The following is a 57,671-nucleotide window of genomic DNA, read 5'->3' as shown; positions in this document are numbered from 1 at the left end:
TCTGCCACAGCAGGTCGATGTTCTCCGCCAGCCGCAGGTCGGCCCGGCGCTTGTCGCCCGAACCGTTCCCGGTCGGCGCGGACTCCAGCAGCTCCGCGATCCGGCGCAGCTTGTTCAGCACCGAGCGGCGGGCCGCCTCGGTGGGGTGCGCGGTGAACACCGGCCGCACATTGAGGTTCCTGACCGTCTCGCGGACGTGCTCCTGATCGCCGTCCTTGAGCAGATCGGCGGTCTGCGCGAGCAGACTGCCCTCGGCCGCCCGGCGGGACCGCAGGTCCCGGCCGCGGTGCACCTGCTCGCTGACGTTCGCCAGATGGAAATACGTGGAGAAGGCGCGGACCAGCTTGGCCGCGGTCTCCGGGTCGGTCTGCCCGAGCAGGGCGGCGGCGGCCTCGCCGTCGCTGCGGGTCAGGGCGCGTACCTTCTCCACGAGGTCGAGGAGTTCCTGGCCCTCCTGTCTCACCAGGGTGCCGCCCAGCAGTTCACCCAGGCGTCGGATGTCGGCTCGCAGGGCGGTGCTGCTGTCCGGGGCGGTGTCGGCGCTGCTCACAGGTGCGGCTCCTTGTGCAGTGGGATGGACGGGGGAATCGCAGTACGGGCCCTTCGTCGGCACCGGGTGTCGGTACCTCGGCCGGCCGGCGTACTCGCGGACCGCGCTGTCCGACCTACCCAGGATAGGTGGCGCTTCTCACGGTGAGACGGGCCGCCCACCTGCCGGACCGCGGGGGTGGTGGGTGATAAAGGAGCCGGGGACGCACGGGGCCGGTGCGCCGGGCGGGGCACCGCCTAGGCTGGAGGCCATGAGTACGACGGGGGCGACGGGGGCGCTGGTACCGGAGGACGTACCGGGCGAGGGAGCCGGCGGACGGACCTGGTCCGGCTGGTGGTGGTGGCCGAAGCGGCGCAGCTTCCTGCTGGATGCCACGCTGGCCGCGGTTTCGGCGCTGGAGTGCGCCTTCGAGGGCGCGATCTTCGCCCAGAAGACCGGGATCGTGCCGGGCGCCGGCGCGCTGCTGGGCATCGTCGTCGGTTCGGTCCTGCTGCTGCGGCGGCGCTGGCCGGTGGCGGTGGTGCTGGTCGGCATCGCGATGTCGCCGGCCCAGATGGGGTTCCTGCTGTCGCTGGTCGGCCTCTACACGCTGGCCGCCTCCGAGGTGCCGCGCCGGATCACCGCGGCGCTGGCCGGGATGAACGGCGTCGGCACCATGCTCGTGGCCTTCCTCAACTTCGAGGACAGCCTGCGCGACTCCCACGACGGCAGTTCCATGTCGGTGGCGCTGACCTTGATCGTCTCGGCGCTGATGGCGCTGGGCCTGACCGCTCCACCGGTCCTGCTCGGCCTGTACGTACGGGCCCGCCGCCGCCTGGTGGAGAGCCTGCGGGAGCGGGCCGACGGCCTCGAACGCGAGCTGGAGCTGCTGGCGGAGAAGGCGCTGGAGCGGGCCGAGCGGGCCCGCTCCGACGAGCGGACCCGGATCGCCCGGGAGATGCACGACGTGGTCGCCCACCGGGTGAGCCTGATGGTCGTGCACGCGGCGGCGCTGAAGGCGGTGGCGCTGAAGGACCCGAAGAAGGCGTCGGCGAGCGCCGAGCTGCTGGGGGACATGGGGCGGCAGGCGCTGACCGAGCTGCGGCAGATGCTGGGCGTGCTGCGGACGGCCTCCGAGGTGGTGGTCGCGGCGCCCGCGGCCGAGGAGGCGGACACCACCGACGGGCCCTGCCTGGCGGAGATCGCCGCCCTGGTGGAGGAGTCGCAGGCGGCCGGCATGGGCGTCGAGCTCACCGTCGAGGGGGAGTCGCGTCCCTGCGGGCAGCGGGTGGAGGCGACGGTCTACCGGGTCGTCCAGGAGGCGCTCACCAATGTCCACAAGCACGCGGCCGGGGCCAAGGCGCATGTCCGGCTCGCCTACCGCGAGGCGGAGGTCGCCGTCCTGATCACCAACGGCCCCACCGACGGCACGACCTTGTCGACGCCGCTCCCCAGCGGCGGGCACGGGCTGCTCGGCATGCGCGAACGTGTCACCTCACACGGCGGCGGCTTCGCCGCGGGGCCCACCCCCGAGGGCGGCTTCCGCGTCTCAGCGATGCTTCCGGCCCCGGCGGTGTAGCCCGCGGACGCCGGGGGCGGGCTGCTGACGTCGGGTGGGCCCTGCGGCCGGGGGCGGGGGTGTTCCGGCGCCGGGACGGGCGGGCGGTCCGGAGGGTGGGCGCCGGGGCGGGCGGGCGGTCCGGAGGGGGTGGCTAGGAGGGGGGCGGCGGCTCCCGCCCGGTGAGGGAGGCGAGCGTCGCCCGGATGTGGGCGAGGTGCGCGCGGATCTCGTCCCGGTGCTGCTCGTGCTCCCGCAGGGCCCGCTCCGCCTCCCTGCGCACCCGGTCCTCCTGTGCCCGCGCCGCCGCGATGAGCGCCGACGCCCGCTCCTCGGCCTCCGCCTGCTGGGCCTGGAACGCCTCTTCCGCCTCCGCCCGCTCCCGGTGCGCATCGGCCAGTCGCCGCTCCGCGTCGGCGAGCAGGTCGGCCAGCCGGCTGTCCACGCCGGCTTCCCGCTCGGCCAGCTCGTGTTCCAGGACGTCGAGGCGTTCCCGCTGGGCCCGGGCCGCGTCCGCGTGATTCCGCTCGGCGTCGTCCCGGATCGAGTCGAGCGCCGCGCCGGCCTCGCCGCGGACCGCCTCCGCCTCGGCCCGCGCCTGGCCGAGGATCTCGGCGGCCCGGCCGCACGCCTCGTCCAGCACCGCCTGCGCCTGGTCCTCCGCCGCCGCGAGCCGCGCGGACGCCGCCGCCCGTGCCTCGTCCTGGAGGGTGCGCCGCGCCGTGTCCGCCGCGTCCCGCGCGTACTGGGACTCGGCCTCGGCCCGCTCCCGTACCGCCGCCGCCTCCTCCTCGACCAGCCGCAGCAACTCCTGTGCGCTCGCCCCGAGTACGTCGAAGGCCGCCGACGTCAGCGAGTCGACCTGCTCGCGCAGGGCGCCGCTCTCCGCGTCCATCTCGTTCGCCAGTACGGTCAGTCGGGCCGCCCGCTCCCACGCCGCGTCCCGGTCCTCGGAGAGCTCGTCCAGGAAACGGTCCACCTGGTCGGGCCGGTAACCGCGGGTGCGAACGGTGTCGAACCGTCCGCCCGCCGCCGTCGATGCGGTCGTATCACTGCTCATGGCCACTGCCCCTCGCCCTCGCCGTCGGGCCGATCGATGGTGCCCATTTTTCGCTTATGCCCGAATTGTACGGGCCTCGACACTCCGACCTACACCTACCCCGGAAACGCGGACGGGCCGGGCGGAAGGTCTGCCTTCCACCCGGCCCGCACCAAACGGCCGAAAAACCCCTGCTGTGACGGCTAGAGCAGCCCGTCCCACATCTGCTCGATCAGCACCGACCACCAGTTGTCCGGCGAGGCGATGGCCGCCGGGTCCTGCGCGGCGAGCTGTGCCTGGAAGTCGACCGTCCAGCGGCCTGCCTGCTCGGGGGTCAGCCCGATCCGCAGCCGCCACATCCGGCCGAGCAGGGCCAGCGACCGGGTGAACTCCGGCAGGCTGGAGTTGACGAACTGCGGCGGCACCGGCTGCCCGCCGGGCCCCGCCTCCAGCGGCACCGCCACGATGTGCGCGGTGCCGTACTGCACGCACAGCTGGCGCCCGAAGTCATTGCCCATCACCAGGTACGAGCCCGCGTCCGCGGCCGGCTGCACCCCGCGCTGGGCGGCGAGTTCGGCGAGGGTGGGCACCGGCTGGCCCGGCTGGGCCTGCGCCCAGAAGAACGGCCCGAAGTCCACCGGCAGCCCGGACCACATCAGGGTCTGCGCGACGATGTCCGGCACGCCCTGCCGGGAGACCGCCCGCTGGTCGAAGCGGAAGATGCCCTGCGGGCCGAACGCCCCCGCCAGCTCCTGCCCGATCACATCGAGACCCACCGGCTGCACCCGCACCACCGCGTGGGCGTCCGGCATCGGCACCCGCAGCGGCTGCGGGCGCGCGGGCGCGCCGGCCACCTGGTGCAACTCGCCCTGGTGCGTGAGCAGATGCTGCACGCCCTGCCGGCGTCCGGCGTGGTCGCGGCCGTAGGGGGCGGTGTGGCTGATCCGCACCTGCGGCCAGGTCTCGCGGATCATCCGGGCGCAGTAGCCGCCCGGCAGGTCGCACGACTCCAGCTCGGTGTGGAGCTCCAGCACCTGCTCGGGCCGCACGCCCAGCGACCGCAGCTCGTGCAGGATCTGCCACTCGGGGTGCGGCGTGCCCGGCGCGGAACGCCGGATCACCTGCTGCTCGCTCCCGTCGTGACCCCGGTAACGCAGCACGGCCATGTACCCCGGGCCTACTGTCGGCACGGCTGCGGCCTGCGGGTAGCCGTACGCGGCCGGCGGCGGGGGCGGCGTGCCTGCTCCCGGCGGCGGTGGTGGCGGGCCTGCGGGTCCGGCGAGCATGGTGGCGGCGTAGTGCGGGTTGCCCGGGCCGGGGGGTGGCGGGGTGCCTGCTCCCGGTGGGGGCGGGGGTGTTCCGGCACCGGGGGGAGGGGGCGGCCCGGTGGGGCCGGCCAGCATGGTCGCCGCGTAGTGCGGGCTGCCGGGGCCGGGAGGCGGCGGCGTGCCGGCTCCGGGCGGTGGGGGTGGCGGGCCTGCGGGTCCGGCGAGCATGGTGGCGGCGTAATGCGGGTTGCCCGGGCCGGGCGGGGATGGGGTGCCTGCTCCCGGTGGGGGTGGGGGTGTTCCGGCACCGGGGGGAGGCGGTGGCCCGGTGGGGCCGGCCAGCATCGTGGCGGCGTAGTGCGGGCCGGGCGCCCCGGGTGCTCCCGGCGGAGGCGGCGCGTCCGGGCTCCGCACCGGTGGCCCGGCGGGCGGCGGAACAGTGCCGCGTACGGCCTTGGCGGTCTCCAGGTCGGCGATGTCCGCGGTGCCCTGACCCGGCGGCGGCAGCGGTACGGCCGGACCACCCGGCGGCGGGTACTCGGAACCGCCGATCGTGTAGGGCACCCCGGGCCTGGGCGCCTGAGGAGCGGGCCCGTGCGGAGTGGGAGCCGGCGGGGGCGGTGGCGCCGCGGGGTCCTGCTGGGGGACTATCCGCGTCTTCGGCAGCGCGCTGCCCTGCGGCATCAGCTCCGTCCGGGCCTCGGCGCCGGGCGCCGGCTCCTCCTCGGCCTGGTCGTCGTCGGTCCCGCTGATCGGCGGTGCGAAGACGGTGGCCGGCACCGCGACGGACTGCCCTTCCCCGGAGTCGCTCACCGTCTTCCCGGCCCAACTGCCCTGCGACGGCGCCCCCTGGCCGGCGGGCCGCCGGTAGTCGATCCCGCTGGAAGCGGCGGCGGGTTTCTCGGCGGGCTGCTCCGCGGGCTGCCCGGCCCCGGCGGCGGGCCGCCGGTAGTCGATGCCGCCGGCGGAGGGGGCGGGCGCCTGCTCCGCGGACTGCCCCGCGTCGGCCGCCGGCCTGCGGTAGTCGATGCCGCCCGATGCCGGGGCGCCGGATGCCGGTGCGTCCGGCACCGGTGTGTCCGCGGCGGCCGGAGCCACCGGGGCAGCCGGAGCCGGCGTCCGGGCCGGAGCGGGAGCCGCGTCCGCAACCGGAGCCGCACCCGGACTCGCCTGCGCCTCAGCCGCGGTGGCAGCGGTGCCCGCGCCCCGGCCGCCGCCGAACGTGCCCGAGGCGCCGCGCCGGTCCGGGATGCCCATCCGGTCCGCCGCGTCCTGGAGCCACTGCGGAGGGCTCAGCAGGAAGGAGGTCGCTTCGAGGTCGAGCCGCTGCGGCGGCTCGGGCACCGCGTCATTGGGCACCGGGCCGTACTCCTCCTCGTAAGCCCGGATCAGCTCGCCGATGGGCAGGCCGGGCCACAAGGTCGCCTCGCCGCTGTCCCGGGCGATGACCACACGGACCGAACCGTCGTCGGACGAGGGGCCGTCCGCCCGGGCCTCGGACCACACCACGAAGCCGAGGTCGAACTCGCGGACCCGGATCTCCCGGGTCTCGTAGCCGGACACGTCCCCGTTGACCCAGCGCTCCGCGCGCTCCTGCGCCTGCGCGAAAGTGACCATGTCCGCCTCACCCCTCCACCGGTACCGCGGTCGCGAAACCGCCGTCCACCATCAGGTTCGCCACCGTCTCCAGCTCCGGCGGATTGCCGGCCAGCCGCAGCAGGAAGGCGTCCAGTGTGTCGCCGCACGGCAGCAGCAGCTCGGCCACCCGGTCGGCCGGGGTGTCCCAGCGGTCGCCGTCGCGCGCGTCGTCGTATGCGCAGAACCAGACAGAACCGGTCCGCTCGCCCCGCACCTTCACCGCGAGGATGCCGCCCTGGACATATCCGATGGCCAGGTAGTCCTTGGTGAGATGGTCGCGCAGGCACTTGTTGACATACACCAGGTCGTTCACCGCGGCGTCGTCGCGGACGGTGAAGAACGGCTGGTCGATGAGGAGTCCGAGGCCGGGGTCGAGGGCCACGCCGCGGGGCGCGCAGCCGCCGGCCGCTTTGAGGAAGGTGCGGTAAGGGCCGGGCAGCCGGTAACCCAGCTCCTCCTCGACGTCCCGGACCTGGAGTTCGGTGACGGACACCGGGTCCTTGGGCAGCTCGAAGTGGACCGGGCGGGTCTCCTGGAGCGGCCGGGTGCCGCGCTTGTCGTGGTCGGCGACCGAGGTGGCCAGGCCGCCGTGGTGCCGCAGCAGCGCCTTGACCTCGACCGGGATCAGCTCCAGCCGGCGGCTGCCGTGGACGTGGTGCCAGGTCCAGCCGTGCGGGGTGGCGACCGGTGGCAGGCTGCCCCACAGTTCGTGGCCCGCGGAGTGCAGCGCGGCGTTCGCCGACACGTAGTCGGTCAGCCGGAGTTCGTCCACGCCGAAGCCCTCGGGCGGCTCGGCGATCTCGGCGGCGGCGCGGGCGTACGGCGAGAAGTCGGGGTGCCCCTCGTCGTCGACCCACACCCCCTGTGGGTGCTTCGCCGCCCGGACCGGGTCCGGGAAGTGCACGACCTGTCCGGCGTAGGCCGCGTTGGGCGGCGCCGGATGTGCCCCGGCTCCTGGCCCGGGAGGTGCTCCCAGCCCCTGCCGACCTGTCGTCATGGCGGTTGCCCCCTGCTCCGTCCTGCTGCCTCCGACCTGATGACGGACAGCCTAGGGGGTGTGGCGTGACTCGCGCCGGACCGCGTCCCGCACCCTGTGGATAACCCGGACAACTCCGTCCATGGCCGGTGCCGGTGCCGGTCCCCGGCCTGTGGCCTCCGACCCGCGGCCCCGACCCGCGGCCCGTAACCGTGGCTGCGGCCGGTCCGACCCGTGGCCGGCCTCAGCCCCCGGCTGCCGCCTTCTCCAGCTTCTCCGCCTGCTTGAGCGGGATCGCCAGCCGCAGCGCGGCGGCCTTGTGGTCGGCCCTGACCGTCTCGTAGGAGGCGGTCGCGTCCCCGGTGCGGACCACCGTCACCAGTACGGTCCCCTTGGCGCCCGTCGCCACGTCGCCGATGGTGTACGAGACCTGCTGGTCGCCGAGCGGCGCGCCGGTCTGCGGCACCTGCTTCACCGCGAACGTCGTGGTGGCGCCGTTGCGGACGACCTGGTAGCCGTGGCAGGTGCGCAGCGACTCGGTCAGCTCGTCGAGCACCTTCTGCGCCTCGCCCTTCTTGTACGAGGCGATCACGTCCAGGCTGATGGTCTTGGCGTTCTTGTCCGGGTCCGCGGTGTCGGTGAGCATCGCGCCGGCGTAGACCTGCCGGGGGTGCTTGGGCTGGGTGGTCCACTGGTCGGCGACCGGCTGGCAGTCGGGCTTGTCGGGCTTCTGCGCCCCGCCGAGCAGCAGGGACTTGTCACCGGCGGGCAGCGACTGGACGTGCGCGAGGTCGGACGAGGTGAGCAGTGCCCGGGTGAGGGCGGCGGCCGGCACCGCGCCCGACGCCTTCACCGGCCCCGGCTTCTTGTCCCCGCCTCCGCAGCCCGCGGTCAGGGCGAGCGCGGGCAGCAGGGCGACGGCGGCCAGGGCCGTACGGCGGCCGGTGCGGCTACCGGCCAGTAGGCGACTGCGTGCAGGTATCGGCATCGATGTGTTCCCCTGTGTCGTGGCGGTCCGGCGGCCGTACCGTTGCCCGTCCCGGACCCGCGGGCGACGGCGGCCCGCTGCCGCGCGACTTTACGGCACCGGGCCCGCGCCGCCCCCTATGCCGCCGCTCACAACGCTCACAACGCTCGCAACAAGGTCACGGACCCCGGTGCCCGGCTACTTCGCCTGGGCCGCCTTCAGCTTGTCGCTCTGCTTGCGCGCCACGTCCAGCGGCAGGGTGCCCGCGCCGCCCGCCGACTTCACCGACAGGTAGGCGGTGATGGTGTCGCCGGTCCTGACGACGGTCACCAGCGCCGCCCCGTTCGCCTTGTCCGCCGTATCGGTCATCACGTACGACGCCGACGCGTCGCCCGCGCTGACCGCGGGCGCCTTGGTGATGGAGAACGGCGTCTTCGTCCCGGTGTTGTCGGTGGCGTTGAACGACGTGCAGGTGCCGAGCGCGGTGTCCACCGAGTCGATGACCTTCTGCGCGTCCCCGGGGGCGTGGCTGGCGACCAGCATCTGGTCGATCTCGGCCGGGGTGGTGCTGCCGGAGGTCGCGGGGGTCTTGGCGAAGGCGGCGCCGACGAACGCCACCCGCTTGATCTGCGGCTTGCTGCTGGTGATGTCGGCCAGCGGCTGGCACGCGGCCTTGTCCGCGGTGAGCGTCGCATCGTCCTGCGCGTCGGTGGCGTCGGTCTGCGAGACCTGGACGGTGTAGCCCGGCACGTCCTTCGCACTGACCAGGGCGCTGGTCAACTGCGCCTTGGTCAGCGGTGCCCCGCCGGCCGGCGCCGAGGAGGCCGGGGGCGCGGTCTTGGATCCGCCGTTGGCGTCCGAGGAGTTCGAGGAGCAGGCCGCGGCGAGCAGCAGCGCGGGCAGGACGGCCGCGGAGGCGGCGGCGAGCCGGACCCTGCGGTTGCGTCCTGCGTCGCGGATCTGCCGTGCCGTGCCGGTGGTGCCGGTTGTGCGCATGGGGGTCACATTCCCTGTTTCGGCGGGTGGGGGGACCCGCGGTGCGGGCCGACTGACGATCCTCCCGCCACCGGCCCCCTGTCGTCCATGTAAGGCGTCCTCCCTGTGTACGCCCTGTGCCCGCACACGCGACCCATCGTCACACGACGGTGACATGACCCACACACGATGGGTGATGGACGGCGTTCCGCTTCCCCATTCAGTGGCGCGTTTGGCACTCTGATCGACAGACGGGGGATCGCCCGCTTACGGGCGGGTGGACGGAGGGATGCACGCACAATATGACAACTCGCCTACAGGCGGCGGGGGCCGTCGACCCGCGATTGACCTGGATCGCCCAGCACGACCCGGCCGTCCCGCCGCCTTTGCTGCACCGCAGGGACGGCATCCTGCCGGCGGTCGCCGCCGCGCTGTCCATCCGCGACGAGGTGCTGACCTGCACCGGGTCCAAGAGCGAGCAGCCGCCGGAACTCCACCCGGTGGTCCAGGACTTCCTGGACGGGCTGCCGGTCGGGCAGCGCGAGCGGTTCACCGGGCGCTGTCCGGAGGCGGTGCTGATTTCCCGCCACCTGGCGGCGGTCGAGGCGAGCCGCGGCAAGCGCGCCTCCCGCCGTCCGCTCACGCACAGTGAGGCCCGCAAGGCGCTGCGCGGGGCGAAACTGACCGCCCGCCGGATACGTGAGGACGGCGACCCCGCGCACGGCGCCTACGCCCCGCCGTGCCGCTCCTGCGCGCCGCTGCTTGCCCACTTCGGGGTGTACGCCTTCGACCCGTCGGCGGACGGCGCATGAGCGACGTCATGCCCGGCAGTACCCGCTTCCCGGTCGGCGTGGACGCCGCCCTGCGCGCGGCGGGCTGGCAGCCGGGCCGCTGGGACATCAAGCAGGCCGAGGTGTGGGCCGACGAACTGCGGGCGTACGAGTCGCCCGGCGGCCACCGGCACGAGGTGTTCCCGGCGGCGGTCGAGGCGTGGGCGGAGTTCGGCGGCCTGGCGATCCCGGCGGTGTCAGGGCCCAGGCGGCAGATCGCGCCCAGCGCGGTGCTGATCGACCCGCTGTGCGGCCTCCACCTGGCCCGTACCTTCGGCGACCTGGGCCGCGCACTGGAGATCGGCATCAGCCCGCTCGGCGAGGAGGCGGCTACCGGCGCCCTGTTGGCGATCGACGCCGAGGGCCGGGTCTACGCGGTGGACCACACCGGCGACTGGTACGCCGGGCCCGACATCGACCGGGCGCTGGCCGCGCTGATCGGCGGGGTGCGTCCGGTCCGCCTCACGATGGGCTGAGCAGCCGTCAGACGACCGCGGTCCTGGGCCGCGTCCGGCCTCCGGCGCGTCCGTGTACCCGCCATCCGCGATGGTGCCCGGGGCGGACCCTGAGGTCCGTCTGGCCCGCAGGTAGCACTCCCCTAGGGGGAGTGACCTACTTCCGGCGTCCGCCGGTTCGTCCCGCCGGATGACGATCCAGGTCCGTGCGGTCCCTACGGTCTTAACACGGGGTGGAGAGCCCCTGCCCCGCGAGCGGGGTGGGGCTACCCCCACCCAGGAACGGGGACCTGCTCCATCGTGCCGCCCGGCACGGCCCGGCAGGCTGAGACGCACCATCGGCAGACCCACAGGCGCGGCAGCCCGACGGCTGGCGCGGACCGACTTCCCAGGAGTGAAAGTGACGACGGCAGTGACGATTCCCAAGGCCGGGGGCAACGGAGAACGTTCGGCCGTGGCCGCAGCAGCCCGCTCGGTGACCAAGGCGTACGGGTCGGGTGAGACGCGCGTGCTCGCCCTGGACGCGGTCGACGTCGACATCATGCGGGGCCGCTTCACCGCGATCATGGGCCCCTCGGGCTCCGGCAAGTCCACCCTGATGCACTGCCTGGCCGGGCTCGACACGGTCACCGAAGGCCGGATCTGGGTCGGCGGCACGGAGATCACCGAGCTGAAGGACAAGAAGCTCACCCAGCTGCGCCGGGACAAGATCGGCTTCATCTTCCAGTCGTTCAACCTGCTGCCGACGCTCAACGCGGTGGAGAACATCACCCTTCCGATGGACATCGCGGGCCGCAAAGTGGACCGCGACTGGCTCGACCGGGTGGTGGAGACGGTCGGTCTGGCCGGCCGCCTCAAGCACCGCCCCAGCCAGCTCTCCGGCGGCCAGCAGCAGCGGGTCGCGGTGGCCAGGGCGCTCGCCGCCCGCCCCGAGATCATCTTCGGCGACGAGCCGACCGGAAACCTCGACTCCCGGGCCGGCGCCGAGGTGCTCGGCTTCCTGCGCCGCTCGGTGGACGAGCTCGGCCAGACCATCGTGATGGTGACCCACGACCCGGTGGCGGCCTCGTACGCCGACCGCGTGCTCTACCTCGCCGACGGAGTCATCGTCGACGAGATGACCAGCCCGACCGCCGAGTCCGTACTGGAGCGCATGAAGTCCTTCGACGGCCGTGGGAGGACGTCGTGACCGTCCTGAAGACCTCGGTGCGCAACTTCTTCGCGCACAAGGGCAGAATGGCGCTCTCCGCCATCGCCGTCCTGTTGTCGGTGGCGTTCGTCTGCGGCACCCTGGTGCTCACCGACACCATGACCGCCACCTTCGACCGGCTCTTCGCCTCGACCGCCTCCGATGTCACGGTCAGCGCCAAGGAGGTCAAGAACGCGCAGGCCACCGGCATCCCGGACACCCTGCCTGCGTCCCTGCAGCAGAAGCTGACCCACGTGCCGGGTGTCGCGAAGTCCGACCCCGACGTCACCAGCCAGGACGTCACCGTCGCGGACGCGCACAACGACAAGATCAGCCCGTCGTCCGGCGCCCCGACGATCGTCAGCAACTGGGACCCGACCGAGACCAAGGCGGTCGAACTCACCTCCGGCCACCTGCCGCAGGGGCCCTCGGACGCGGTGCTCGACGCCGACACCGCCAAGGACCACCACTTGAAGATCGGCGACACCCTGCGGGTGATCGCCGCCCCCGGTGACTTCCGGATCACCCTCACCGGCATCGTCACCTTCAAGACCACCAACCCGGGCGCCGCGGTGGTCTACATCGACACCGCCACCGCGCAGTCCAGGCTGCTCGGCCGGACCGACGCCTACACCGGCTACGGGCTGACCGCCGCCAGGGGTGTCACCGACGACCGGCTCAAGGCCGAGGTCAAGGCGGCCATCGGCAGCACCTACACCATCGACACCGCGGCCGAGACCAAGAAGAAGGACCAGGACGACCTCGGTTTCCTGAGCTTCATCAAGTACGCGATGCTCGGCTTCGCCGGGATCGCGGTCCTGGTCGGCATCTTCCTGATCGTCAACACCTTCTCGATGCTGGTCGCCCAGCGCACCCGGGAGATCGGCCTGATGCGGGCCCTCGGGTCGAGCCGGCGGCAGGTCAACCGGTCGGTGCTGATCGAAGCGGTGATGCTCGGTGTCTCGGGGTCGGTGGTCGGCATCGGCGCCGGGATCGGGCTGGCCATCGGGCTGATGAAGCTGATGGGCGCGGCCGGCCTCAACCTCGACCTGTCCGAGCTGACCATCAAGGCCACCACCCCGGTGGTGGGCCTGGTCCTCGGTGTCGTCGTCACGGTGCTGTCCGCCTACATCCCCGCCCGCCGGGCCGGGAAGATCTCCCCGATGGCGGCTCTGCGTGACGCCGGCACCCCCTCCGACGCCAAGGCGGGCCGGATCCGGGCGGCGCTCGGCCTGCTGGTCTCCGCGGCCGGTGTGCTCGCCCTGGTGGGTGCCTCCCAGGCGGACAAGACCTCGGCCGGCGGCAGCCTGCTGGGCCTCGGCGTCCTGCTCACCCTGATCGGTTTTGTGATCATCGGCCCGCTGCTGGCCAATGTGATCGTCCGTGCGGTCAGCGTCGTCATCCTGCGGTTCTTCGGGCCGATGGGCCGGCTCGCCGAGCGCAACGCGCTGCGCAACCCGCGGCGTACCGGCGCCACCGCCTCCGCGCTGATGATCGGACTGGCGCTGGTCGCCGGTATGTCGGTGATCGGCTCGTCCATGGTGGCCTCCGCCGACGACCAGCTCGACACCTCGGTCGGCGCGGACTTCATCGTGCAGAGCGGCAGCAACGGCAGCCAGCCGCTGACCCCGAGCGTCGAGAGGGCCCTCAAGACGGCGAAGGACATCGACCACTTCTCCGACTACACCGTGGTCAACGCCACCCTCACCACCCCGGGCGGCAAGACCTTCAAGGACTCGCTGACCGCCGCGAGCCCGACCTACGCCGACGACGTGCGGATCGACGCGGTGCAGGGCAAGCTCGCCGACGCCTATGGCACCAACGCCATGTCGGTGCCGGAGGGCTTCGCCAAGGACAACGGCCTCAAGCTCGGCGACGAGCTGAAGGTGGCGATGGTCGGCGGCCGTACCGCCGAACTCAAGGTGGCCGCGATCACCACCGACGACACCACCATCGACCACGGCGCGATGTACACCAACATCGCCACCGCGCGGCAGTACCTGCCGGCGGACAAGATGCCCGGCGACTTCCTGATCCTGGCCAAGGCGGTCGACGGCAAGGAGAAGGAGGCGTACGCCTCCCTCAAGGCGGTCGCGAAGCCGTACCCGCAGATCGACGTGCGCAACCAGGCCGACTACAAGGACCTGCTGCAGAGCCAGATCAACCAGCTGCTCTACATGATCTACGTGCTGCTGGCGCTGGCGATCATCGTCGCCGTGCTGGGCGTGGTGAACACCCTCGCCCTGTCGGTGGTGGAGCGCACCCGGGAGATCGGGCTGATGCGGGCCATCGGCACCTCGCGGGTCCAGCTGCGCCGGATGATCCGGCTCGAATCGGTGGTCATCTCGCTCTTCGGCGCTCTGGTGGGCGTGGGCCTCGGCCTCGGCTGGGGCTCCACCGGCCAGCGGGTGCTGGCCACGCAGGGCATCGGCATCCTGCAGATCCCCTGGACGACGATAGCCGTGGTCTTCGTCCTCTCGGCGGTCGTCGGCCTGCTGGCCGCGGTCCTGCCGGCGTTCAGAGCGGCACGGATGAACGTGCTGAACGCGATCGCGACGGACTGATCCGTACGGTGACCTGCTGATCGGCAGGTGGTTCCCGTCCGCACCGACGCGGCGGCCCCGGTGGCGCACACCCCCCGCGCCCCGGGGCCGTCGTATGCCCCCTGCCGGATCCCGGCGGGGGTTCGCCGGGATCTCGGTGAGGTCGGGGGCAAGGTCCGGGAGAGGGCCGTCGCGGGGGCCTGGCGGCGCCGGGAATCCGGTCCCGGCGGTGTGTGTCGGCGCCACGTCGTACGCTGGATGTACCCCCGGCCCGTGACACGTGTCGGGCGGTTCGCGTTGCCCGTACGGCGCCACGCACCTCCACACCGCTTGCCCATGGGACGGAAGCCTGATGAGTCTGAACGGCCTGGTCGACGTCGTCGTTGAGGACCCCGCCCTCGCCGAGGCGGTCGCCGCCGCCACCTCCGGCGCCCGCCCGCTGGTGGACCTGGTCGGTCCGCCCGCCGCCCGCTCGATGGCGATCGCGGCGCTGGCCGCCCGCGCCCGCCGCACCGTCCTCGCGGTGACGGCGACCGGCCGGGAGGCCGAGGACCTGGCGGCGGCGCTGCGCACCCTGCTGCCGCCGGACGCGGTGGTGGAGTATCCGGCCTGGGAGACGCTGCCGCACGAGCGTCTCTCGCCGCGCAGCGACACGGTGGGCCGCCGGCTGGCGGTCCTGCGCCGGCTCGCCCACCCGCGGGCCGACGACCCGACCGCCGGTCCCGTACAGGTGGTGGTCGCCCCCGTCCGCTCGGTGCTCCAGCCGCAGGTCAAGGGCCTTGGCGACCTGGAGCCTGTGGCGCTGCGCAGCGGGCAGAGCGCTGACCTCGGCACTGTGGTCGAGGGGCTGGCGGCAGCCGCGTACGCCCGGGTGGAGCTGGTCGAGAAGCGCGGCGAGTTCGCGGTCCGCGGCGGCATCCTTGACGTCTTCCCGCCGACCGAGGAGCACCCGCTGCGGGTGGAGTTCTGGGGCGACGACGTCGAGGAGATCCGGTACTTCAAGGTCGCCGACCAGCGGTCCCTCGAAGTCGCCGAGCACGGCCTGTGGGCGCCGCCCTGCCGTGAGCTGCTGCTCACCCCGCAGGTGCGCGAGCGGGCGGCCGCGCTGGCCGTCGAGCACCCCGAGCTGGACGAACTCCTCGGCAAGATCGCCGAGGGCATCGCGGTGGAGGGCATGGAGTCCCTCGCCCCGGTCCTGGTCGACGACATGGAACTGCTGCTGGACGTCCTGCCCGGCGGTTCGATGGCGGTGGTCTGCGACCCGGAGCGGGTGCGTACCCGCGCCGCCGACCTGGTGGCGACCTCCCAGGAGTTCCTTGAGGCGTCCTGGGCGGCCACCGCCGGCGGTGGCGAGGCCCCGATCGACCTGGGCGCGGCCTCGCTCTGGTCGATCGCGGACGTACGGGACCGGGCGCGCGAGCTCGGCCTGCCCTGGTGGTCGGTGAGCCCCTTCGCCGCCGACGAGGTGCCGGCGCTTGACACCAGCCTGGAGCGCGAGTTCGGCGACACCCTGCGGCTGGGCATGCACGCCCCCGAGCTCTACCGCGGCGACACCGCCAGAGCGCTGGCGGACACCAAGGGCTGGCTGGCCGACGGCTGGCGGACCGTCTTCGTCACCGAGGGCCACGGCCCGGCGGCCCGCATGGTGGAGGTGCTGGGCGGTGAGGGCATCGCGGCCCGCCTCGACCTGGAACTCGCCGACCTCGCGCCCTCCGTCGTCCATGTCGCGACCGGCTCGGTCGAGCACGGTTTCATCGACCCGGCGCTGAAGCTGGCGGTGCTCACCGAGACCGACCTGTCCGGCCAGAAGTCGTCCACCAAGGACATGGGGCGGATGCCGTCCCGCCGCCGCAAGACCATCGACCCGCTCACCCTGGTCGGCGGCGACTACATCGTGCACGAGCAGCACGGCGTCGGCCGCTACGTCGAGATGGTGCAGCGTACGGTCCAGGGCGCCACCCGCGAGTACCTGGTGGTCGAGTACGCGGCGGCCAAGCGCGGCCAGCCCGGGGACCGGCTCTTCGTCCCCACCGACCAGCTGGAGCTGATCACCAAGTACGTCGGCGGCGAGGCGCCGTCGCTGCACCGGCTGGGCGGCGCGGACTGGACGAAGACCAAGGCCCGCGCGAAGAAGGCGGTCAAGGAGATCGCCGCCGACCTGATCCGGCTCTACTCGGCCCGGATGGCCGCCCCCGGCCACAGCTTCGCCTCCGACACGCCCTGGCAGCGTGAGCTGGAGGACGCCTTCCCGTACGCGGAGACGCCCGACCAGCTGACCACCATCGCCGAGGTGAAGGAGGACATGGAGAAGTCGGTCCCGATGGACCGGCTGATCTGCGGCGACGTCGGGTACGGCAAGACCGAGATCGCGGTGCGCGCGGCCTTCAAGGCGGTGCAGGACGGCAAGCAGGTGGCCGTCCTGGTGCCGACCACCCTGCTGGTCCAGCAGCACATGGGCACCTTCACCGAGCGGTATGCGCAGTTCCCGGTGAATGTGCGGGCGCTGTCGCGGTTCCAGACCGACACCGAGGCGAAGGCGGTGCTGGAGGGGCTGCGGGACGGCTCGGTCGACCTGGTGATCGGCACCCACAGGCTCTTCTCGTCGGAGACGAAGTTCAAGGACCTGGGCCTGGTCATCGTGGACGAAGAGCAGCGGTTCGGCGTCGAGCACAAGGAGCAGCTGAAGAAGCTGCGGGCCAATGTGGACGTGCTGACGATGTCCGCGACGCCGATCCCGCGCACCCTGGAGATGGCGGTGACCGGCATCCGGGAGATGTCCACGATCACCACTCCGCCCGAGGAACGCCACCCGGTGCTGACGTTCGTCGGACCGTACGAGGAGAAGCAGATCGGTGCGGCGATCCGGCGTGAACTGCTGCGCGAGGGCCAGGTCTTCTACATCCACAACCGGGTGGAGTCCATCGACCGGGCGGCGGCCCGGCTGCGCGAGATCGTGCCGGAGGCGCGGATCGCCACCGCCCACGGGCAGATGGGGGAGTCGCGGCTCGAACAGGTGGTGGTGGACTTCTGGGAGAAGAAGTTCGACGTCCTGGTCTCCACCACGATCGTGGAGTCGGGTATCGACATCTCGAACGCCAATACGCTCATCGTGGAACGCGGTGACACCTTCGGACTCTCCCAGCTCCACCAGCTGCGGGGCCGGGTCGGCCGGTCCCGCGAGCGCGGTTACGCGTACTTCCTCTACCCGCCGGAGAAGCCGCTCACCGAGACCGCGCACGAGCGGCTGGCCACCATCGCCCAGCACACCGAGATGGGCGCCGGCATGTACGTCGCCATGAAGGACCTGGAGATCCGCGGCGCGGGCAATCTGCTCGGCGGTGAGCAGTCAGGGCACATCGCGGGCGTCGGCTTCGACCTGTACGTGCGGATGGTCGGCGAGGCGGTGGCCGACTACCGCTCGGCGCTGGAGACCGGCGGTGAGCCCGAGGAGACACTGCTCGAAGTCAAGATCGAGCTGCCGGTGGACGCGCACGTCCCGCACGACTACGCACCCGGTGAGCGGCTGCGGCTGCAGGCGTACCGCGCCATCGCGGCGGCCAACTCCGAGGAGGACATCGCCGCGGTCCGCGAGGAACTCACCGACCGCTACGGCAAGCTCCCGGAGCCGGTGGAGAACCTGCTGCTGGTCGCGGGGCTGCGGATGCTGGCCCGGAAGGTCGGCGTCAGCGACATCACGCTGCAGGGCGCCAACATCCGCTTCGGGCCGGTGGAACTGCGGGAGTCGCAGGAGATGCGGCTCCAGCGGATCTACCCGCGCTCGCTGGTCAAGCACGCGGCCAAGCAGGTGCTGGTGCCGCGGCCCAGCACCGCCCGGATCGGCGGGAAGCCGGTGGTGGGGCGCGAACTGCTCCAGTGGACCGCGGAGTTCCTGACGACCGTGCTGGGTTCGTGAGCCCGCGCGCCTGCCGGTGAGGCGCCCGCTGGTGAAAGGTCCTGGTGTCCGCGGCTGATTGTCGCCGGTTTGCGCTGGTCGTTGCCTGACGGAATGGTCTGGACTATTGACAGGTCCAGACCATTTCCGTTTGAGTGCTGACTCGACCCCACTCGAACCCCCATAAGGAGTGGTCACGTGTCGAGACAACGGATCATCGCGTTCCTCGCCGCCTTCGCGGCCCTTGTCGGACTTGCGATCCTCGTTCCGCTGGCGTCCCCCGCCTCCGCCGCGACCTGCGCATCACCGTGGAGCTCTTCCGCGGTCTACACCGGCGGCATGGCCGCCTCCTACAACAGCCACAACTGGTCGGCCAAGTGGTGGACCCAGGGCGAGACGCCCGGCAACGCCGACGTCTGGGCCGACCAGGGCAGCTGCGGCGGCTCCACCGGCGGCACCGGCGGTACGACCGGTGGCGGTGGCGGCAGCTGCAACTACCCGGCGTGGGCCGCGGGCCAGAACTACGTCACCGGCAACATCGTGCGCTACACCGACGGCAACTACTACATCGCCGAGCACGACAACCCGGGTTACGACCCGGTGATCAGCACCTGGTACTGGGACCCGTACAGCTGCACCGGCGGCACCGGTGGCAGCACCGGCGGTACGACCACGCCGCCGAACGCCGGCGGATTCGTGGTCAGCGAGGCGCAGTTCAACCAGATGTTCCCGAGCCGGAACTCCTTCTACACCTACAGCGGGCTGACCGCCGCCCTCAGCGCGTACCCCGGCTTCGCCAACACCGGCAGCGACACGGTCAAGAAGCAGGAGGCCGCGGCCTTCCTCGCCAACGTGAGCCACGAGACCGGCGGCCTCGTCTACATCGTCGAGCAGAACACGGCCAACTACCCGACCTACTGCGACGCCAGCCAGTCCTACGGCTGCCCGGCCGGGCAGGCCGCGTACTACGGGCGCGGGCCGATCCAGCTCAGCTGGAACTTCAACTACAAGGCGGCCGGTGACGCGCTCGGCATCGACCTCCTGCACAACCCGAACCTCGTCCAGACCGACGCGGCGGTCGCCTGGAAGACCGGCCTGTGGTACTGGAACACCCAGACCGGCCCCGGCACCATGACCCCGCACAACGCGATGGTCAACGGCGCCGGCTTCGGTGAGACCATCCGCAGCATCAACGGCAGCATCGAGTGCAACGGGGGCAACCCGGCGCAGGTCCAGAGCCGGGTGAACTCCTACCAGAACTTCACCTCGATCCTGGGCGTGCCCGCGGGCAACAACCTGTCCTGCTGACCGCCGGCCGGATGTCACGGCGGATGCGCCGTACCCGCCGGCCTGCTGTACCCGTTGAACCAGCGCCCCGCTCCCGGACCTTGAGGAGCGGGGCGCGTCCAGCGTCCGGGCTGGGGCGGAGCCGGGGCCGCCGGAGCACCGGGGCCGGGGCCGCCGCGCCGCCACCCGTTAGGGTGAGCGGCTGTGACGATCACCGGAGCCGGTACGAACATCCGACCGCTCGCGCCCGGCCAGCGCGCCCGGCTGCTGGTCGGCGACATCAACGGCGGCGAACCGCGAGTGGTCCACCAGACCACGGACAGCGCCCTGGAGGCCCCCAACTGGACGCCGGACGGCCGCTGGCTGGTCTTCAACCAGGACGGCCTCCTGCTGCGGATCCCCGCGGGCCCACCTGCCGCGGGTTCCCCGGCGCCGGTGCCCGAGGTGATCGACACCGGCGCGATCACCGACGCCAACAACGACCACGTGCTCAGCCCGGACGGCCGCACCCTCTACCTGTCCGCCGGCGACGGACACATCCACGCCGTGCCGCTCGACGGCACCGGCCCGGTCCGCCGCGTCACCAATGAGCGCTCGCCCGGTCCCTTCCGGCACTTCCTGCACGGCATCTCACCGGACGGCCGCACTCTCGCCTATGTGGGCGTCGAACCGTACGGCGGGGACGACTGGGGCTACCGCAACATCTTCACCGTCCCGGCCGCCGGCGGTCCCGACCTCCGGCTCACCGACAGCCCCGCCCCCGCCGACGGCCCCGAGTTCAGCCCGGACGGCGCCTGGATCTACTTCAACTCCGAGCACGGCTCCGTCACCCCCGGCCACGCCCAGCTCTTCCGGATGCGGCCCGACGGCTCCGAACTCACCCGGCTCACCTCCGACGAGCGCGTCAACTGGTTCCCGCACCTGTCACCCGACGGCCGCCATGTCCTCTACATCAGCTTCCCGCCCGGCACCGAGGGCCATCCCGCCGACCGCGAGGTGATCGTCCGCCTGATGGAACCGGACGGCGCCGCCCCCCGCGACATCCTCGCCTTCTTCGGCGGCCAGGGCAGTCTCAACGTCAACAGCTGGGCCCCCGACTCCCGCCGCTTCGCCTACGTCGACTACCCGATGAGCTGACCGCGGCCGGGCCGGTCCGGGCCACGCCGTCCGGCCCCGGCCCCGGCCTCGCCCTCAGGTGCGGTGCAGGATCACATACCCCTCGGAGTTCACCACGATCTGGTACGTCGCCGCCGGGTGCAGCTCCTTGGCGTACACCAGCGGATCGGGCACCCAGCCGCTCGAGTTGTCGATCGCGATGTAGTCGGGCGTCACGCCCGGCGTGTCCCCGATCCAGTACACGGTGGTCCGGTGCACCAGCCGGCTTATCGGTCCGACGTTCGCCTCGACCGTCGCTCCGTCCGGGATCTCGTCCAGCAGCCGCTTGACGGCCTTGGTGTGCGCGTCCACCGTGTAGGTGTCTCCCTGGCCGAGCGTGGCGAGCGGCAGCGTGAGAGTCAGCGCCAGCGCTGCCCCGGCCACCGCGGCCGGCGCCCCCGAGGCGTAGGAACGCAGCCACGGCCGGCTGCTGCTCCGTGACCGGTCGGCCGCGTCGACCAGCGCCAGCGCGATCACCGGCATCAGCACGGCGCTGTAGTGCCAGTCGGTGCCCCAGTAGTGGTCGTCGTGCGAGATGAACCGCCAGCCGATGGTCGGCAGCGCGGCCAGGATCAGCGGCGAGCGCAGCGCCAGCAGCCCGCTGGTGGGCAGCAGGATCCACAGCAGCGTGTGGATCGCGGTGGCGAACGGGATGTGCCCGGGCATCGGTGCGCCCTGGCCGTTCAGCTTGTTCCAGTAGTCGTAGCCGCCCGCGGTGTTGAACGCCGGGATGATCACCCCGAACGCCAGCGCCGACGCCGCCACCCCGAAACCGGCCAGCCCGATCCCCCACGGCCCGTACCGCAGTGCGTCGGAGAGCCGCTGCTTCGGCCCCGCGCCCGTCCCCGCGACCTCGTCGTGGCTGTCGTGGCTGTCGCGGCCGTCGTCGTCCGTCCCGGCAGGCGGTTCCGGCTCCGGCTCCTGGCGGGTGCGCCACCAGACGATGACCCCGATCGCGGCGGCCGTGACGCCCATGTCCTCCTTGACGAAGATCAACGGCACCGCCCACCACATCGCCGCCGCCCACCGCTTGCGCAGCACCGCCTCCAGCGAGAAGGCGATCAGCGGCATCGCGAAGGCGATCTCGTGGAAGTCGAACTCGACCGCCTTCTGCACACCCCACGACAGTCCGTAGGCGACCCCGATCGCCAGCCCCCGCCCGCGGCCGAGCAGATACGCGGCGCCGCGGGTGACCGGGATCACCGAGACCGCGAAGAGCAGTGCCTGCGCCACCAGCAGCGTCACCGGCGTCGGGAACACCCGGTAGAACGGCGCGATCAGCGCGGTGATCGGGCTGAAGTGGTCGCCCAGGATGTTGAAGCCGGGGCCCTTCAGATCCGCGACCGGCGCGTGCAGCTGCGCGTAGGACTTGATCGCCTGCTCGAAGATGCCCAGGTCCCAGGACATGGTGAGCATCCGGTCGTAGCGCGTCACCGACAGCAGCAGGTACGCCACGAAGAACACGGCGGTCAGCAGATACGGGTCGAGCCGCGGCCACTGTGCCCACCGCCGGACACCCCGGCCGGCGCCGGCCGCATGGGCACCCGAGTCCGCCGGGCCACCGGCCGCGACGGCCTTGGTGTCCTGGGCGTCCTTGATGTCCTGTGCCGGAATGACGGCCTCGGCCCTGTCCATCGGTCGTCCTCCTGAAGGAAACGGGGTCGGGGTCTGCCGGAAAAGATACGGGACGCTCTGTGCGGACGGGACCCATGGGACAGGAACGAGCGTGTCACCCGCCCGTCCGGGCCCACCACCCCGCCCTGGAACGCCCCGCCCCGCCCCGACCCGTCCCGCCGGGCCCGCCGGGTCCCGCCCCCGTCAGCCGGGCGCAGGGTCCCGCCGCCCCCGTCACCGGGGGCGGCGGTCTGAGGCCCGCCGATCCGCCCGTCTCCGGCCCGGCGGTCAGCCGGTCTTCTTCCACGTGCTGCAGCCGGTGGACTTGAAGTAGGCGTCGGAGGCGCCGATGGTGACGATCGCGGTGCCGGTGACGTTGTCATTGGCCTTGATGGAGTCCAGGCCGTGCAGGGCGTCCTTGCTCCGCTCCCAGTAGCAGTTGTCGTCGGTGTTCCCGGCGGACTTGTACGTGCCCGGCTGTATGTCTGTGCCCACCTTGAACATCCCGTCGCCGGCCATGGTGGTCTTCGGGGCGCCGGCCTTGGCCGAGGTCACCGCGAACCAGTCGTCGCAGCCCGTGGACTTGAAGAATTTGTCGGTCCTGGCGATCGTCACGTAGCTGCTGCCGGTGACGTTGTCATTGGCCAGGATCGAGTCGGCCTCGCCCTTGGCGTCCTTGCTCCGCTCCCAGTAGCACAGCCCGTCGGAGTTTCCGCTGGACCTGTATGTGCCGGGCTTGATGTCGGAGCCGACCTGGAAGGTGCCGTCGCCCTTGAACGCGGGCTTGGCGGCCGGCTTGTCGTCCTTCTTCTTCGCAGGTGCCTTGGTCGGAGCCTTCGCGGACGCGGATCCGGTGGAGTCCGTGGCCGCGCCCGTGCTCTTTCCGGCCGGCGCCGCGGAGTCGTCGGCCGGGCCGCACGCCACCGCGGCGAGCGCGACGGCGACGGTGATGACGCCGGCTGCGGTGAGCCGGCCGAGAGAAGCCTTGGACATGGGAAATCCCCCCTGGTTTGACGGGCCTTGGCAGCCCTGCGAACCGATGCGTCAATGACAGCATGCGTTGTGAACCGAGTCAACAAGAATTCTCGAACGAGTGAAGTTCACGCCGTGAAGGGGTTCGATCGGCACTGCCGGGTAAGATCGGCATCACGTGCGACATGAGCGGACGAAAAAGACGGGCGCGCGGACGCCCACACCGAAAAGCGGTCACGGGGGAAGGGAATGGGCCGATGACAGAGCAGGTGAGCGAGGTGACGGCGGCCGGAATCGCCCGGCTGGCCGGGGTCGGGCGCGCGGCGGTGAGCAACTGGCGGCGCAGACACGGCGACTTCCCCAAACCCGTGGGCGGCACCGAGACCAGCCCCACCTTCGAACTGACCGCGGTCGAACGCTGGCTGCACGACCAGGGCAAGCTCGCGGTGGTGCCGCTGCACGAGCGGGTCTGGCAGCAGGCCGACAACCACCCGGGCGGCACGCCGTACGCCCTGCGGGTCGCGGGATCGCTGCTGATGCTCATCCGCGAGCGGCCACTGGTCTCGCGCACCTACGTCGACAGCTCCGACGCGGAACTGGCCGCACGGCTGCCCGCCGACATGGCGGCCGCCCTGACCGCGCGGCTCGGCGCTCAGCATCCCGTGCGGGTGCCCGACAGCCTCGACGGCGACGTACCGCTGCTGCGCTCCACCGCCAAGCTGGCCCTGGAGACCGGTCCCGGCCAGGCGTACGAGTTCCTGATCGGCCGTTATCTGGACGCGAACCCACGGCAGTTCACCCTCACCCCGCAGGGTCCGGCCGAACTCATGGCGGCGCTCGCGGGAGACAAGCCCGGCAGCGTCTTCGACCCGGCCTGTGGCACCGGCGCCCTGCTGCGCGCCGCGCCGACCGGCGTCGCGATCCACGCCCAGGAGGCCGACCCGGAGCTGGCCGCGCTCACCGCACTGCGGCTCGCCCTCGCCACCGACCCCGCCGTGCGCATCCGGGTGCGCGCCGGCGACAGCCTGCGCGCCGACGCCTTCCCCGGTCTGACCGCCGACGCCGTGCTCTGCCACCCGCCGTTCAACGACCGCAACTGGGGCCACGACGAACTCGGTTACGACCCCCGCTGGGAGTACGGCTTCCCGGCCCGCACCGAATCCGAGCTCGCCTGGCTGCAGCACGCCCTCTCCCACACGCGCGAGGGCGGCACCGTGGTGATGCTCATGCCGCCGGCCGCCGCGTCCCGCCGGTCCGGCCGCCGCATCCGGGCCGACCTGCTGCGCCGCGGAGCACTGCGGGCGGTGATCGCGCTGCCGGTGGGAGCCGCACCGCCCTACGGCATCCCCCTGCACCTGTGGGTCCTGCGCAGACCGGCGGCCGACCAGCGGCCGGCCGCGGACCTGCTGCTGATCGACACCGGTGCCATTCCGGTGCAGGGCACCGAGAAGGTGCCCTGGCACACCGTCAGGACCACCGTGCTCGACGCGTGGCGCTCCTTCGACCGGCATGGGGCGGCGCACGCGCGCCCCGGCGTCAGCCGCGCCCTGCCCATCATCGAACTCCTCGACGACGAGGTCGATCTGGCCCCCGCCCGCCACCTTCCGCCGCCGGCCACCGAAGGAGGAGCTGCCGCACTCGCCGCCGTCCGGGACCGCCTGGCCGCGAGCCTGCGCCGCACCGCCGAACTCGCCCCCGCCTCCGGCGCCGCCGGTGAACCCGCCCGCTGGCCGACCACCACCGTCGGCGAACTCGCCCGCGCCGGAGCGCTGCTGCTGCGGTCCGGCGGCGCCGGCACCGCGCCCGCCGACGGCAGCGGACCGGCCCGGCCGGTGCTCACCGAGTACGACGTGATCGGCGGCAGCGGACCCACCGGCACACTCCCGGCCGCCCCGCCCGACACCTCCGCCGAGGAGCCGGTGCTCACCGAACCGGGCGACGTGGTGGTGCCGGTGCTCGGCGGCGGCACGGTCGCCCGGGTGGTGGACGAGGCCACCGCGGGAGCCGCGCTCGGCCGCAACGTCCATCTGCTGCGCCCGGACACTGCGGCCCTCGACCCGTGGTTCCTTACCGGGTTCCTGCGCAGCACCGCCAACAACCGCCAGGCGAGCAGCTACGCGTCCACCTCCACCCGGCTCGACGTACGGCGGCTCCAGATACCGCGGCTCCCGCTGGCCGACCAACGGCGCTACGGCGAACGCTTCCGCGCCCTCGCCGGATTCGAGGAAGCGCTGCGCCAGGCGTCCCAGCTGGGCGAGCAGTTGGTCCAGGGACTGCACGACGGACTGACCGACGGCACGGTGCGGCCCGAGTAGTTGTCCACAGGTCTTGCGGGAGCGGGCGACGGCTGTCGGCCGTGGCCGATACGCTCTGGCCAAGTCCACCGCCCCGACGACCGTTCGACGACCAGGAGCACACGATGTACGGCCACGGCACAGTTCTGCCGCCGCCCCGGCCCGAGCACCGCGGGGTCGTCATCGGGCTGCGTGTGGTCTTCACCGTGCTGCCGGTGGTCTCCCTCGGGCTCCTCGCCTGGGGGTCCACCCTGCGGCTGGCCCTGGTGCGCAAGCGGCCGGTGGACTGGGTGCTGGTTGCGGTGACCGTGGTCATCGCGATCGTGGCCCTGGTGCTCTTCTCCAACTCCCCTGACGTCAACAGCAAACAGGCCAACACCGGCGGGACGATGCTGGTGTTCGCCATGTTCTGTACGCCGGTCTACTTCCTGGTCATGGACATCCGGCGGACCGGCACCCCGCTCGTCGTCCGCTCCGGCCCGGGCGGATACGCGCAAGGAAACCCGTACGCCTCCGGGATATCCCAGGCGCCGGCCGGCCCCCGACCGCAGCAGCCGCCCTACGGCTACGGTCACCCCCGGCCCGCGCCTCCGCAGACGCCTCCGCTTCCGCCCCGGCCGCCCGCCGCGACGGTCCCGCACCCGCGGATCGAGCAGGTCCGTGCCGAGCTGGACGAGCTGAGCGACTACCTCCGCAAGGAGGAGGGCCGGTGATCGGTCGGCTCATAGCCGGTCGGTACGAGCTGGCGAGTGTCATCGGGCAAGGCGGTATGGGCCAGGTGTGGACCGCCTACGACCGGCGGCTGGACCGCAGGGTCGCGGTGAAGCTGCTGCGGCCCGACCGGGTGGCGGCAGGCGAGGACGCCACCGAGCTGCGGCGGCGGTTCGACCGGGAGTGCCGGGTCACCGCGCAGGTGGACCACCCCGGGCTGGTCACCGTGCACGACGCCGGCGGGGACGGCGACGAGCTCTACCTGGTGATGCAGTACGTGGAGGGCGCCGACCTCGGCGACCACCTCGCTGAGCACGACCCCTACCCCTGGCCGTGGGCGGTGTCGGTGGCCGCGCAGCTCTGCGGGGTGCTCTCCGCCGTGCACGCGGTGCCGATCGTCCACCGGGACCTCAAGCCGCGCAATGTGATGGTGAAGCCGGACGGCACCCTCACCGTGCTCGACCTGGGCGTGGCGTCCGTGATGGACACCGACACCACCCGGCTGACCCACACCGGTTCGCCGATCGGCAGCCCCGCCTACATGGCACCGGAGCAGGCCATGGGTGGCGCCGTCGGACCGCGCACCGACCTGTACGCGCTCGGCGTGCTGCTGCACGAACTGCTCAGCGGCCACGTGCCGTTCGAGGGGTCGACCGCGCTCGGGGTGCTGCACCGCCACCTGTACGAGGCGCCGCTGCCGCTGCGGCAGGTCAGGCCCGAAGTGCCGGAGCGGCTGGAGTCCCTGGTGCTGCGGCTGCTCGCCAAGGACCCGCAGGCCCGGCCGTCCGGGGCGCAGGAGGTGTTCCGTGAGCTGGCCGCGCTGCTGCCTGCCGCGGGCACCGGACAGCCGCGGCTGGGACCGATGGACCCGACCCGGCCGTTCCTGCGCCCGCACGCCCCCTGGCCGGACCGGCCGGCGCCGCCGGCGGCGAATCCCGCCCCGCCGCCGGCCGCCGCACCCAAGGGCGCCGACCTGGCCGCCGCCGTCGACGAGGTGAAACGGCTGCTGGACGCGGGCCGGATCACCCAGGCGGTGGACATGCTGGGCGGCATCATCCCGGCGGCGGCCCGGCAGCACGGCGAGGGGTCACCGGTGCTGCGGGCGCTGCGCAAGCAGTATGCGGCGACGTTGATGGAGGACGGCCAGTACCGCAGGGCGCTGCCGGAACTGCGGCGGCTGTCGGAGGAGTTCGCCGCGCAGTACGGAGGAGCGGACCGCCAGGCGCTGCAGTTCCGCTACGAGGCGGCGCAGTGCCTGGAGCAACTGGGGGACACCAACGCGGCCCTGGGCGAGTACCGGATCCTGCTGCCGTACTTCGAGCGGTACGCCGGCACCGGTCCGGCCGTGCCGCTGGACATCAGACGCCGGATCGGCCACCTCCTGCTCTCCGCCGGTGACCGGGCCGGCGCCCGGGAGGTCCTCACCCGTCTCCTCTATGACGCGGAGCGGGTGCACGGCCCGCACCACCCGTTCCCCACCGAGATCCGCCGCACGCTCTCCTGGCTGGGCCGGGTCCAGGGTTAGGACAACAGCACGCAGCACGCAGCACCCGACGCCCGACGACCGGCACCACGGACCCGGCCTCCCCCGCCCCCCGACCCCCGCCCTGGACCGGCACGCCCCAACTCCGCTCTGATTTCCCCCAGTCGGGGCAGATTCCCTGATGAACGCATGTAGCGCACCGCACACACCACGAGGTGGCAGATGGACACACGGATATCCAGATCCCTCGCCTGCGCAGCGGTGCTCACCGCGGTGCTCGGCGTCGCGGGCTGCAAGGACACCACGATCGGCGTCGAGGGACCGGGCAGCGGCGGCCCGACCAGCGCCGGCAGCGGCCCCGTAGTGAGCAACGGCCGGGCGGTCAGCCCGCTGGACAACCCCGACGGCACCAAGACCGGCCTGGCCGCCATCACCTCGGCCGCGGACAAGGCGAAGGCGCGCACCCTGATCAACAAGGTGGCGACCAAAGGGCGGGGCCCCAAGACGGGTTACGCACGGGACAAGTTCGGCTCCGCCTGGATGGACTCCGCACCCGACGTGGCCTTCGCGCGCAACGGCTGCGACACCCGTAACGACGTCCTGAAGCGGGACGGCGACGACATCAAGTACCGGTCCGGTTCGACGTGCGTGCTGATGTCCATGACGCTGGACGACCCCTACACCGGCAAGGTCATCCACTGGACCAAGGCCAAGGCCACCGCTGTGCAGATCGACCATGTGATGCCGCTGTCGTACGACTGGCAGATGGGCGCCGCGCACTGGAGCAAGGACAAGCGCGAGGAGATCGCCAACGACCCGCTCAACCTGATCCCGGTGGACGGCCCCTCCAACGGTGCCAAGAGCGATTCGGGAGCGGCGAGCTGGCTGCCGCCGAACAAGCAGATCCGGTGCTCGTACGCGGTACGGATCGCGCAGGTGTCGCTCAAGTACGAGCTGCCGGTGACCACTGCGGACAAGCAGGCGATGCTCGCCCAGTGCGGTGGCTGATCCCGGCATCGCGCCTCAGCGGGCCTCGGTGTCGCCCGCGGGCGCGGACGCGGGGCCCTGGGACGGTCCGGTGGACCGCGTCGCCGACCCGGCGACCGGGGCGGCCCGCCCGGTGGGCCGGGTGCTGATCAGTGCGGCGGCGGCGAGGACGAGGCCCCCGGCGTAGAAAGGGGCCCGCAGCCCGAACGTGCGGGCCGTGAAACCGGCCGCGGCGGCACCCAGCGCGGTGCCGCCGCCGGTCACCATCTGGTAGGCCATGGCGACCCGGCCGAGCAGTTCGGGCGGGACCAGGGACTGGCGCAGGGACACCGCGGTGACGGTCCAGGCCAGATTCACCGCCCCGTAGCCGGCGACGAACAGACCCGCCGTGACACCCGAGCCCGCGCCGCCCGCGGCAGCGACGGCCAGGGCCGATCCCACGACGGTCAGCTTCAGGATCCGGGCGGCGCCGAAGCGCGCGGTCAGCGCCGGGGCCGCCATCGCTCCCGCCACCCCGCCGAGCGCGAAGCACGCCACCAGCAGACCGAAGCCCAGGCTGCCCAGGCCGAGGAGCTGCCGGGCGTAGAGCACCAGGATGGCGATCAGCCCCCCGTCGACCAGCATGCTCATCCCGGCCACCAGGCAGAGCCGGCGCAGCAGCCGGTGCCGCCAGAGCCAGCGGACACCCTCGGTGGTGTCGCGGCGCAGCGTCGTCCAGGTGGGGGAGGCCCCTTCGGCGCGCGGCCGGAAGGAGGCGATCGCTGCCGACCTTGCCCGCCGCTGGCTGCGGACGGACGTGGCGATCGCCGAGCGGATCACCGGCGAGCCCTTTCCCGAGCGGTCCCAGGAGCTGCTCGGCAGACTGCTCGCCGCCTACGCGGACCGCTTCCGCGAGGAGCCGGGCTACCGCCAGGTCTGGTACCACGGGCCGCGCTTGGCCTCGGTCAAGGAGGACGGCCGGCAGGCGGACGACGAGATCGCCGAGTGGGTGCACGCGGCCCTGGTGCGCGGCTACGCGCTTCCCGACACCGAGCGGTCCCGCCGCCGCGCGCGGCTCGCCGTGGAGGTCGGCGCCCATCTGCTCGACCTCGCCTTCCGCGACAACGCCGAGGGCGACCCCGAGATCCTCGCCGACGCCGCGCTCATGATGGACCGCTATCTCTTCGCCCCGGCTGCCGGCGGCTGAGCCGCCGCACCCCCAACCGAGCCGCCCGCAGTGCCCCCGCAAGGACGCCGTAAGAACACCCGCGAGCACGCCGTGAGGCCCCCGCGACACCGCCGGGACGGCCCACAGCGCACGCACAGGCAGCGTCCCGGAGGGATCACGTTCGGCAGAGTGCTGGATATCCATGGCCCCGGCTCAATATCCTCATGCACGATCGATCAATGTCGCCACGTCAGCTTCGCGAGGCTCGTTCCTCGCCGGGAGGCACCATGGTCCGCCGCCGTACCGCCGTCTCCGTCGCCGCCCTCGGGCTGCTGCTCGCCTCCCCGGCCCTCACCGCGTGCGGCTCGGGACCGGCCCACGCGGGCGCCGCGGCGGTGGTCGGCGACCAGCGGATCACCGTCTCCTCGCTGCAGTCGGAGGTCAACGAGCTGCGTACCGCGGTGGCGAAGTCCCCGCAGGGACAGCAGTTGCTGGACTCGGCCGGCGATCTCTCCACGCAGATGCTGGACCGGCTGGTGGAGGACCAGGTACTCGCCCAGGCGCTCACCGACAAGCACATCACGGTCAGCGACAGCGAGGTGCAGCGCGACCGGCAGGCGGCGCTCGACCAGTTCAACGGGAACGAGGCCCAGCTGGACAGCACGCTGCTCACCCAGTACGGCGTGGCGTCCGGCGACATCGACCACTTCTTCTACCGGGACGTGGCCTCCAGCAAGCTCGTGCAGAGCCTCGGCTACCAGCCCGGCAGCGACGGCGGCATCACCGCCCTCACCCAGACCCTCGCCAAGACCGGCACCTCGGTCGGCGTGCACATCAACCCGCGGTACGGCACCTGGGACGCCAAGAAGGCGACCATCGGCGCCGGCAACGACCCGTGGGTGGTCAACAAGACGCCGATCGCGGCCGCCGCCACCGCCGACGGGGGCGACGCCGCCGCCACCGCCTCCTGACGGTGGTGGCCGGTCCGGCCGCGGTGATCGCTCTGTCGGTGGTCCGGGGTACGTTCGAGGTGTGAAGCACGTAGAGACCGCCGCCACCTCAGCCGCCACCCCGGACGGCGACACCACCCCCGCGCCGGGCCGCCTGGTGCTGCTCACCACCAGCCACCGGGTCGCCCCCGGTCAGCTCTCCTGGCCGGCCTGGCAGGTGCTGCACGACGCGGACCGGGTGGTGTGCCCCGACCCGGAGCACCCGCACCTGCCGTATCTGCGGGAGGCCGGCGTCGCGGTGGAGACCGCGGACCCCGGCGGCCAGGAACTGGTGGACGCGACCGCCGGCGGCCGCACGGTGGTCTATCTGCCGCCGTCGGGCGGCGCGGCCCCCGCCGTCACCGACGAGCTGGCCCGGCTCGGCGGCTCGGGGCGGGTCGCGATGCCCGACCTGGAGCTGCTGCCCGGCTCGTACGACCTGCCGGGCGCCCGCCTGCTCGACCTGGTCCAGGTGATGGACCGGATCAGGGCCGAATGCCCGTGGAGCAGCCTGCGCACCCACGAGGAGCTGGCCAAGTACGGCATCGAGGAGATGTACGAACTGGTCGAGGCGATCGAGGAGGGTGACCGGGAGGCGATCCGCGAGGAGCTGGGGGACGTCCTGCTCCAGGTCGTCTTCCACGCCGCGATCGCCGAGGGCCACCCCGAGGAGCCGTTCGGGATCGACGACGTGGCCGCCGGGCTCGTCGCCAAGCTCGTCCACCGCCACCCGCACATCTACGGGGACGAGGTGGCCGAGACTCCCGAGCAGGTGCAGGAGAACTGGCTGCGGCTCAAGGGCGTGGAGAAGGCCCGGGAGTCGGTCACCGACGGCGTCCCGCCCGCCTCTCCCGCGCTCGCCCTGGCCGCCAAGCTCGCGTCCCGCGCCCGGGGCGCCGGCCTGCCGCTGCCGGTCACCCCGCCGGCGCCGCTGTACGACGACGAAGCGCACCTCGGCGACCACCTGCTGGCCGAAGCCGCCGCCGCCCAGGCCGCGGGCATCGACCCCGAGGCGGCCCTGCGGCACGCGGCCCGCCGCTACCGGGCGGCGATACGGGCGGCGGAGGCGGAGCGGCGCGGCGCCCCGGCCGGCGACCCCACCCCGACGGACCACAGCAGCGCGGCAGAAGGACAGGCGGCGCAAGAACAAGAGGGACAAGAAGAGCAAGGGGAGCGGTAGCCGGATGCGCGTGGACGTACCGCACGCCTGGCCGGCCGGCGAGGCCGAGGCGCTCGCCCTCCAGGACCGGCTGCGCCCACTGGCCGACCACCGGGGCCCCGGTCCGGCCGCGCCCCGCACCGTCGCCGGGCTCGACGTCGCCTACGCGGGCGACGGAAGCGGCACCGGCGATCTCGTGGCGGCCGCGGTCGTGGTCATCGACACGGCCACCCTCGCCGTGGTCGAGTGTGCCACTGCCACCGCGACCACCACCTTCCCGTATCTCCCCGGCCTCTTCGCCTTCCGCGAACTCCCCGTCCTCGTCGAGGCGCTGCGGGCTCTGCGCACCACGCCGGAACTGCTGCTCTGCGACGGTCACGGCCTCGCCCACCCGCGTCGCTTCGGGCTCGCCTGCCACCTCGGCGTGCTCACCGGCCTGCCCACCGCAGGCGTCGCCAAGACCCCTTTCACCGGGCGCCACGATCCGGCCGCCCTCGCGGACGCACGCGGGTCCTGGGCCGGTCTGACCGACAACGGTGAGACCGTCGGCCGCGCGCTGCGTACCCAAAGCGGCGTCAACCCCGTCTATGTCTCCACCGGCCACCTCATCGATCTGCCCACGGCCACCGCCCATGTCCTCTCCCTCGCCCCCGCCTACCGCCTGCCCGAGACCACCCGCCTGGCCGACCGCCTCTCCCGCGAGGCCCTGGCCGCCGCGGTCTGAGGCACCGGTGCCGGTACGGGCCGGGCCCGCCGTGGCTGGGGCGGGACCAGCAGACCGGGACGACCGGGCCGGGCCCGGATGAGTAACGTCGGGGGGTGACTCAGCCGATGGACCGTGAATCCGGCATGCCCGCCCTCTTCACCTGGGAGTTCGCCACCGACCCCTATCCGGCGTACGCGTGGCTGCGGGAGCACGCGCCGGTGCGCTGGACCGAGTTGCCCAGCGGGGTGAACGCCTGGCTGGTGACGCGGTACGGCGACGCGCGGGAGGCGCTGGCGGACGCCCGGCTGAGCAAGAACCCGGTGCACCACGTGGGGGAGTCGCGGGGGAAGACCGGGATCCCCGGGGAGCGCAGCGCCGATCTGATGACGCATCTGCTGAACATCGACCCGCCGGACCACACCCGGCTGCGGCGGCTGGTGTCGAAGGCGTTCACCCCGCGGCGGGTGGCCGAGTTCGCCCCGCGGGTGGCGGAGCTGACGGACCGTTTCATCGACGGCTTCGCCGGGCGCGGGGAGGCCGACCTGATCCACGAGTTCGCCTTCCCGCTGCCGATCTACGCGATCTGCGACCTGCTGGGGGTGCCCGCGGAGGACCAGGACGACTTCCGGGACTGGGCCGGGATGATGATCCGGCACGGGAAGGGGCCGCGGGGCGGTGTGGCCCGTTCGGTGAAGCGGATGCGGGCCTATCTGGTCGAGTTGATCCACCGCAAGCGCGCCGGACTCGACTCCGCTCCCGGCGACGACCTGATCTCCGGTCTGATCCGGGCCAGCGACCACGGCGAGCACCTCACCGGGAACGAAGTCGCCGCGATGGCCTTCATCCTGCTCTTCGCCGGCTTCGAGACGACGGTGAATCTGATCGGCAACGGCGTGCACACCCTGCTGCGGCATCCCGCCGAGCGGCACGCGCTCCAGGAGTCGCTGGCCCGCGGTGAGAGCGCCCTGCTGGAGACCGCCGTGGAGGAACTGCTGCGCTACGACGGCCCGGTCGAGATGGCCACCTGGCGCTACGCCACCGAGCCGCTGTCCATCGGCGGCCAGGCCGTGGCGGCCGGCGACCCGGTCCTGGTGGTGCTCGCCGCCGCCGACCGCGACCCGGCCCGGTTCGGCGGCCCCGACACCCTGGACCTGGCCCGCCGGGACAACCCGCACCTCGGTTACGGGCACGGCATCCACTACTGCCTCGGCGCCCCGCTGGCCCGGCTGGAGGCAAGAACGGCGCTGGCCCGTCTGCTCACCCGGCTGCCCGATCTGCGCTCCGGCGCCGACCCGGCGGAACTGCGCTGGCGCGGCGGCCTGATCATGCGCGGACTGCGGACGCTTCCGGTGGAGTTCACCGCGCAGTCACCTTCCGGTCCCACCAGGTGACGTGACGGCCCGTCACCGCCGTGACCCGGACGTGATGATCGCTACATCGGCTTGTGATCCGGCGGTCAATCCCGCTACGTTCTGCGGTCAACGCGAGGCACGCACGGCTCGCGGGACGCGCCGATCCCCACCAGCGCACACCGCCGCGGACGGAAATCCGGCCAGATCGGCCGAGTTCGCAGGTCACCGGACCAGGGCGGGAGCGTACGGGCGCGTAAGGCCAGAAAGAAAGGCGACCGCAATGCTCTCGTCAGGTAACGGACGGCACCGACGCCCCCGCCCGACCCCCGCGGCCGTGGTGACCATGGCGACCGCCGCCGCGACAGGCGCCGGCATCGCCCTCCCGCTGCTCGGCGCCGCCACCGCCCAGGCCGCGGACCAGACCACCTGGGACCGTGTCGCGTTCTGCGAGACCGGCGGCATGTGGCACGCCAACACCCACAACGGCTTCTACGGCGGCCTCGCCATCACCCAGGACACCTGGGACCAGTACGGCGGCACCGCGTACGCCAAGCGGCCGGACCTCGCCACCGAGGCCCAGCAGATCGCCGTGGCCGAGAAGATGCTCACCGACCTGGGGCCGAACGCCTGGCCCGGCTGCGAGCAGGGCACCGGCCTGCTCCCCGACGACGCCGCGCCGACCGACCCGGGCGCCCCGACGCCGGCGCAGCCCGGCGAGCACACGCCCGCGAGCACCCCGACGACGGACCCGTCGACTCCGGCGACCACGCCGCCGAGCGCCGGCACCGGCAGCACGGACCCGACGGCCACCCCGCCGCCGGTCACCCCCACCACGCCGTCGACGGGCAGCACCGACCCGACCGCGACGCCGCCGCCGGTGACGCCCTCCGACCCGACCGTGCCCGGTACGCCCGCCACACCGCCCACCGGGACCGTCACCCCGCCGCCGGTCACCCCTGGCTCCGGCGCCACCACGCTGGCCCCCACGGACCCCACGGCGGGCCTCCCGGGCGCGAGCGACGGCACCGGCAGCACCGGCAAGCACGCGAAGCCCTACAGCCCCACCGACGAGGAACTGGCCGCACAGGACCAGGCGACCCGGACGCAGATCTACTCGATCACCGACCCGGGCCCGGTGAACACCTCGGTGGATACCACCAACAAGGGTGATGATTCGGGCACTTCACGGCCCGACGGCTACACGGTGGGTCTTGGCGACTCGCTCTCCGGCATCGCGACCGCGCAGCATGTGGACGGCGGCTGGCAGCACCTCTACGACATCAACCACCAGTCGATCGGCGACAACCCGAACCTCATCAAACCCGGACAGATCCTCAACCTCGGCTGAGAAATGGGTTGATGACGGTCGGCCGACAAACCGGACGTACCGCTCACGGTTCCTCTCCGAAGATGTGACAAGCCTCTCTCCGGCCGCTGTGACCGCCCGCTCGCAGAGCGCTGAAACTCTCCGCCGTGACCTGCGACTTCGTTCAGCGGCCGGGCGGGCGGACCCGGTAGGCGGTCCGAACCGGGATGTTTGTCCTATCGGTGGGGCTGTGCTTAACGTTTTGACGCTCGCCACAGCGGGCCCCGCCGGGCAGGAACGCCGAGTCCTGCCGCCGCCCGACGGGAACAGTCGACGCGAAAGCGCCGCAGGCAGGAGCGGGGGACCCAAGGTCTTCCGCCGGACCCCGGCCGTACGCCGCCGCAGCACCGGAGAGCATCCGGGCTTGCGTACGTACACCAGGCAGGGGCCCGGCTTGGGGTGAAGCCGAGATGGCCGCACGAGCACGATGCGGTCCGGCCGGGCAACTCACGTCCGAACCCGACAGCTGACCTCGTAGGCGTCGGTGAGGGACCCAAAAAACCATGGCTAAGCACCGTCGTGCCTCCAAGCTCGTCCGATTCGCCACATTCGCCGGTGTTGCCGGTACCGCGATCGCCGTACCGCTGATCGGCGCCACCTCCTCGTCGGCCGCCTCGGTCGCCACCTGGGACGCCGTGGCGCAGTGCGAGTCCGGCGGCAACTGGTCCATCAACACCGGCAACGGCTACTACGGTGGCCTGCAGTTCTCGCAGTCCAGCTGGGAAGCGGCCGGCGGTCTGCAGTACGCCCAGCGTGCCGACCTCGCCACCAAGGACCAGCAGATAGCGGTCGCCGAGAAGCTGCTCGCCCTGCAGGGCCCGGGTGCCTGGTCCTGCGCCGGTGCCGGCGGTCTGACCGCGGGCGGCCCGTCGCCCGACGTCAACACCGGTGGCTCGTCGTCCGCCTCGGACAGCAGCTCCACCACCACCAAGGCGTCCACCCCGGCGAAGACCACGCACAAGGCCGCCGCCCCGGCGCACTCCGCCCCGCGCCACACCACCCACCACAAGGTGGTCCAGAAGGGCGACGGCGAGTACACCGTGGTCCACGGCGACTCGCTCTCCAAGATCGCCGCCGCGCACCACGTGGCCGGCGGCTGGAAGAAGCTCTACGAGCTCAACCACGGCATCGTGCAGGACGCGAACCTGATCTACCCGGGCCAGCACCTCCACCTGAGCTGATCCAGGACCCGGTGACGGCCCTGACGCCGCCGCCGGGACCGGCACCGCGGGACCCCGGACGGGCAGTTGCCGGCTGAACGCCGGATGGACGCCGGCCGAAGCCTTTCGACCACCCCGGCCGGACACGCCCTCCCCCTGGCGTGTCCGGCCGGGGTATTCCGTCTGTTGGTCCGGGCCTAGCGCCGATCCGGGCCCGGATGCCCGTTAGGCTCGTCCCGATAAAGAAGAGAAGACATCTCAGAAGGAGACAACGTGCCGTCCATCGACGTCGTCGTAGCCCGGGAAATCCTCGACTCGCGAGGCAACCCCACCGTCGAGGTCGAGGTCGGCCTCGACGACGGCAGCACGGGCCGTGCCGCAGTCCCGTCCGGCGCCTCCACCGGCGCCTTCGAGGCCCTCGAACTCCGTGACGGCGACCGCAACCGGTACCAGGGGAAGGGCGTCGAGAAGGCGGTCCTCGCGGTCATCGAGCAGATCGGTCCCGAGCTGGTCGGCTACGACGCCACCGAGCAGCGGCTGATCGACCAGGCGATGTTCGACCTGGATGCCACCCCGGACAAGTCCTCGCTCGGCGCCAACGCCATCCTCGGCGTCTCGCTGGCCGTCGCGCACGCCGCCTCCGAAGCGTCCGACCTGCCGCTCTTCCGCTACCTCGGCGGCCCGAACGCGCACGTCCTGCCGGTCCCGATGATGAACATCCTCAACGGCGGCTCGCACGCGGACTCCAACGTCGACATCCAGGAGTTCATGATCGCGCCGATCGGCGCCGAGTCCTTCTCCGAGGCGCTGCGCTGGGGCGCCGAGGTCTACCACACCCTCAAGGGCGTGCTGAAGACCCGCGGTCTGTCCACCGGCCTCGGCGACGAGGGCGGCTTCGCGCCGAACCTCGGCTCCAACCGCGAGGCGCTCGACCTCATCCTGGAGGCGATCAAGCAGGCCGGTTACGCGCCCGGCCAGGACATCGCGCTCGCGCTCGACGTCGCCGCCTCGGAGTTCTACAAGGACGGCAAGTACTCCTTCGAGGGCGAGGAGAAGTCCGCCGCCCAGCTGACGGAGTACTACGAGGACCTGGTCGCCTCCTACCCGCTGGTCTCCATCGAGGACCCGCTCTTCGAGGACGACTGGGCCGGCTGGAAGGTCCTCACCGACAAGCTCGGCGCCAAGGTGCAGATCGTCGGCGACGACCTCTTCGTCACCAACCCGGAGCGTCTGCAGCGCGGCATCGACAACGACACCGCCAACGCGCTGCTGGTGAAGGTGAACCAGATCGGTTCGCTGACCGAGACCCTCGACGCGGTCGAACTGGCCCAGCGCAACGGCTACAAGTGCATGATGTCGCACCGCTCCGGTGAGACCGAGGACGTCACCATCGCCGACCTGGCCGTCGCCACCAACTGCGGCCAGATCAAGACCGGTGCCCCGGCCCGCTCCGAGCGCGTCGCCAAGTACAACCAGCTGCTGCGGATCGAGGAGATCCTGGACGACGCGGCGGTCTACGCCGGCCGCTCCGCGTTCCCCCGCTTCAAGCACTGACCCTGCCCCACCGGTTACGCCCGCACCGGCCTTCACGGCCACCGCCTCCGTACGTCCCCGCACCCGGTCCCGTACCGTGGGCGGGGACGCAGGAGTATCGGGTACGTACGGTTGTGCGGTCAGGAACGGCGAGGGGAGTCACAGCGTGGCGGCGGACCGGTTCTCCACCGCGGCCCGGCTGAAGGCGATCGGCCAGGAGGCGCAGGCGCGCGTCTACCGTGCCGCGGCCCGGCGTCCGGTGCGCCGCAACAAGCTCACCGGCCGCGCCGCCCTGCTCGCCCTCGTGCTGTGCGCCCTGGTGATCGCCCTCGCCTACCCGATGCGGCAGTACATCGCCCAGCGCTCCGACATCGCCGACCAGCGGCGCGAGGCCCAGCAGGCCAAGCAGAAGGTCGAGCAACTGCGCGAGGAGAAGGCGCGCTGGCAGGACCCGGACTACGTCCGCGCCCAGGCCCGCGCCCGGCTGCACTACGTCCTCCCCGGTGAGACGGGGTACGAGGTCGCGGCCCCGGCGCCCAGCACGACCGCGGATCCGGCGGCGCGGCGGCGGGCCACCGACCAGGCCGCGGCGCACCGCCCGTGGTACGACAATCTGTGGGACGGCGTCGACCAGGCCGACGCCGCCGCGGCCCCGACCCGCCGCTGAGCCGCTCCCTCCGACGCAGAACGGCACATGAACAGCACCCCTGAGCACCCAGTCCCGCCCACCGACGCGGACATCGCCGCCGTCCGGGCCCAGCTCGGCCGCCCGCCGCGCGGCCTGCGCGCGGTCGCCCACCGCTGCCCCTGCGGCAATCCGGACGTGGTGGAGACCGAGCCCCGGCTGGAGGACGGTACGCCCTTCCCGACGACGTACTACCTCACCTGTCCGCGCGCGGCCTCCGCGATCGGCACGCTGGAGGCGGACGGTGTGATGAAGCGGATGACCGCCCGGCTCGCCGAGGACGGGGAACTGGCCGCCGCCTACCGCGCCGCGCACGAGGACTACATCGCGCGCCGCGACGCCATCGAGGTCCTGCCGGGCTTCCCGAGCGCCGGCGGGATGCCGGACCGGGTCAAGTGCCTGCACGTCCTCGCCGCCCACTCCCTCGCCGCCGGCCCCGGTGTCAACCCGCTGGGCGACGAGACCCTGGCCCTGCTCCCCGACTGGTGGGCGAAGGGTCCGTGCGTGCAGCCCGCGCCTGACGGCGACCCCGGATCCGAGCGCCCGGAAGCGAACGGGCGCAAGAGGAGCGAGCAGGAATGACGACACGCGTCGCGGCCATCGACTGCGGTACGAACTCGATCCGCCTGCTGGTCGCCGACCTCGATCCGGCCGCGGGAACCCTCACCGACCTCGAACGCCGGATGCGGATCGTCCGGCTCGGGCAGGGCGTCGACCGGACCGGCCGGCTCGCACCGGAGGCGCTGGAGCGGACCTTCGCGGCGTGCCGGGAGTACGCCGAGCTGATCCGGGTGCACGGTGTGCCGCACGAACGAGTGCGGTTCGTGGCCACCTCCGCGTCGCGCGACGCGGAGAACCGGGACGACTTCGTCCGCGGCGTACGGGCCATCCTCGGCGTCGAACCCGAGGTGATCACCGGTGACCAGGAGGCGGAGTTCTCCTTCACCGGCGCCACCCGCGAACTCGGCGCGGCCGACGGCCTGCCCACGCCTTACCTGGTGGTGGACATCGGCGGCGGCTCCACCGAGTTCGTGCTCGGCGACAGGCACGTCATCGCGGCCCGCTCGGTGAACATCGGCTGCGTCCGGATGACCGAACGCCACCTGCTGCGCGACGGTCACCTCACCGACCCGCCGACCCCCGAGCAGATCGCGGCCATGACCGCCGACATCGACGCGGCGCTCAGCGAGGCGGCCCGCGCGGTGCCGTTCGACCGGGCCCGTACCCTCGTCGGCCTGGCCGGCTCCGTCACCACCATCGGCGGCATCGCACTCGGCCTGCCCGCGTACGACCCGGCCGCCATCCACCACTCCCGGGTCTCCCTGGAGCAGGTCCGGGAGATCACCACCCGGCTGCTGACCGCCACCCATGCCGAACGCGCCGCGATCCCCGTCATGCACGAGGGCCGCACCGACGTGATCGGCGCGGGCGCGCTGGTGCTGCTGCGGATCATGGAGCGGACCGGGGCGAAGGAGGTCGTGGTCTCCGAGCACGACATCCTCGACGGCATCGCCTTCTCGCTGGCCTGAGTCCTCGCCTGAGCCCTCGTCAGAACTCCTCGCGGGGGCGCCCGGCGGCCCGGGCGGCCGGGGGCTGCGCGGGCGCCTTCGGAAGGCGGCCGAAAGTCCTTTGTGAAACTCTTCACATGAAGTTCCCGCCCGGCGGCCCAATTTTCCCAGGCTTCCGGGGCGCCGGACCCGGGAAAGGCATGGCCAGGCCATGTTTCAGGGGTGTGACGCCCGTCGCACCGGCGCCGTCCGGCCGACAATCGACGCTGTTCAGGGCCCAGGTGGGGGAGGGGGCCCGGTGGACCCGGTAACAAGGGGACGTACCCCCTGGTCGTGAAGCCGGGCAGGGTAGCACAGGGTGTCCAGCACCTTGTGAAGGGGCTCACGAGGGGGTGCCCCCAACGTGCTGGATACTCGAAGCATGAGCACCACGGAGCGTCCACGGATCCTCGTTGTAGGCGGCGGTTACGTCGGCCTGTACGCGGCGCGCCGCATCATGAAGAAGATGCGGTACGGCGAGGCGACCGTCACGGTTGTCGACCCGCGCTCGTACATGACGTACCAGCCCTTCCTCCCCGAAACCGCAGCAGGCAGCATCTCCCCGCGGCATGTCGTCGTCCCGCTGCGACGCGTGCTCCCCGGGGCCGAGGTGCTCACCGGCCGGGTCACCACCATCGACCAGGACCGCAAGGTCGCGCAGGTCGAGCCGCTCGTGGGCGAGTCCTACGAGCTTCCCTTCGACTACCTGGTGATCGCGCTCGGCGCGGTCTCCCGGACCTTCCCGATCCCGGGCCTGGCCGAGAACGGCATCGGCATGAAGGGTGTCGAGGAGGCCATCGGTCTGCGCAACCACGTGCTGGAGCAGCTGGACAAGGCCGACTCCACCACCGACGAGGAGATCCGCCGCAAGGCGCTCACCTTCGTCTTCATCGGTGGCGGCTTCGCCGGCGCGGAGACCATCGGCGAGGTCGAGGACATGGCCCGCGACGCGGCCACGTACTACCCCCATGTGAAGCGCGAGGACATGCGCTTCATTCTGGTGGACGCCGCCGACAAGATCCTGCCCGAGGTCGGGCCCGAGCTCGGCACCTGGGGCCTGGAGCACCTGCGCGAGCGCGGGGTCGAGGTCTTCCTGAGCACCTCGATGAAGTCCTGCGTCGACAAGCACGTGGTGCTCGCCAACGGGCTTGAGGTGGACGCCTCCACGATCGTGTGGACGGCCGGCGTGAAGCCCAACCCGGCGCTCGCCAAGTTCGGTCTGCCGCTCGGCCCGCGCGGCCACGTGGACACCGCGCCCACCCTGCAGGTGCGCGGCACCGACTACATCTGGGCCGCGGGCGACAACGCCCAGGTCCCGGACCTGGCGGCCGGCGAGGGCGCCTGGTGCCCGCCGAACGCACAGCACGCGCTGCGCCAGGCCAAGGTGCTCGGCGACAACGTCATCTCCGGGATGCGCGGCTTCCCGCAGGCCGACTACAAGCACGCCAACAAGGGTGCGGTGGCGGGCCTGGGCCTCCACAAGGGCGTCGCGATGATCGTGGTCGGCAAGAAGACCAAGATCAAGGTCAAGGGCCGCCTCGCCTGGTACATGCACCGCGGCTACCACGGCCTGGCCGTGCCGACCTGGAACCGCAAGATCCGGGTCTTCGCCGACTGGACGCTGGGGATGTTCCTCAAGCGCGAGGTCGTCGCGCTGGGCGCCATGGAGAACCCCCGCGAGGAGTTCTACCTGGCCGCCCGGCCGATCCCGGCGCCGGTCGCCGAAGCCCGCCCGGCCGAGCCTGCCGAGAAGGCAGACCAGAAGGCGACGGAAACCGCCGTAGCCTCCTGACCTGGGATCATTCCGGCTGAACCGGGATTATTCGGAGTCGTTCCGGGCGCAGCCGGTCCCCGTGTCACCGCCGAAGGGCGCCCGCCATCCGTGGTGCGGGCGCCCTTCCGGCGTAAGTATGTGTATCTGCAACGTTATTTTCGCGTCAGGGGCGTCAGCGGCCGTTTTCGGTCGTAATCTCGGACGTATGGCTGACGCGGCTCATCGCATCCTTGACCTCGCCGAACATGCCCTCTCAACGTCGTTCCCGCTGCGCGTGCGCGCCTGGGACGGCAGCGAGGCCGGGCCTTCGGGAGCACCCGTACTCGTGATCCGACGCCGGCGCGCACTGCGCCGACTGCTGTGGCGACCCGGTGAACTGGGCCTGGCCCGCGCCTGGGTGGCCGGTGAACTCGACATCGAAGGCGACCTCTACTCCGCGCTCGATATGCTCTCCGGGCTCTTCTGGGAGCGCGGCGAGGGGGAACCCGCCCCGACCGGCGCCGAGACCCTGAAGCGGGCGGGCGCCATCCTGCGCGACCCAGCGACCTACCGGCTGGCCCGCAGCGCGCTGGCGCTCGCCGGGCCCGGGCTGCCGCCCCCGCCGCCCCCGGAGGAGGTCCGCCGGCGGGAGGGCATCGCGCACACCAAGCGCCGCGACAAGGACGCCATTTCGCACCACTACGACGTCGGCAACGACTTCTACGAGATGGTGCTGGGGCCGTCGATGGTCTATTCCTGCGCGGTCTTCGCCGAGCCCGGGACCACCTTGGAGGAGGCGCAGGCCGCCAAGCTGGACCTGGTCTGCCGCAAGCTCCAGCTGCGCGAGGGGCAGCGGCTGCTGGACGTCGGCTGCGGCTGGGGCTCGATGGTGCTGCACGCGGCGCGGCACTACGGCGTCCACGCGACGGGCATCACGCTCTCGGTCGAGCAGGCCGCGTACGCCCGCAAGCGCGTCGCCGAGGCCGGCCTGACCGACCGGATCGAGATCCGGGTGCAGGACTACCGCGACGTCAAGACCGGCCCCTATGACGCGATTTCGTCGATCGGCATGGCGGAGCACGTCGGCAGCGAGCTCTATCTGGAGTACGCCCGCACCCTGTACTCCCTGCTGCGGCCCGGCGGCCGGCTGCTCAACCACCAGATCGCCCGCCGCCCGCTGGCGGACGAGGAGACGTACAGGATCGACGAGTTCATCGACCGCTACGTCTTCCCCGACGGTGAACTCGCCCCGGTCGGCTCGACCATCTCCTGGCTGGAGCAGGCCGGCTTCGAGGCGCGCGACATGGAGGCGCTGCGCGAGCACTACGCGCGCACCCTGCGAGCCTGGGTGCGGAATCTGGAGGCCTGCTGGGACAAGGCGGTCGCGGCGACCTCCCCCGGCCGGGCGCGGGTCTGGCGGCTGTACATGGCGGCGTCCGCGCTGTCGTTCGAACGGAACCGGATCGGGGTCAATCAGGTGCTCGCGGTGCGCACCGCGGCCGAGGGCGCGGCGGAGATGCCGGCCACCCGGAGCGCCTGGCTGTCCTGAACTCGTCCCCCGCCGGGGTTCCGGAGGGGGTGGTTGTCCTGAACGCGGTGGTCCCTCAGGGACCCCGCGGATCGGGACGGCCGGACCCGGTCGGGGGACGGTCGGACCCCGTCGGACGCAGTCGGACCCAGTCGCGCGGCGGGCGGAAGTGCAGGAGAACGTGCATAAGTGCACGTCTTCCAGCCGGGACGGCCGGATTCCCCGCCGGAGGGCCGGTTGCGGAGAGCGAATTCACGTCACTTCTGCGTGAGGTCCGCCGTTGCCGGTAAACGCTGTCTGGGGTGCATGGAGGCCGTCTGGAACGGTCTAACACTCCGTCAGTAACCCCTAAAATAAGACAACATGGCTAGTTAGACGTCCTGTTGGCGTCCTTCAACCCGGATACGCTTTTCACTGCGCCCCGCCGGCCCGGATGGTGGAACGCAGACACGGCGAGCTTAAACCTCGCTGCCCCTCGGGGGCGTGCCGGTTCAAGTCCGGCTCCGGGCACTTCTCCGCCGGTCACGGCCGGCGTGGGGGACGGCCCGATTTCGCCGTGCACCGTGGACGGTTCGATGACGAGGAGTCGGCGGAGGCCAGCAGGCCGGCGCTGGTGCCATCAGGGGGTCCGGGGGTTTCAGGGCTCCGCGGACGCCCGCAGCCGGCCGGCCGAGGCGACCGTGGCCGCCGCCTCCCGCTCGCTCAGTCCGGTGTGCACCGCCGCCGTGACCAGAGCCGGTGCGAGCGCGTCACCGAGTCCCGCGTCGTAGGCCCGGCAGGCGGCCCAGAAGAGCCGGCCGTTGCGTTCGCCCTCCTGGGAGTCCAGGACGAACCGGACGAGTGCGGCGGCGCGCTTCTCTGCCGGGTGCCGGGGCGCTGCGTCCTCCGGCCCGCGGGGCGGGGCGGGCGGCGGGGCGGCCAGGGCGAGGAGGGCGGCGGGTGCCTCGCCCAGGGTGTGCTGCCGGGAGCCGGGGAGCAGCAGGTAGTGGCCCGCGACCGTACGGGAGCCGGGTCCGACCACGTAACCCCCCAGCCCCCGCACGTCGATGCCGGGGCCCAGCCGGCCGGCCGAGTTGGGGACCGGGCCCGGCGCGGACAGCCACAGGTGGCGGCCGCCGCTGGGGGTGAGCACGGTGACCGTCTCCGGGACGGTGAAGCCATGTGTCCGGGCGAGCGTGTCCAGCGCCGTCACTCCGTCGGAGCCGTGCTTGACGTCGAGGTCGAGCCCGATCAGGTGATAGGGAGCCAGACCGCACGCGATGCCGTAGCCGGTCGCCCAGGGGGCCACCGCGAAGAGCGCGCGTATCCGGGCCGGGTCGGTGGTGGCGTCGTGCACGCCGTGGCCCGGCCTGCCGCACTCGCCCCGGCAGGCGGCCGGCCGTGGCTCGTCGCGGTGCGGCGAGCGGACCGCGGGGAGCTTGGTGCGCGACAGCGGGATCACCGGCAGACCGCGCGCGGCGGTCAGCAGCGCCGCGTGCAGCGCGCGCGTGTGGTCGGGGCGTGGCATGGCCTGCTCCCTGATGTTCGAACGCATGTTCGCTTCCACATGTCAGTGATACCGCGCCGGAGCCCCGGCGTCCACCTCGTATCGCCGCGACGCCCGTCACGGCGCCGCGTGGCGGGCCGCAGGGGTGGCCGGGTTGGACGAACGGCTCGCTTCCCCGGCCGGCGGAAGCGTAAGAGCTCTGGCCAAGGGAAGATCTCCGCCAGGCGGATCCCGTCTTTTTTGCCAAGCCATTACTCTTGGCGGCAGAGCCGCAGCACGCGGCCCATGGAGGAGTGACATGAGGAGCAGCAACCCGGTCTTCTCCCGGCGGGGCTTCACCCGCGGGAGCGAGTACGCCGGCTTCGGCGCGCAGGGAGCGCAGGGTGCCCAGCAGGGCAATCCCTTCGCCGGGCAGGGCGGCAACCCGTACGCGCAGGCGCCGCGCAATCCGTACGACCGGCAGCAGACGCTGACGCCGGAGCAGATGGAGCAGATGTACGCGGGTCCGGCCGCGGGCCCCGCGCAGACCGGCCGGATGACGATCGACGACGTCGTCGCCAGGACCGCCATGACGCTGGGCACGGTCGTGCTCGGCGCGGTGCTCGGCTGGACGGTGCTGCCGGACAGCCTCGGACTGGCCTTCGGCGCGGCCCTGATCGCCTTCGTACTGGCGATGGTCCAGTCGTTCAAGCGCAGGCCGACGCCCGCGCTGATCCTGGGCTACGCGATCTTCGAGGGCGCCTTCCTCGGTGTGCTGAGCCGGCTCTACAACGAGGCATGGCAGGGCGCCCCGGTGCAGGCGGTGCTCGGCACCATGGCGGTCTTCGCCGGCATGCTCATCGCCTACCGGACCCGGCTGATCCGGGTCACCGCCCGCTACCAGCGCATCGGCATGGCCATCGCCATCGGCTTCCTGCTCGCCATGGTGGTCAACCTGCTCTTCTTCGCCTTCGGCAGTTCGAACGGCCTGGGCCTGACCACCGGCGGCCTCGGCATCGTCTTCTGCCTGCTGGGCATCGGCCTCGGCGCCTTCTTCCTCTCGCTCGACTTCAAGCGGGTCGAGGACGGCATCCGCTACGGCGCGCCGCAGCAGGAGTCGTGGCTGGCCGCGTTCGGCCTGACCGTGTCCCTGGTGTGGATCTACCTGGAGCTGCTGCGGCTGATCGCGATCCTGCGCGACTGACCAGGTCCCGCCTCCTCAAGGCCGTACGACGGGCCGCCCCGAAGTGCAGAGCTTCCCGGCGGCCCGTCGGCGTCGTGTGAGGGTGGTGTGTCGGGGGCGGGGGGCGGGGCTAGAGCAGGTTGCGCGCGGCCCGCCGCAGGTCGTACTCGTGGGCGATGGCCTTCGCGTGGCCGTGGGAGAGGGCGTGCTCGCTGCGCAGCCAGCTCACTTTTTCGTCGAAGCGGAGGAACGAGGGCCCGTCGGCGAGGGCGTTGAGCCAGTCGCTGACCTCGCGGCCCGTGCACTGCGGGATACGGGAGAGCAGATTCCGGTGGGTCTCGTCGGAGAAGTGCGTTTGGTACATCGGCGCCTCCGGTCTGTGGTCCGGTAACCCCACCGTGCCCGAGCCGTGGGTCGTTGGCAACCATCACGGACGGGTGGACAACCGGTGGACAGGGGTGCGATACGCGCCCGGCGGGGGTCAGGAGGTGCTGAGCGCACCCCGGGTAGGGTCAGCCCCATGTCGGATCGCGCCGCCCTGTACGCCGCCGTGGAACGCCTCTCCGGGCGGCTGCGCGCCCTGCCGCAGCGCCGGCTCCAGGCGGGCGCGGCGGCCGAAGGGCTCGAACTGGCCCGCTGGCTGGCCCGGCAGGCCCAGGAGCTGGAGTTCCCCGGGCGCGAACCGCGTGAGGTGCCCGACGACGGGGTCTTCGTGGTCGGCGACCAACTGGCCGTCGCCGGCCATGAACTGGTGGCGGCGCTGGACCACGGTCCGGCGCGGGCCGAGGAGGTGCTGCGCGAGGCGCTGCGCCGGGTGTCGGCCGCGGCCAGGGCGGTCGGCTGACCGGCGGCGGGATGTGGCGGGATGTGGCGGTGCCTCAGAGGGAGGCCACCACGCGGTCCGCGAGCACATAGACGCTCTCGTCGCCGTACGCGAAGGTGAGCGCGTACGCCCCCGCTATCGCCGAACCCCCGCGCAGCACCGGCACTTCGCCGCTGTCCAGTGCCTCGGAGAGCTTCTGGGCGGTCTCACGGTGGCCGGGGGTCATGCACAGCGTGGTGCCGTCCGCGAACACGTACACATCGAGCGTGCCGAGCGGCCCGGGCCGTACGTCGGAGAGCGGGATACGGGCGTCGGCGAGATCGGCGAGCCGGTCCGCGGTCTGGTCGCGGGAGGCGACCACCGGGGAGGGTGCGAAGTCCGGGCCCGAGGGGTGCGGGATCGCACCGGGCGCGGGCAGGGTCACCTCGGGGGCCTCCGGCTCCAGGCCGGCGAAGTCGGCCTGCCGCGGCAGGTGGGGCAGCTGCGGCAGCACCGGGGGGACCTCGTAGTCCGGCAGGCCGGTCGTCCCGGCCGCGGTGCCCTCGGCGTCGGCGGCGGGTTCGGCGGTGGCGTCCGCGGTGGAACCGAAGAGGCCGCCGCGGAAGAAGGTCCCCTCACCGGCGGTCTCGCGGGACTCCTGCTCGGCCCAGAAGGCACGGGCCTCGGCCAGTTCACGCTCCCGCTCGTCGGCCAGGGCGTCGGCGACCGCGGTCCGTATGTCGACCGTGGAGGCGCGCGGCCCCGGCAGGCTCAGGCCGGCCAGATCGCGGCGGAGCGCGGTCAGCTCACGGCGCATGCCACAGGCGCAGAGCACGGCGGCGGAACCCGCGGCCACGGCGATACCCGCGGCCACCAGCAGGACGGTGAAGTTGGCACTCACTGACGTTCTCCCGACTGATGCGACCCGAGCAATGCCCACCTGAGTGGTGGACGAAACTTTCCCCTCTCATCACTCTGCCGGTAAACCCCTGGCCTCTGCAGTGCGGAACGTCATGATTTGGTGCGGTCTGGGGGCCTGGGGCATCCCTGAATCACCTGACTGACCTGGGGAAACACCTCGCCCCCGGGGGAAAATCACGTCCCGGGGGCGATTTCATTGCGACTTATGTCACAGAGCGTGCGCAACGCAGCCGGCCGACCGCTGTGGGTGATCGGTCCTGTTCCAGCCGCTGTCCCGGGGGAAGCTGTGGACGGGCGGCCGCGCCGGCGCCGCGGCTTTCAGGAGAGGCGCTCGATCACCATCGCCATGCCCTGGCCGCCGCCCACGCACATCGTCTCCAGGCCGAACTGCTTGTCGTGGAACTGGAGGCTGTTGATGAGGGTGCCGGTGATCCGGGCGCCGGTCATGCCGAACGGGTGGCCGACCGCGATCGCCCCGCCGTTGACGTTCAGCCGGTCCAGGTCGATGCCGAGGTCGCGGTAGGAGGGGATCACCTGCGCGGCGAACGCCTCGTTGATCTCGACCAGGTCGATGTCGCCGATGGACATCCCGGCCCGCCGCAGCGCCTGCTGCGAGGCGTCGACCGGGCCGTAGCCCATGATCTCAGGCGAGAGCCCGGAGACGCCGGTCGAGACCACCCGGGCCAGCGGGGTGATGCCCAGGTCGCGCGCCTTGGTGTCGGACATGATCACCAGGGCCGCGGCGCCGTCGTTGAGCGGGCAGCAGTTGCCGGCGGTGACCGTGCCGTCGGGGCGGAAGACCGGCTTGAGTCCGGCGACGCCTTCCAGCGTCACGCCCGCCCGCGGGCCGTCGTCCTTCGCCACGACCGTGCCGTCCGGCAGTGTCACCGGGGTGATCTCGCGCTCCCAGAAACCGTTCTTCAGGGCGACCTCGGCGAGATTCTGCGACCGGACGCCGAACTCGTCCTGCTCCTGCCGGGTGATGCCCTTGAGCGCCGCCAGGTTCTCCGCGGTCTGGCCCATCGCGATGTACGCGTCCGGCACGAGGCCGTCCTCGCGCGGGTCGTGCCACTCGCCGCCGCCTTCTTCCGCGCGCTTTTGGGTACGGGCCTGGGCGTCGGCGAAGAGCGGGTTCATCGTGTCGGGCAGGCTGTCGGAGTTGCCCTTGACGAAGCGGGAGACCATCTCGACGCCGGCCGAGATGAAGACGTCGCCCTCGCCTGCCTTGATGGCGTGCAGGGCCATCCGGGTGGTCTGCAGCGAGGAGGAGCAGTAGCGGGTGACCGTACAGCCCGGCAGGTGGTCCATGCCCATCTGCACGGCGACGATCCGGCCCAGGTTGAAACCCTGCTCGCCGCCGGGCAGGCCGCAGCCCAGCATCAGGTCGTCGATCTGCCGCGGGTCCAGCTGGGGGACCTTGGCCAGGGCGGTCTGGATGACCGTCGCGGCCAGGTCGTCGGGGCGCAGCTCCTTGAGGGAACCCTTGAAGGCGCGCCCGATGGGCGAACGGGCGGCTGAGACGATGACGGCTTCGGGCATCGCGGCACTCCTCGGCGAGCGGCGGGTGGGTCGTCCGGACTCTCAGGGAAGTTACCCGCCCGTATTGCGGTGAGTCACCCTTGCGGGGCTGTGACGCGGGATACTTTCTGAGCGCTTGCTTACCCCTGCGGGGTGCCCTACCCGGAAATCCGGTGCCCTACACGGCGCCCCCGCCCGGGCCCGCCTTGCCGCGGGCGGCTGCGCACGCGGCGCTCCCTTGCCGCGGGCGGCTGCGCGCACGGGGCTCGCCTTGCCGCGGGCGGTGCCACACAGGGGCGCTGGGGTCCCCCCGGACGAAGTCTGGGGGCGGAACTGCGCGAGCAACCCACCACCGGCGCGAGGTCCGGCGACGACCGCAAGGGGCTCGCACCGTCGCCGGCTGCGGGCGCGGTGGGGTCGGCCGCGCAGTTCCCCGCGCCCCTTCGGGGCACGGCACACCGTTGCCGGCTGCGGGCGCGGTGGGGCCGGCCGCGCAGTTCCTCGCGCCCCTGCGGGGCACGGCGCACCGTTGCCGGCTGCGGGCGCGCTGGGGTCGGCCGCGCAGTTCCCCGCGCCTCTGCGGGGCGCGTCAGGTCGCGCCCTCGACCGCTGCCTCGGGCTCCGGGTGCTCCTCGGAGAGAGGCCGCCGCCGGCGCCGCTTGAGGAGGGCCCAGCGGCCCCGGGGGCCATGGGCGGACGCCGCCGCCGTGACCTCGGTGCCGCCCTCGGACGCCGCCTCGACCGCCGCCTGGGCCACCGGCAGGAACCCCTCGCCGCGGCGGGCGTCGGGCCGCTCGTCGGACTCGGGCCACAGGCCGAGCACCGCGCAGACGGTCGGCAGCATCGCCATCGCCGCCGTCGCGTACCCCTCGGCGGAGGGGTGGTAGTTGTCCGGTCCGAACAGCTCCCGCGGCCTCGCCTCGAACTCCGGCCCCAGCAGATCGCCCAGCGAGACCGTCCGCCCGCCCAGCCCCACCACCGCGATGGTCTGCGCCGCCGCCAGCTGGCGGCTGGCCCGCCGGGCGAGCCACCGCAGCGGCTGGTACACCGGCTCGACCGATCCCAGGTCGGGACACGTGCCGACCACCACCTGCGTACCGGCCGCGCGCAGCCGCCGTACCGCCTCCGACAGCAGCCGCACCGACGTGACCAGCGGCATCCGCCGGGTCACATCGTTCGCGCCGATCATGATCACCGCCACGTCCGGCGGCGGCACCGCCGGATCGACCAGCAGCGACACCTGCCGGTCCAGGTCGTCCGACTGCGCGCCCGGCAGTGCCACGTTCACCAGCTTCACCGGCCGCTCGGCGACCGCCGCGAGGCCGGAGGCGAGCAGCGCCCCGGGCGTCTCCCTGGCCCGGTGCACGCCCTGCCCCGCGGCCGTCGAATCGCCCAGGAAGGCGAGCCGCAGCGGCGGCTCCCCGGTGCGATGTGCGAACGCGGAACCGTACCGGCCGTCCGCCCGCGGCGGGATGTCGTCCGAGCCGCCGACCACCCTTTTGGCCAGCCGGACCTCCGTCAGCAGGAGCCCGACCGCCGCCCCGCCCAAAAGGCTGATCCCGCCGCCGCCGAACGCCGCCGCGGTCGCGATCCGCCGTGCCACTCTCGCCCTCGACATCGAGCCGGCCACCTCCACTGCCCCAGTGCTTGCCCCGTACAACTACCAGGTGCCCGGACGGGCACGACTGTCAACGTCCAACGTTGGCGGGCGCCCTTGCGTTTCCCGCCTAGGCTGGCCGTACCCATCTCGGAGAACCCGGAGACAAACGGTGCAGTTTCACGACTCGATGATCAGCCTCGTCGGCAACACCCCGCTGGTGAAGCTCAGCAGCGTGACGGCGGGCATTCAGGCCACAGTCCTCGCCAAGGTCGAGTACTTCAACCCCGGCGGCTCGGTCAAGGACCGCATCGCCCTGCGGATGATCGAGGCCGCGGAGCGCAGCGGCGAGCTCAAGCCCGGCGGCACCATCGTCGAGCCCACCTCCGGCAACACCGGAGTCGGCCTGGCCCTGGTCGCCCAGCGCAAGGGATACCACTGCGTCTTCGTCTGCCCTGACAAGGTGTCGATGGACAAGATCAACGTGCTCCGGGCCTACGGCGCCGAGGTCGTCGTCTGCCCGACCGCGGTGGACCCCGAGCACCCCGATTCGTACTACAACGTGTCCGACCGGCTGGTGCGCGAGACGCCCAACGCCTGGAAGCCGGACCAGTACAGCAACCCCAACAATCCGCTGTCCCACTATCACTCGACCGGCCCTGAGCTGTGGCAGCAGACGGACGGCCGGATCACCCACTTCGTGGCGGGCGTCGGCACCGGCGGCACCATCTCCGGCACCGGCCGCTACCTCAAGGACGTCAGCGAGGGCCGCGTGCAGGTGATCGGCGCCGACCCGGAGGGCTCCGTCTACAGTGGCGGCTCCGGCCGGCCCTACCTGGTGGAGGGCGTCGGTGAGGACTTCTGGCCGACCGCCTACGACCGGGAGGTGGCCGACGAGATCGTCGCGGTCTCCGACAAGGACTCCTTCCAGATGACCCGGCGCCTCGCCCGCGAGGAGGGTCTGCTGGTCGGCGGCTCCTGCGGGATGGCGGTCGTCGCGGCGCTCAAGGTCGCCGAGCGGCTCGGCCCGGACGACGTGGTGGTCGTGCTGCTGCCGGACAGCGGGCGCGGCTACCTCTCGAAGATCTTCAGCGACGAGTGGATGAGCTCGCACGGCTTCCTCGACGAGGGCGAGGGGCAGGCGCGGATCGCCGATGTCATCTCCCGCAAGGAGGGCGGGCTGCCCAACCTGGTGCACATGCACCCGGACGAGACGGTGGGTCAGGCGATCGAGGTGCTGCGGGAGTACGGCGTCTCGCAGATGCCGGTCGTCAAGCCCGGCGCCGGGCACCCGGACGTGATGGCCGCCGAGGTGATCGGCTCCGTGGTGGAACGGGAACTGCTGCACGCGCTCTTCACCAAGCGCGCCTCGCTGGACGACCCGCTGGACAAGCACCTCAGCGCGCCGCTGCCGCAGGTCGGCTCCGGGGAGCCGGTCGCGGACCTGATGACGGTGCTGGAGGGCGCGGACGCGGCGATCGTGCTGGTGGAGGGGAAGCCGACCGGAGTGGTGAGCCGTCAGGACCTGCTCGCCTTCCTGGCGCACGGCGGCGCCTGAGGCCCAGGCAGAGCCCCGGCAGGGCCCCGGCCGCGGACACCGCCCGGGATTCGTGGAACTGGTACACCCGCGACACGTATGCGCAGCACGGGCTTAACAACAGTCAGGCACCTTTGGTGATGTCGGAACGGCCGGGAACACCCCCGGCCGGGACGACCCACCAATGTGGCGCCAGGGCTTCCGGAGCGGCTCCCGGACTCCCATGGTCCACCTGGACGCGTACGGCCCGGCCCTGACCCGGCCCCGCGTCCCGGCGGGAACCGCCGTCGTCCCGCCCCTCTGGCGTCAAGCCCGGGGGTGCGGCGGTTCCCGCCCTATTCTTTTTCTCCCGGCGTCCGCCCGGTTCTCCCGGGGGCGTCCTTGCCCGTGCTCAGGCCCAGTCGTCCTTCTCCTCCTCCTTGTGGCGCGGGCCCAGCGCGCTGCTGAGGGACTGGGCGACGTTGACGCCCACGATGCCGGCCCAGGCGATGAAGAGGCCGGCCGTGTGCGCGTAGGCGGCGGCGATCGCGGAGAGCGGGATCGCGGCGATCAGGGTGAAACCGGCGAAGCCGTAGCGGGCGAACCGCGGCCCGGGCCGCGGGGGCCCGATGGGACGGCGGTCGGCGCGGGCGTACGACGTCTGCTGCTGGGCCAGTTCACGGCGTACGCGCTGCTCGACACGGCTGTCGACACGCTCGGCCAGCTTGTCCATGAAGGAGTCGACCAGTTCCGACTCGTACTCCGCCCCGAGGTCTCTGCGGGCCTGCACGGTGGCGGAGAGTTCTTTGGTGAGTTCCGGGTCGCGGGCGTCCATGGCCCAACCGTAGGCAGTGCGGGCGTGGGCGACACTGGGGTTAGCCCCCGATTCGGCCCGGGGGTCTGCCGTCCCCGAGGAGGATCACCATGCCCGACCTGCCCTTGCTCACCGCGCTGTACGGGAGCCGGGACCGGGCGGACGCGCTGACCGTGGACGGCAGGGCGTGCGGGTACGAGGAACTGCTGGGCGCCGCGGGCGCGGTGGCGCGCCGGGTGGCGGGCAGCAAGGCGTTCGCGGTGGAGGCGACCGCGTCCCTGGAGACGGTCGCCGCGGTCGTCGGCGGGCTCCTCGCGGGTGTCCCGGTGGTACCGGTCGCGCCGGACGCGGGCCCGGACGAACGCGCCCACATCCTGCGGGACTCCGGCGCCGAGCTGGTGCCGGTGGACTTCGCGGAGCGCGCGGACTTCAGCGAGGAGCCGGCCGGGGAGACCGCCCTGGTGCTCTACACCTCGGGCACGACCGGGCCGCCCAAGGGCGTCCTCGTCTCCCGCGCCGCCATCGCCGCCGACCTGGACGCGCTGGCCGACGCCTGGCAGTGGACCGCCGAGGACACCCTCGTGCACGGCCTGCCGCTCTTCCATGTCCACGGGCTGGTGCTCGGCGTGCTCGGCGCACTGCGCACCGGCAGCCGGCTGGTGCACACCGGCCGGCCGCTGCCCGCGGCGTACGCGGCGGCCGGCGGCAGCCTCTACTTCGGCGTGCCCACCGTCTGGCACCGGGTGGCGCGCGAGCAGGAGGCCGCCCGCGCGCTGTCCGGCGCCCGCCTGCTGGTGTCCGGCAGCGCGCCGCTGCCCGCGCCCGTCTTCCACGACCTGCACGCGCTGACCGGCCACGAGCCGGTGGAGCGCTACGGCATGACGGAGACACTGATCACGGTGAGCGCGCGGGCCGCGGGGGAGCGGCGGCCCGGCGCCGTCGGCACCCCGCTGCCGGGCATCGCCACCCGGATCGCCGACGCCGCCGACGGTATCGGCGAGCTGCAGCTGACCGGCCCCACGCTCTTCGACGGCTACCTCGGGCGGCCGGAGGCGACCGCGGCCTCGTACACCGGGGACGGCTGGTTCCGTACCGGCGACATCGCCGCGATCGACGCCGACGGCACCCACCGGATCGTCGGCCGGGCCTCGACGGACCTGATCAAGTCCGGCGGTTACCGGATCGGCGCGGGCGAGGTGGAGAACGCCCTGCTCGGCCACCCCTCGGTGCGGGAGGCGGCGGTGGTCGGTGCCCCGCATCCGGACCTCGGGCAGCAGATCGTCGCCTATGTGGTGGCCGACGGGGTGAGCGCGGCGGAGCTGACCGAGTTCGTGGCCTCCCGGCTGTCGGTGCACAAGCGCCCCCGGGCGGTGCGCTTCCTGCCGGAGCTGCCCCGCAACGCGATGGGGAAGCCGCAAAAGAGGTTGCTGCCGCCGCTGTGAGCGGAAGGATGGGGGCCCTGGGGGTCCATTGTTGATACTTGCCGGGCGGCAAGTAAGATCGGGCCGAACAGAACCCACCCACGAAATGACAACCACCGGACGGCGGCGTACGCACCGTCCGGGTCGCCAATACCCGGGTCCCGCTCCAAAGGGTGGTGGTGATACGTCCTGCCATGGAGGCAGCACCGCATGTTCCACCGCATCGGACGCGCCGTCGTCCGCCATCCCGTCTGGACGATTGTCGCGTGGCTCGTAGCAGCCGTCGCGATCATCGCCACCGCGCCAAGTCTGCCGTCGAACAGCGACGAGAGTAGCTTCCTCCCCAGCAGCTACCAGTCGATCAAGGCGATGGACCTGCAGGAGAAGGCGTTCCCCGCGGCCTTCACCCCGTCAGCGATCGTCCTCTACCAGCGCAGCGACAACGCCCCGCTGACCGCCGCCGACAAGGCGGACATCACCAAGATCACCAGCGGCCTGGGTCAGAAGAAGATCGACCAGGTCCAGAAGGTCATCGCCGGTACCCCGTCGAAGGACGGCAAGTACGAGACGGCGCTGGTCCAGATGAACAAGGAGTCGGCCGGCCAGCCCAAGCAGGCCGACGCGGCCAAGGCGCTGCGGACCGACTCCAAGGACCTCGCCAAGGGCACCGATCTGAAGGTGCAGGTCGGTGGTCAGGCCGCGCAGTCCCTGGACCAGCAGGACGCCGGACAGACCTCGGACGCGGTGGCGCTGATCGGCTCGCTGCTGATCATCATCATCACGCTGCTGATCATCTTCCGGTCGCCGATCATCGCCATCATGCCGCTGATCATCCTCACCGGCCTCGTCTACACCACCTCCAACGCGCTGGTCGCCGACGCCACCAAGCTCTTCGGGCTGAAGGCGAACAACTCGCTGTCCGCGCTGCTCATCGTGGTGGTGCTGGGTGTCGGTACGGACTACTTCCTCTTCTTGATGTTCCGGTACCGGGAACGGCTGCGGCTCGGTGACGAACCCAAGCAGGCGATGGTCAACAGCGTCACCAGGGTCGGCGAGGCGATCGCCTCGGCGGCCGGCGCGGTGATCATCTCCTTCCTGGCACTGACCCTGTCCACCCTCGGCTTCCTCACCCAGCTCGGCCCGGCGCTGGCCATCCTGGTGGCGGTCACCCTGATCGCTGGTCTGACCCTCTTCCCGGCGATCTGCTCGCTGATCCCGCCACGGGCGCTCTTCTGGCCCGGCAAGAAGTGGGGCGACGAGCCGTCCAACGACCGGTTCGGCGCGATCGGCCGGCTGCTCGGCCGCAAGTCCGGCATGGTGGCGATCGTCTCCGGCCTGGTGATGGTGCTGCTGGCGCTGGGCACGCTCGGCTACAAGGCCAACTACGACCTCGCCTCCGGGTCCATCCCGAAGACGAAGGAGTCGATGGTCGTCCAGGACACCATGCAGAAGGTGTACTCGGCCGGCGCCGCGGACCCGACCTCGGTCTTCCTCACCAGCACCGACGGCAAGCCGCTGTCCGGCGTGGACTTCACCGCGTACAAGGACAAGCTCGCCGGGGCCGACGGTGTCGCGGACGCGACCTTCGACCAGAAGACCGGTCTCAACAAGGACCGGACCACCGCGCTGTTCAACCTGACGCTGAAGTACTCCGGCGCCAGTGACCAGGCGATCTCGGCGGTGGGCAAGGTCAGGACGGTCGCGTCCGACAACGCGCCGCCGGGAACCGAGGCGGTGGTCGGCGGTACGTCGTCGATCTACCGGGACATCAACGCCGCCGTGGACCACGACTACCGCACGGTCTTCCCGGTCGCGGCGATCCTGATCATGGTGATCCTGGGGCTGCTGCTGCGCAGTGTGGTGGCGCCCTGGTACCTGATCGCCTCGGTGGCGCTCGGCTTCGGCGCGACGCTCGGTGCCACGGTGCTGATCTTCGGCCGCGGCGACGGGCTGATCTTCCTGCTGCCGATCATCATGTATCTGTTCGTGGTCGCCATCGGTACCGACTACAACATCCTGATGATCGCCCGGCTGAGAGAGGAAGCCCGCGAAGGCAAGGAGCCACGGGAGGCCGCCGCGGCGGCGCTGCGGCACGCGGGGCCGACGATCGGTGCGGCCGGGTTCATCCTGGCGGCCACCTTCGCCACCTTGATGCTCTCCGGCAACTCGTTCCTGACCGAGATGGGCTTCGCGATCGCCTTCGGCATCGTGGTGGCGGCGTTCGTGATGGCGATGTTCTTCACGCCGAGCCTCACCGCGCTCATCGGGCACGCCGCCTGGTGGCCGGGGCACGCGGACCGCGACACGGCGAAGGTGCTCACCGGTACGGCCGAGGGTGCGGGCCAGGATGCGGGCGACGGGCACCAGCCGCCGCCGGCCGGCGAGGGCCAGGGGCCGCACGAGCTGGACGAGTCGGGGCAGCGCCGCTGAGTCTTCCGGCGGCGTAGTTGTCCACAGGGCCGGACAGGTGTCGATCACCTGTCCGGCCCTTTCCCTTAGGCTGGTGGAATCGTCCGGGGGTACGCATACGGCCACGGGGGGCTGGGATGACGGGGGCTGCGGTGACGGGGGAAGTGACCGAAGCGGCATGGGGGCCGGGGCCGGGTCCGACGGCGCGCTGGCGCCGGCAGGTGCTGGCCGCGCCCGGGCTGGTCGTGCTCGGCCTGTTCCTGCTGATCGGCACGGCGGTGCTGGACGATCGGCACGGCAGGCGGGCGGACGCGCTCTGCCATCACCTCCCGGTGCCCTGGACCCTGTTCGCCCTGGCCTGGCCGGCGCTCCTCTGCGGGCTGGCGGGGCCCGTGCTCTGCGGCCTCCTCTTCCGCGCCGCCGCCCGCACCGGCCACCGCGGCTCAGCCTCCTGGCAGGGCACCCTCGCGTTGTGCATATGCGTCTGCGGGACGCTCCCCCTCCTCTTCGAACTCGTCGCCCTCTACGGCGTCCACGCGGAATCCACCGCCCCCTCCTGGCACTGCACCCCCGCCCCGTAGGGTCCGCGCCGCGGGAGACGGCACCCCGTCTTGCCTGACTGCATAGGTTCATGCAGAGTCGAGCAGGAGTGAATAACGGCCGGTGGGCCACGGGTCAGGGACGGGACAGGATGAAGGAAGCGGACGACGGCGGAGCCGACCGGACGGTCAGCCACCC

47 protein-coding genes, 1 tRNA gene and 1 riboswitch (2 of these 49 running past the window's edge) are annotated in these 57,671 nt (G+C 72.3%); of the genes, 33 read left to right on the top strand and 15 right to left on the bottom strand.

Features of this window, described 5'->3' with window-relative positions; translation table 11 throughout:
* A protein-coding gene (gene ppc, locus OG552_RS13790; RefSeq protein ID WP_329132688.1) for a phosphoenolpyruvate carboxylase crosses the window boundary here: on the bottom strand, positions 1-550 show its 5' end (the start). The gene continues 2,189 nt to the left of window position 1, outside the view; only the first 550 of its 2,739 coding nucleotides appear in the window; the start codon lies at positions 548-550; its stop codon lies off the left edge, out of view.
* Positions 551-800: 250 nt separating this feature from the next.
* Between ppc and OG552_RS13785 the strand changes: the two genes are divergently transcribed.
* Entirely contained in the window at positions 801-2,108 is a 1,308-nt protein-coding gene (locus OG552_RS13785; protein ID WP_329132686.1) for a sensor histidine kinase, read from the top strand.
* Positions 2,109-2,241: 133 nt separating this feature from the next.
* On the opposite strand, the gene OG552_RS13780 is transcribed toward OG552_RS13785, so the two are convergent.
* The 5 genes from OG552_RS13780 to OG552_RS13760 form a co-directional block, all read right to left on the bottom strand.
* Positions 2,242-3,147, bottom strand: coding sequence for a DivIVA domain-containing protein (locus OG552_RS13780; protein ID WP_329132684.1), 906 nt, complete (start codon positions 3,145-3,147; stop codon positions 2,242-2,244).
* A gap of 182 nt (positions 3,148-3,329) precedes the next feature.
* Entirely contained in the window at positions 3,330-6,011 is a 2,682-nt protein-coding gene (locus tag OG552_RS13775) for an SUKH-4 family immunity protein (RefSeq protein WP_329132682.1), read from the bottom strand.
* Positions 6,012-6,018: 7 nt separating this feature from the next.
* The gene (locus tag OG552_RS13770; protein WP_329132680.1) at positions 6,019-7,029 is read right to left on the bottom strand and encodes an SMI1/KNR4 family protein; all 1,011 of its coding nucleotides are present in this window, start codon (positions 7,027-7,029) and stop codon (positions 6,019-6,021) included.
* Between the two features lie 223 nt (positions 7,030-7,252).
* The gene (locus OG552_RS13765) at positions 7,253-7,996 is read right to left on the bottom strand and encodes a sensor domain-containing protein (RefSeq protein ID WP_329132677.1); all 744 of its coding nucleotides are present in this window, start codon (positions 7,994-7,996) and stop codon (positions 7,253-7,255) included.
* A gap of 177 nt (positions 7,997-8,173) precedes the next feature.
* Positions 8,174-8,971: a hypothetical protein gene (locus tag OG552_RS13760; protein WP_329132675.1), complete on the bottom strand. Its 798-nt coding sequence runs from the start codon at positions 8,969-8,971 to the stop codon at positions 8,174-8,176.
* Between the two features lie 281 nt (positions 8,972-9,252).
* Between OG552_RS13760 and OG552_RS13755 the strand changes: the two genes are divergently transcribed.
* The 7 genes from OG552_RS13755 (at position 9,253) to OG552_RS13725 (ending at position 20,283) form a co-directional block, all read left to right on the top strand.
* Positions 9,253-9,762 carry a YwqJ-related putative deaminase gene (locus tag OG552_RS13755; RefSeq protein WP_329132673.1) on the top strand — a complete coding sequence of 170 codons (510 nt, stop codon included), beginning with the start codon at positions 9,253-9,255 and terminating at the stop codon, positions 9,760-9,762.
* The gene (locus tag OG552_RS13750; protein WP_329132672.1) at positions 9,759-10,256 is read left to right on the top strand and encodes an SUKH-3 domain-containing protein; all 498 of its coding nucleotides are present in this window, start codon (positions 9,759-9,761) and stop codon (positions 10,254-10,256) included. The genes OG552_RS13755 and OG552_RS13750 overlap by 4 nt, the downstream gene beginning before the upstream one ends.
* 379 nt (positions 10,257-10,635) lie before the next feature.
* A complete protein-coding gene (locus OG552_RS13745) occupies positions 10,636-11,424 on the top strand; it encodes an ABC transporter ATP-binding protein (protein WP_329132671.1) in 789 nt (262 codons plus the stop codon).
* Positions 11,421-13,988, top strand: coding sequence for an ABC transporter permease (locus OG552_RS13740; RefSeq protein WP_329132669.1), 2,568 nt, complete (start codon positions 11,421-11,423; stop codon positions 13,986-13,988). The genes OG552_RS13745 and OG552_RS13740 overlap by 4 nt, the downstream gene beginning before the upstream one ends.
* A gap of 331 nt (positions 13,989-14,319) precedes the next feature.
* Positions 14,320-17,880: a transcription-repair coupling factor gene (mfd, locus tag OG552_RS13735; protein ID WP_329132667.1), complete on the top strand. Its 3,561-nt coding sequence runs from the start codon at positions 14,320-14,322 to the stop codon at positions 17,878-17,880.
* A 177-nt stretch (positions 17,881-18,057) separates the two neighbouring features.
* Positions 18,058-19,167 carry a glycoside hydrolase family 19 protein gene (locus tag OG552_RS13730; protein WP_329132665.1) on the top strand — a complete coding sequence of 370 codons (1,110 nt, stop codon included), beginning with the start codon at positions 18,058-18,060 and terminating at the stop codon, positions 19,165-19,167.
* A 183-nt stretch (positions 19,168-19,350) separates the two neighbouring features.
* Entirely contained in the window at positions 19,351-20,283 is a 933-nt protein-coding gene (locus tag OG552_RS13725) for a TolB family protein (protein ID WP_329132663.1), read from the top strand.
* A 54-nt stretch (positions 20,284-20,337) separates the two neighbouring features.
* Here OG552_RS13725 and OG552_RS13720 read toward each other — a convergent pair whose 3' ends face one another.
* Both OG552_RS13720 and OG552_RS13715 read right to left on the bottom strand, forming a co-directional pair.
* Positions 20,338-21,936 (bottom strand): DUF2079 domain-containing protein, encoded by a 1,599-nt coding sequence (locus OG552_RS13720; protein ID WP_329132661.1) that lies wholly within the window; start codon positions 21,934-21,936, stop codon positions 20,338-20,340.
* Between the two features lie 267 nt (positions 21,937-22,203).
* The gene (locus tag OG552_RS13715) at positions 22,204-22,908 is read right to left on the bottom strand and encodes a hypothetical protein (protein ID WP_329132659.1); all 705 of its coding nucleotides are present in this window, start codon (positions 22,906-22,908) and stop codon (positions 22,204-22,206) included.
* A gap of 236 nt (positions 22,909-23,144) precedes the next feature.
* Here OG552_RS13715 and OG552_RS13710 point away from each other — a divergent pair, with 236 nt between their 5' ends.
* The 4 genes from OG552_RS13710 to OG552_RS13695 all read left to right on the top strand — a co-directional run bounded on the left by OG552_RS13710 (position 23,145) and on the right by OG552_RS13695 (position 28,383).
* Positions 23,145-25,202: an N-6 DNA methylase gene (locus OG552_RS13710; RefSeq protein WP_329132657.1), complete on the top strand. Its 2,058-nt coding sequence runs from the start codon at positions 23,145-23,147 to the stop codon at positions 25,200-25,202.
* A gap of 104 nt (positions 25,203-25,306) precedes the next feature.
* Positions 25,307-25,894, top strand: a complete 588-nt coding sequence (locus tag OG552_RS13705; RefSeq protein ID WP_329132655.1) for a hypothetical protein — start codon at positions 25,307-25,309, stop codon at positions 25,892-25,894.
* Positions 25,891-27,417, top strand: a complete 1,527-nt coding sequence (locus tag OG552_RS13700; protein ID WP_329132653.1) for a serine/threonine-protein kinase — start codon at positions 25,891-25,893, stop codon at positions 27,415-27,417. The genes OG552_RS13705 and OG552_RS13700 overlap by 4 nt, the downstream gene beginning before the upstream one ends.
* Positions 27,418-27,597: 180 nt before the next feature.
* Positions 27,598-28,383 (top strand): HNH endonuclease family protein, encoded by a 786-nt coding sequence (locus OG552_RS13695; RefSeq protein ID WP_329132651.1) that lies wholly within the window; start codon positions 27,598-27,600, stop codon positions 28,381-28,383.
* Between the two features lie 15 nt (positions 28,384-28,398).
* On the opposite strand, the gene OG552_RS13690 is transcribed toward OG552_RS13695, so the two are convergent.
* Positions 28,399-29,181 carry an MFS transporter gene (locus tag OG552_RS13690; RefSeq protein ID WP_329132650.1) on the bottom strand — a complete coding sequence of 261 codons (783 nt, stop codon included), beginning with the start codon at positions 29,179-29,181 and terminating at the stop codon, positions 28,399-28,401.
* Here OG552_RS13690 and OG552_RS13685 point away from each other — a divergent pair.
* The 14 genes from OG552_RS13685 to OG552_RS13620 all read left to right on the top strand — a co-directional run bounded on the left by OG552_RS13685 (position 29,159) and on the right by OG552_RS13620 (position 43,797).
* Positions 29,159-29,548, top strand: coding sequence for a hypothetical protein (locus OG552_RS13685; RefSeq protein ID WP_329132648.1), 390 nt, complete (start codon positions 29,159-29,161; stop codon positions 29,546-29,548). The genes OG552_RS13690 and OG552_RS13685 overlap by 23 nt on opposite strands.
* 248 nt (positions 29,549-29,796) lie before the next feature.
* Positions 29,797-30,480 (top strand): SurA N-terminal domain-containing protein, encoded by a 684-nt coding sequence (locus OG552_RS13680; RefSeq protein WP_329132646.1) that lies wholly within the window; start codon positions 29,797-29,799, stop codon positions 30,478-30,480.
* Positions 30,481-30,541: 61 nt separating this feature from the next.
* The gene (locus tag OG552_RS13675; protein ID WP_329132644.1) at positions 30,542-31,678 is read left to right on the top strand and encodes a nucleoside triphosphate pyrophosphohydrolase; all 1,137 of its coding nucleotides are present in this window, start codon (positions 30,542-30,544) and stop codon (positions 31,676-31,678) included.
* Positions 31,679-31,682: 4 nt separating this feature from the next.
* Entirely contained in the window at positions 31,683-32,381 is a 699-nt protein-coding gene (locus OG552_RS13670; RefSeq protein ID WP_329132642.1) for an endonuclease V, read from the top strand.
* Between the two features lie 107 nt (positions 32,382-32,488).
* On the top strand, positions 32,489-33,754 hold the full coding sequence (locus OG552_RS13665; protein ID WP_329140796.1) for a cytochrome P450 family protein: 1,266 nt from the start codon (positions 32,489-32,491) through the stop codon (positions 33,752-33,754).
* A gap of 304 nt (positions 33,755-34,058) precedes the next feature.
* On the top strand, positions 34,059-35,063 hold the full coding sequence (locus tag OG552_RS13660) for a transglycosylase family protein (RefSeq protein ID WP_329132641.1): 1,005 nt from the start codon (positions 34,059-34,061) through the stop codon (positions 35,061-35,063).
* A gap of 369 nt (positions 35,064-35,432) precedes the next feature.
* Positions 35,433-35,577: riboswitch (cyclic di-AMP (ydaO/yuaA leader) on the top strand.
* A gap of 7 nt (positions 35,578-35,584) precedes the next feature.
* Complete coding sequence (locus OG552_RS13655) at positions 35,585-36,262, top strand: transglycosylase family protein (RefSeq protein ID WP_329132639.1); 678 nt, start codon at positions 35,585-35,587, stop codon at positions 36,260-36,262.
* Between the two features lie 252 nt (positions 36,263-36,514).
* Entirely contained in the window at positions 36,515-37,795 is a 1,281-nt protein-coding gene (gene eno, locus OG552_RS13650) for a phosphopyruvate hydratase (RefSeq protein ID WP_329132637.1), read from the top strand.
* A gap of 145 nt (positions 37,796-37,940) precedes the next feature.
* Positions 37,941-38,441, top strand: a complete 501-nt coding sequence (locus OG552_RS13645; RefSeq protein ID WP_329132635.1) for an FtsB family cell division protein — start codon at positions 37,941-37,943, stop codon at positions 38,439-38,441.
* Positions 38,442-38,468: 27 nt separating this feature from the next.
* Positions 38,469-39,041, top strand: coding sequence for a DUF501 domain-containing protein (locus OG552_RS13640; RefSeq protein WP_329132633.1), 573 nt, complete (start codon positions 38,469-38,471; stop codon positions 39,039-39,041).
* On the top strand, positions 39,038-39,988 hold the full coding sequence (locus tag OG552_RS13635; protein ID WP_329132631.1) for a Ppx/GppA phosphatase family protein: 951 nt from the start codon (positions 39,038-39,040) through the stop codon (positions 39,986-39,988). Before OG552_RS13640 ends, OG552_RS13635 begins: the two co-directional genes overlap by 4 nt.
* 400 nt (positions 39,989-40,388) lie before the next feature.
* Positions 40,389-41,798, top strand: coding sequence for an NAD(P)/FAD-dependent oxidoreductase (locus OG552_RS13630; protein WP_329132629.1), 1,410 nt, complete (start codon positions 40,389-40,391; stop codon positions 41,796-41,798).
* Positions 41,799-41,985: 187 nt separating this feature from the next.
* Positions 41,986-43,308 (top strand): cyclopropane-fatty-acyl-phospholipid synthase family protein, encoded by a 1,323-nt coding sequence (locus OG552_RS13625; protein ID WP_329132626.1) that lies wholly within the window; start codon positions 41,986-41,988, stop codon positions 43,306-43,308.
* A gap of 406 nt (positions 43,309-43,714) precedes the next feature.
* Positions 43,715-43,797, top strand: a tRNA-Leu gene (locus OG552_RS13620).
* Between the two features lie 127 nt (positions 43,798-43,924).
* On the opposite strand, the gene OG552_RS13615 is transcribed toward OG552_RS13620, so the two are convergent.
* Complete coding sequence (locus OG552_RS13615; RefSeq protein WP_329132624.1) at positions 43,925-44,821, bottom strand: bifunctional DNA primase/polymerase; 897 nt, start codon at positions 44,819-44,821, stop codon at positions 43,925-43,927.
* A gap of 250 nt (positions 44,822-45,071) precedes the next feature.
* Between OG552_RS13615 and OG552_RS13610 the strand changes: the two genes are divergently transcribed.
* Positions 45,072-45,956, top strand: a complete 885-nt coding sequence (locus tag OG552_RS13610) for a Bax inhibitor-1/YccA family protein (protein WP_329132622.1) — start codon at positions 45,072-45,074, stop codon at positions 45,954-45,956.
* A gap of 109 nt (positions 45,957-46,065) precedes the next feature.
* Here the strand turns inward: OG552_RS13610 and OG552_RS13605 are convergent, their stop codons facing one another.
* Positions 46,066-46,299 (bottom strand): DUF4287 domain-containing protein, encoded by a 234-nt coding sequence (locus OG552_RS13605; protein WP_329132620.1) that lies wholly within the window; start codon positions 46,297-46,299, stop codon positions 46,066-46,068.
* Positions 46,300-46,455: 156 nt separating this feature from the next.
* Here OG552_RS13605 and OG552_RS13600 point away from each other — a divergent pair, with 156 nt between their 5' ends.
* The gene (locus tag OG552_RS13600; RefSeq protein WP_329132618.1) at positions 46,456-46,779 is read left to right on the top strand and encodes a hypothetical protein; all 324 of its coding nucleotides are present in this window, start codon (positions 46,456-46,458) and stop codon (positions 46,777-46,779) included.
* Between the two features lie 34 nt (positions 46,780-46,813).
* Here the strand turns inward: OG552_RS13600 and OG552_RS13595 are convergent, their stop codons facing one another.
* The 3 genes from OG552_RS13595 to OG552_RS13585 all read right to left on the bottom strand — a co-directional run bounded on the left by OG552_RS13595 (position 46,814) and on the right by OG552_RS13585 (position 50,794).
* Positions 46,814-47,638, bottom strand: a complete 825-nt coding sequence (locus tag OG552_RS13595) for a hypothetical protein (protein ID WP_329132616.1) — start codon at positions 47,636-47,638, stop codon at positions 46,814-46,816.
* Between the two features lie 338 nt (positions 47,639-47,976).
* Complete coding sequence (locus tag OG552_RS13590; RefSeq protein WP_329132615.1) at positions 47,977-49,197, bottom strand: acetyl-CoA C-acetyltransferase; 1,221 nt, start codon at positions 49,195-49,197, stop codon at positions 47,977-47,979.
* Positions 49,198-49,765: 568 nt separating this feature from the next.
* Positions 49,766-50,794 carry an SGNH/GDSL hydrolase family protein gene (locus OG552_RS13585; RefSeq protein ID WP_329132613.1) on the bottom strand — a complete coding sequence of 343 codons (1,029 nt, stop codon included), beginning with the start codon at positions 50,792-50,794 and terminating at the stop codon, positions 49,766-49,768.
* Between the two features lie 151 nt (positions 50,795-50,945).
* On the opposite strand from OG552_RS13585, the gene OG552_RS13580 reads away from it, so the two are divergent.
* Positions 50,946-52,331 (top strand): cystathionine beta-synthase, encoded by a 1,386-nt coding sequence (locus OG552_RS13580; protein ID WP_329132611.1) that lies wholly within the window; start codon positions 50,946-50,948, stop codon positions 52,329-52,331.
* Between the two features lie 370 nt (positions 52,332-52,701).
* On the opposite strand, the gene OG552_RS13575 is transcribed toward OG552_RS13580, so the two are convergent.
* Complete coding sequence (locus OG552_RS13575) at positions 52,702-53,124, bottom strand: hypothetical protein (RefSeq protein WP_329132609.1); 423 nt, start codon at positions 53,122-53,124, stop codon at positions 52,702-52,704.
* Positions 53,125-53,213: 89 nt separating this feature from the next.
* Between OG552_RS13575 and OG552_RS13570 the strand changes: the two genes are divergently transcribed.
* The 4 genes from OG552_RS13570 to OG552_RS13555 all read left to right on the top strand — a co-directional run.
* Positions 53,214-54,545: an acyl-CoA synthetase gene (locus OG552_RS13570; RefSeq protein WP_329132607.1), complete on the top strand. Its 1,332-nt coding sequence runs from the start codon at positions 53,214-53,216 to the stop codon at positions 54,543-54,545.
* Between the two features lie 189 nt (positions 54,546-54,734).
* A complete protein-coding gene (locus OG552_RS13565) occupies positions 54,735-56,954 on the top strand; it encodes an MMPL family transporter (protein ID WP_329132605.1) in 2,220 nt (739 codons plus the stop codon).
* Between the two features lie 131 nt (positions 56,955-57,085).
* Positions 57,086-57,514: a hypothetical protein gene (locus tag OG552_RS13560; protein ID WP_329132603.1), complete on the top strand. Its 429-nt coding sequence runs from the start codon at positions 57,086-57,088 to the stop codon at positions 57,512-57,514.
* 110 nt (positions 57,515-57,624) lie between these two features.
* Positions 57,625-57,671 carry the beginning of a MurR/RpiR family transcriptional regulator gene (locus OG552_RS13555; RefSeq protein ID WP_329132602.1) on the top strand. It continues 844 nt past the right edge of the window, so the window shows 47 of its 891 coding nt (coding positions 1-47); the start codon lies at positions 57,625-57,627; its stop codon lies beyond the right edge, outside the window.

It is taken from the genome of Streptomyces sp. NBC_01476 (assembly GCF_036227265.1).
GTDB lineage: Bacteria > Actinomycetota > Actinomycetes > Streptomycetales > Streptomycetaceae > Actinacidiphila.
This window is presented reverse-complemented; position numbering and strand designations above follow the sequence as displayed.

Excerpts from the sequence above, each read along its gene's own strand:
- OG552_RS13785 (WP_329132686.1), top strand. The coding sequence starts at position 801 with ATGAGTACGACGGGGGCGACGGGGGCGCTGGTACCGGAGGACGTACCG.
- OG552_RS13780 (WP_329132684.1), bottom strand. The coding sequence starts at position 3,147 with ATGAGCAGTGATACGACCGCATCGACGGCGGCGGGCGGACGGTTCGAC.
- OG552_RS13775 (WP_329132682.1), bottom strand. The coding sequence starts at position 6,011 with ATGGTCACTTTCGCGCAGGCGCAGGAGCGCGCGGAGCGCTGGGTCAAC.
- OG552_RS13770 (WP_329132680.1), bottom strand. The coding sequence starts at position 7,029 with ATGACGACAGGTCGGCAGGGGCTGGGAGCACCTCCCGGGCCAGGAGCC.
- OG552_RS13765 (WP_329132677.1), bottom strand. The coding sequence starts at position 7,996 with ATGCCGATACCTGCACGCAGTCGCCTACTGGCCGGTAGCCGCACCGGC.
- OG552_RS13760 (WP_329132675.1), bottom strand. The coding sequence starts at position 8,971 with ATGCGCACAACCGGCACCACCGGCACGGCACGGCAGATCCGCGACGCA.
- OG552_RS13755 (WP_329132673.1), top strand. The coding sequence starts at position 9,253 with ATGACAACTCGCCTACAGGCGGCGGGGGCCGTCGACCCGCGATTGACC.
- OG552_RS13750 (WP_329132672.1), top strand. The coding sequence starts at position 9,759 with ATGAGCGACGTCATGCCCGGCAGTACCCGCTTCCCGGTCGGCGTGGAC.
- mfd (WP_329132667.1), top strand. The coding sequence starts at position 14,320 with ATGAGTCTGAACGGCCTGGTCGACGTCGTCGTTGAGGACCCCGCCCTC.
- OG552_RS13720 (WP_329132661.1), bottom strand. The coding sequence starts at position 21,936 with ATGGACAGGGCCGAGGCCGTCATTCCGGCACAGGACATCAAGGACGCC.
- OG552_RS13715 (WP_329132659.1), bottom strand. The coding sequence starts at position 22,908 with ATGTCCAAGGCTTCTCTCGGCCGGCTCACCGCAGCCGGCGTCATCACC.
- OG552_RS13710 (WP_329132657.1), top strand. The coding sequence starts at position 23,145 with ATGACAGAGCAGGTGAGCGAGGTGACGGCGGCCGGAATCGCCCGGCTG.
- OG552_RS13705 (WP_329132655.1), top strand. The coding sequence starts at position 25,307 with ATGTACGGCCACGGCACAGTTCTGCCGCCGCCCCGGCCCGAGCACCGC.
- OG552_RS13695 (WP_329132651.1), top strand. The coding sequence starts at position 27,598 with ATGGACACACGGATATCCAGATCCCTCGCCTGCGCAGCGGTGCTCACC.
- OG552_RS13680 (WP_329132646.1), top strand. The coding sequence starts at position 29,797 with ATGGTCCGCCGCCGTACCGCCGTCTCCGTCGCCGCCCTCGGGCTGCTG.
- OG552_RS13670 (WP_329132642.1), top strand. The coding sequence starts at position 31,683 with ATGCGCGTGGACGTACCGCACGCCTGGCCGGCCGGCGAGGCCGAGGCG.
- OG552_RS13665 (WP_329140796.1), top strand. The coding sequence starts at position 32,489 with ATGGACCGTGAATCCGGCATGCCCGCCCTCTTCACCTGGGAGTTCGCC.
- OG552_RS13660 (WP_329132641.1), top strand. The coding sequence starts at position 34,059 with ATGGCGACCGCCGCCGCGACAGGCGCCGGCATCGCCCTCCCGCTGCTC.
- OG552_RS13655 (WP_329132639.1), top strand. The coding sequence starts at position 35,585 with ATGGCTAAGCACCGTCGTGCCTCCAAGCTCGTCCGATTCGCCACATTC.
- OG552_RS13640 (WP_329132633.1), top strand. The coding sequence starts at position 38,469 with ATGAACAGCACCCCTGAGCACCCAGTCCCGCCCACCGACGCGGACATC.
- OG552_RS13635 (WP_329132631.1), top strand. The coding sequence starts at position 39,038 with ATGACGACACGCGTCGCGGCCATCGACTGCGGTACGAACTCGATCCGC.
- OG552_RS13630 (WP_329132629.1), top strand. The coding sequence starts at position 40,389 with ATGAGCACCACGGAGCGTCCACGGATCCTCGTTGTAGGCGGCGGTTAC.
- OG552_RS13625 (WP_329132626.1), top strand. The coding sequence starts at position 41,986 with ATGGCTGACGCGGCTCATCGCATCCTTGACCTCGCCGAACATGCCCTC.
- OG552_RS13615 (WP_329132624.1), bottom strand. The coding sequence starts at position 44,821 with ATGCGTTCGAACATCAGGGAGCAGGCCATGCCACGCCCCGACCACACG.
- OG552_RS13610 (WP_329132622.1), top strand. The coding sequence starts at position 45,072 with ATGAGGAGCAGCAACCCGGTCTTCTCCCGGCGGGGCTTCACCCGCGGG.
- OG552_RS13605 (WP_329132620.1), bottom strand. The coding sequence starts at position 46,299 with ATGTACCAAACGCACTTCTCCGACGAGACCCACCGGAATCTGCTCTCC.
- OG552_RS13600 (WP_329132618.1), top strand. The coding sequence starts at position 46,456 with ATGTCGGATCGCGCCGCCCTGTACGCCGCCGTGGAACGCCTCTCCGGG.
- OG552_RS13590 (WP_329132615.1), bottom strand. The coding sequence starts at position 49,197 with ATGCCCGAAGCCGTCATCGTCTCAGCCGCCCGTTCGCCCATCGGGCGC.
- OG552_RS13585 (WP_329132613.1), bottom strand. The coding sequence starts at position 50,794 with ATGTCGAGGGCGAGAGTGGCACGGCGGATCGCGACCGCGGCGGCGTTC.
- OG552_RS13575 (WP_329132609.1), bottom strand. The coding sequence starts at position 53,124 with ATGGACGCCCGCGACCCGGAACTCACCAAAGAACTCTCCGCCACCGTG.
- OG552_RS13570 (WP_329132607.1), top strand. The coding sequence starts at position 53,214 with ATGCCCGACCTGCCCTTGCTCACCGCGCTGTACGGGAGCCGGGACCGG.
- OG552_RS13565 (WP_329132605.1), top strand. The coding sequence starts at position 54,735 with ATGTTCCACCGCATCGGACGCGCCGTCGTCCGCCATCCCGTCTGGACG.